The sequence below is a fragment of the Pseudomonas sp. 20P_3.2_Bac5 genome (assembly GCF_025466035.1).
Classification (GTDB): Bacteria; Pseudomonadota; Gammaproteobacteria; order Pseudomonadales; family Pseudomonadaceae; genus Aquipseudomonas.
The window spans coordinates 1-55,467 of record NZ_JANLOA010000091.1 but is presented as its reverse complement, the minus strand read 5'-3'; the positions used below and the strand labels follow the sequence as shown (position 1 = coordinate 55,467).

The 55,467-nt window shown below is 64.0% G+C and carries 51 protein-coding genes and 1 pseudogene; 25 read left to right on the top strand and 27 right to left on the bottom strand.

Annotated features, from left to right (window positions below; translation table 11 throughout):
• Window positions 1-185, top strand: a 185-nt coding sequence (locus NTD88_RS16030) for a hypothetical protein (RefSeq protein ID WP_262191740.1), incomplete at its 5' end; no start/stop codon positions are given.
• A gap of 5 nt (window positions 186-190) precedes the next feature.
• Entirely contained in the window at window positions 191-958 is a 768-nt protein-coding gene (locus tag NTD88_RS16025; protein ID WP_262154996.1) for a DUF6708 domain-containing protein, read from the top strand.
• A 48-nt stretch (window positions 959-1,006) separates the two neighbouring features.
• Here NTD88_RS16025 and NTD88_RS16020 read toward each other — a convergent pair whose 3' ends face one another.
• Together NTD88_RS16020 and NTD88_RS16015 are read right to left on the bottom strand one after the other, a co-directional pair.
• Entirely contained in the window at window positions 1,007-2,560 is a 1,554-nt protein-coding gene (locus tag NTD88_RS16020; protein ID WP_262154995.1) for a phospholipase D family protein, read from the bottom strand.
• A gap of 58 nt (window positions 2,561-2,618) precedes the next feature.
• Complete coding sequence (locus NTD88_RS16015) at window positions 2,619-4,049, bottom strand: PLP-dependent aminotransferase family protein (protein WP_262130650.1); 1,431 nt, start codon at window positions 4,047-4,049, stop codon at window positions 2,619-2,621.
• 178 nt (window positions 4,050-4,227) lie between these two features.
• Here NTD88_RS16015 and NTD88_RS16010 point away from each other — a divergent pair, with 178 nt between their 5' ends.
• Window positions 4,228-4,458 (top strand): DUF1127 domain-containing protein, encoded by a 231-nt coding sequence (locus NTD88_RS16010; protein ID WP_095158981.1) that lies wholly within the window; start codon window positions 4,228-4,230, stop codon window positions 4,456-4,458.
• Between the two features lie 6 nt (window positions 4,459-4,464).
• On the opposite strand, the gene NTD88_RS16005 is transcribed toward NTD88_RS16010, so the two are convergent.
• Both NTD88_RS16005 and NTD88_RS16000 read right to left on the bottom strand, forming a co-directional pair.
• Window positions 4,465-5,769 carry an NAD(P)/FAD-dependent oxidoreductase gene (locus tag NTD88_RS16005; RefSeq protein ID WP_262154994.1) on the bottom strand — a complete coding sequence of 435 codons (1,305 nt, stop codon included), beginning with the start codon at window positions 5,767-5,769 and terminating at the stop codon, window positions 4,465-4,467.
• A 156-nt stretch (window positions 5,770-5,925) separates the two neighbouring features.
• Entirely contained in the window at window positions 5,926-6,537 is a 612-nt protein-coding gene (locus NTD88_RS16000) for a hypothetical protein (RefSeq protein ID WP_262154993.1), read from the bottom strand.
• A 223-nt stretch (window positions 6,538-6,760) separates the two neighbouring features.
• Between NTD88_RS16000 and NTD88_RS15995 the strand changes: the two genes are divergently transcribed.
• The gene (locus NTD88_RS15995; protein ID WP_262154992.1) at window positions 6,761-7,114 is read left to right on the top strand and encodes a YkgJ family cysteine cluster protein; all 354 of its coding nucleotides are present in this window, start codon (window positions 6,761-6,763) and stop codon (window positions 7,112-7,114) included.
• Between the two features lie 3 nt (window positions 7,115-7,117).
• On the opposite strand, the gene dadR is transcribed toward NTD88_RS15995, so the two are convergent.
• Entirely contained in the window at window positions 7,118-7,606 is a 489-nt protein-coding gene (gene dadR / locus NTD88_RS15990) for a transcriptional regulator DadR (protein ID WP_042121505.1), read from the bottom strand.
• Window positions 7,607-7,761: 155 nt separating this feature from the next.
• Here dadR and dadA point away from each other — a divergent pair, with 155 nt between their 5' ends.
• The 10 genes and pseudogenes from dadA to NTD88_RS15940 all read left to right on the top strand — a co-directional run bounded on the left by dadA (window position 7,762) and on the right by NTD88_RS15940 (window position 17,755).
• Entirely contained in the window at window positions 7,762-9,063 is a 1,302-nt protein-coding gene (dadA, locus tag NTD88_RS15985) for a D-amino acid dehydrogenase (RefSeq protein WP_095158985.1), read from the top strand.
• Window positions 9,035-9,388, top strand: a complete 354-nt coding sequence (locus NTD88_RS15980; protein WP_095158986.1) for a RidA family protein — start codon at window positions 9,035-9,037, stop codon at window positions 9,386-9,388. Before dadA ends, NTD88_RS15980 begins: the two co-directional genes overlap by 29 nt.
• Window positions 9,389-9,465: 77 nt before the next feature.
• Window positions 9,466-10,539 (top strand): alanine racemase, encoded by a 1,074-nt coding sequence (gene alr, locus NTD88_RS15975; RefSeq protein WP_262154991.1) that lies wholly within the window; start codon window positions 9,466-9,468, stop codon window positions 10,537-10,539.
• A 106-nt stretch (window positions 10,540-10,645) separates the two neighbouring features.
• On the top strand, window positions 10,646-11,194 hold the full coding sequence (locus NTD88_RS15970; RefSeq protein WP_262130645.1) for a cupin domain-containing protein: 549 nt from the start codon (window positions 10,646-10,648) through the stop codon (window positions 11,192-11,194).
• Window positions 11,195-11,367: 173 nt separating this feature from the next.
• A complete protein-coding gene (locus tag NTD88_RS15965) occupies window positions 11,368-11,772 on the top strand; it encodes a c-type cytochrome (RefSeq protein ID WP_095159010.1) in 405 nt (134 codons plus the stop codon).
• A gap of 123 nt (window positions 11,773-11,895) precedes the next feature.
• Window positions 11,896-13,818 (top strand): acetyl-CoA hydrolase/transferase C-terminal domain-containing protein, encoded by a 1,923-nt coding sequence (locus NTD88_RS15960; RefSeq protein ID WP_262154990.1) that lies wholly within the window; start codon window positions 11,896-11,898, stop codon window positions 13,816-13,818.
• 233 nt (window positions 13,819-14,051) lie between these two features.
• Window positions 14,052-14,968: pseudogene (locus NTD88_RS15955) on the top strand (TauD/TfdA dioxygenase family protein).
• Between the two features lie 18 nt (window positions 14,969-14,986).
• Window positions 14,987-16,006, top strand: a complete 1,020-nt coding sequence (locus NTD88_RS15950) for an ABC transporter substrate-binding protein (RefSeq protein WP_262154989.1) — start codon at window positions 14,987-14,989, stop codon at window positions 16,004-16,006.
• Between the two features lie 4 nt (window positions 16,007-16,010).
• Complete coding sequence (locus NTD88_RS15945) at window positions 16,011-16,874, top strand: ABC transporter ATP-binding protein (RefSeq protein ID WP_262154988.1); 864 nt, start codon at window positions 16,011-16,013, stop codon at window positions 16,872-16,874.
• A gap of 14 nt (window positions 16,875-16,888) precedes the next feature.
• Window positions 16,889-17,755 carry an ABC transporter permease gene (locus NTD88_RS15940; RefSeq protein WP_095158993.1) on the top strand — a complete coding sequence of 289 codons (867 nt, stop codon included), beginning with the start codon at window positions 16,889-16,891 and terminating at the stop codon, window positions 17,753-17,755.
• A 1-nt stretch (window position 17,756) separates the two neighbouring features.
• Here the strand turns inward: NTD88_RS15940 and NTD88_RS15935 are convergent, their stop codons facing one another.
• Entirely contained in the window at window positions 17,757-18,767 is a 1,011-nt protein-coding gene (locus NTD88_RS15935; RefSeq protein ID WP_262154987.1) for a helix-turn-helix transcriptional regulator, read from the bottom strand.
• 205 nt (window positions 18,768-18,972) lie between these two features.
• Between NTD88_RS15935 and NTD88_RS15930 the strand changes: the two genes are divergently transcribed.
• The 6 genes from NTD88_RS15930 to NTD88_RS15905 all read left to right on the top strand — a co-directional run bounded on the left by NTD88_RS15930 (window position 18,973) and on the right by NTD88_RS15905 (window position 24,918).
• Window positions 18,973-19,788, top strand: coding sequence for a tetratricopeptide repeat protein (locus NTD88_RS15930; RefSeq protein ID WP_262154986.1), 816 nt, complete (start codon window positions 18,973-18,975; stop codon window positions 19,786-19,788).
• Between the two features lie 112 nt (window positions 19,789-19,900).
• Window positions 19,901-20,353 carry a MarR family winged helix-turn-helix transcriptional regulator gene (locus NTD88_RS15925; RefSeq protein WP_262154985.1) on the top strand — a complete coding sequence of 151 codons (453 nt, stop codon included), beginning with the start codon at window positions 19,901-19,903 and terminating at the stop codon, window positions 20,351-20,353.
• Entirely contained in the window at window positions 20,350-22,440 is a 2,091-nt protein-coding gene (locus tag NTD88_RS15920; protein ID WP_262154984.1) for an FUSC family protein, read from the top strand. The genes NTD88_RS15925 and NTD88_RS15920 overlap by 4 nt, the downstream gene beginning before the upstream one ends.
• Window positions 22,437-22,649: a DUF1656 domain-containing protein gene (locus NTD88_RS15915; RefSeq protein WP_095158997.1), complete on the top strand. Its 213-nt coding sequence runs from the start codon at window positions 22,437-22,439 to the stop codon at window positions 22,647-22,649. Before NTD88_RS15920 ends, NTD88_RS15915 begins: the two co-directional genes overlap by 4 nt.
• Window positions 22,646-23,521, top strand: a complete 876-nt coding sequence (locus NTD88_RS15910; RefSeq protein WP_262154983.1) for an HlyD family secretion protein — start codon at window positions 22,646-22,648, stop codon at window positions 23,519-23,521. Before NTD88_RS15915 ends, NTD88_RS15910 begins: the two co-directional genes overlap by 4 nt.
• A complete protein-coding gene (locus tag NTD88_RS15905) occupies window positions 23,518-24,918 on the top strand; it encodes an efflux transporter outer membrane subunit (RefSeq protein ID WP_262154982.1) in 1,401 nt (466 codons plus the stop codon). Before NTD88_RS15910 ends, NTD88_RS15905 begins: the two co-directional genes overlap by 4 nt.
• Window positions 24,919-25,307: 389 nt before the next feature.
• Here the strand turns inward: NTD88_RS15905 and NTD88_RS15895 are convergent, their stop codons facing one another.
• The 9 genes from NTD88_RS15895 to NTD88_RS15855 form a co-directional block, all read right to left on the bottom strand.
• Entirely contained in the window at window positions 25,308-25,952 is a 645-nt protein-coding gene (locus NTD88_RS15895) for a methionine ABC transporter permease (protein WP_095159000.1), read from the bottom strand.
• Entirely contained in the window at window positions 25,942-27,069 is a 1,128-nt protein-coding gene (locus NTD88_RS15890) for a methionine ABC transporter ATP-binding protein (protein ID WP_262154981.1), read from the bottom strand. Before NTD88_RS15890 ends, NTD88_RS15895 begins: the two co-directional genes overlap by 11 nt.
• 1 nt (window position 27,070) lies before the next feature.
• The gene (locus NTD88_RS15885; RefSeq protein ID WP_262130636.1) at window positions 27,071-27,877 is read right to left on the bottom strand and encodes a MetQ/NlpA family ABC transporter substrate-binding protein; all 807 of its coding nucleotides are present in this window, start codon (window positions 27,875-27,877) and stop codon (window positions 27,071-27,073) included.
• Window positions 27,870-29,276 (bottom strand): LLM class flavin-dependent oxidoreductase, encoded by a 1,407-nt coding sequence (locus NTD88_RS15880; protein WP_262154980.1) that lies wholly within the window; start codon window positions 29,274-29,276, stop codon window positions 27,870-27,872. The genes NTD88_RS15885 and NTD88_RS15880 overlap by 8 nt, the downstream gene beginning before the upstream one ends.
• Entirely contained in the window at window positions 29,276-30,481 is a 1,206-nt protein-coding gene (locus NTD88_RS15875; protein WP_262154979.1) for an SfnB family sulfur acquisition oxidoreductase, read from the bottom strand. The genes NTD88_RS15880 and NTD88_RS15875 overlap by 1 nt, the downstream gene beginning before the upstream one ends.
• 20 nt (window positions 30,482-30,501) lie before the next feature.
• Window positions 30,502-31,743, bottom strand: a complete 1,242-nt coding sequence (locus NTD88_RS15870; RefSeq protein ID WP_262154978.1) for an SfnB family sulfur acquisition oxidoreductase — start codon at window positions 31,741-31,743, stop codon at window positions 30,502-30,504.
• 626 nt (window positions 31,744-32,369) lie between these two features.
• Entirely contained in the window at window positions 32,370-35,417 is a 3,048-nt protein-coding gene (locus tag NTD88_RS15865) for an efflux RND transporter permease subunit (RefSeq protein WP_262130632.1), read from the bottom strand.
• Window positions 35,414-36,481 carry an efflux RND transporter periplasmic adaptor subunit gene (locus NTD88_RS15860; protein ID WP_262130630.1) on the bottom strand — a complete coding sequence of 356 codons (1,068 nt, stop codon included), beginning with the start codon at window positions 36,479-36,481 and terminating at the stop codon, window positions 35,414-35,416. The genes NTD88_RS15865 and NTD88_RS15860 overlap by 4 nt, the downstream gene beginning before the upstream one ends.
• Window positions 36,478-37,569 (bottom strand): efflux RND transporter periplasmic adaptor subunit, encoded by a 1,092-nt coding sequence (locus NTD88_RS15855; protein ID WP_095160052.1) that lies wholly within the window; start codon window positions 37,567-37,569, stop codon window positions 36,478-36,480. The genes NTD88_RS15860 and NTD88_RS15855 overlap by 4 nt, the downstream gene beginning before the upstream one ends.
• Window positions 37,570-37,740: 171 nt before the next feature.
• On the opposite strand from NTD88_RS15855, the gene NTD88_RS15850 reads away from it, so the two are divergent.
• A complete protein-coding gene (locus NTD88_RS15850) occupies window positions 37,741-38,904 on the top strand; it encodes an AAA family ATPase (protein ID WP_262154977.1) in 1,164 nt (387 codons plus the stop codon).
• Window positions 38,905-39,003: 99 nt separating this feature from the next.
• Here NTD88_RS15850 and NTD88_RS15845 read toward each other — a convergent pair whose 3' ends face one another.
• The 4 genes from NTD88_RS15845 to NTD88_RS15830 are packed head-to-tail and all read right to left on the bottom strand — an operon-like array spanning window position 39,004 to window position 41,957.
• Entirely contained in the window at window positions 39,004-39,885 is an 882-nt protein-coding gene (locus NTD88_RS15845) for a transporter substrate-binding domain-containing protein (protein ID WP_095160054.1), read from the bottom strand.
• Complete coding sequence (locus NTD88_RS15840; RefSeq protein ID WP_262154976.1) at window positions 39,882-40,655, bottom strand: amino acid ABC transporter ATP-binding protein; 774 nt, start codon at window positions 40,653-40,655, stop codon at window positions 39,882-39,884. The genes NTD88_RS15845 and NTD88_RS15840 overlap by 4 nt, the downstream gene beginning before the upstream one ends.
• Window positions 40,652-41,311, bottom strand: coding sequence for an amino acid ABC transporter permease (locus tag NTD88_RS15835; protein ID WP_262154975.1), 660 nt, complete (start codon window positions 41,309-41,311; stop codon window positions 40,652-40,654). The genes NTD88_RS15840 and NTD88_RS15835 overlap by 4 nt, the downstream gene beginning before the upstream one ends.
• Window positions 41,292-41,957, bottom strand: a complete 666-nt coding sequence (locus NTD88_RS15830; protein WP_262154974.1) for an amino acid ABC transporter permease — start codon at window positions 41,955-41,957, stop codon at window positions 41,292-41,294. Before NTD88_RS15830 ends, NTD88_RS15835 begins: the two co-directional genes overlap by 20 nt.
• Window positions 41,958-42,219: 262 nt before the next feature.
• On the opposite strand from NTD88_RS15830, the gene NTD88_RS15825 reads away from it, so the two are divergent.
• Window positions 42,220-42,984 carry an N-acetylmuramoyl-L-alanine amidase gene (locus NTD88_RS15825; RefSeq protein WP_262154973.1) on the top strand — a complete coding sequence of 255 codons (765 nt, stop codon included), beginning with the start codon at window positions 42,220-42,222 and terminating at the stop codon, window positions 42,982-42,984.
• A gap of 216 nt (window positions 42,985-43,200) precedes the next feature.
• Here the strand turns inward: NTD88_RS15825 and NTD88_RS15820 are convergent, their stop codons facing one another.
• From NTD88_RS15820 to NTD88_RS15805, 4 genes are all read right to left on the bottom strand, one after another.
• Window positions 43,201-43,986, bottom strand: a complete 786-nt coding sequence (locus NTD88_RS15820) for a MetQ/NlpA family ABC transporter substrate-binding protein (RefSeq protein WP_095159420.1) — start codon at window positions 43,984-43,986, stop codon at window positions 43,201-43,203.
• A gap of 175 nt (window positions 43,987-44,161) precedes the next feature.
• On the bottom strand, window positions 44,162-45,103 hold the full coding sequence (locus NTD88_RS15815; protein ID WP_262154972.1) for a sigma 54-interacting transcriptional regulator: 942 nt from the start codon (window positions 45,101-45,103) through the stop codon (window positions 44,162-44,164).
• 69 nt (window positions 45,104-45,172) lie between these two features.
• A complete protein-coding gene (locus NTD88_RS15810; protein WP_095159422.1) occupies window positions 45,173-45,754 on the bottom strand; it encodes an alpha/beta hydrolase in 582 nt (193 codons plus the stop codon).
• Between the two features lie 132 nt (window positions 45,755-45,886).
• The gene (locus tag NTD88_RS15805; RefSeq protein WP_095159423.1) at window positions 45,887-46,189 is read right to left on the bottom strand and encodes a DUF3077 domain-containing protein; all 303 of its coding nucleotides are present in this window, start codon (window positions 46,187-46,189) and stop codon (window positions 45,887-45,889) included.
• A 1,096-nt stretch (window positions 46,190-47,285) separates the two neighbouring features.
• Between NTD88_RS15805 and NTD88_RS15800 the strand changes: the two genes are divergently transcribed.
• Window positions 47,286-47,726 (top strand): hypothetical protein, encoded by a 441-nt coding sequence (locus NTD88_RS15800; protein WP_315974965.1) that lies wholly within the window; start codon window positions 47,286-47,288, stop codon window positions 47,724-47,726.
• A gap of 273 nt (window positions 47,727-47,999) precedes the next feature.
• Here NTD88_RS15800 and NTD88_RS15795 read toward each other — a convergent pair whose 3' ends face one another.
• The 4 genes from NTD88_RS15795 to NTD88_RS15780 form a co-directional block, all read right to left on the bottom strand.
• Window positions 48,000-48,401 carry an ExbD/TolR family protein gene (locus tag NTD88_RS15795; RefSeq protein WP_095159424.1) on the bottom strand — a complete coding sequence of 134 codons (402 nt, stop codon included), beginning with the start codon at window positions 48,399-48,401 and terminating at the stop codon, window positions 48,000-48,002.
• Between the two features lies 1 nt (window position 48,402).
• Window positions 48,403-49,125, bottom strand: a complete 723-nt coding sequence (locus tag NTD88_RS15790) for a MotA/TolQ/ExbB proton channel family protein (RefSeq protein ID WP_095159425.1) — start codon at window positions 49,123-49,125, stop codon at window positions 48,403-48,405.
• Between the two features lie 33 nt (window positions 49,126-49,158).
• Complete coding sequence (locus NTD88_RS15785; RefSeq protein WP_262154971.1) at window positions 49,159-49,965, bottom strand: energy transducer TonB; 807 nt, start codon at window positions 49,963-49,965, stop codon at window positions 49,159-49,161.
• 259 nt (window positions 49,966-50,224) lie between these two features.
• A complete protein-coding gene (locus NTD88_RS15780) occupies window positions 50,225-52,576 on the bottom strand; it encodes a TonB-dependent receptor (RefSeq protein WP_262154970.1) in 2,352 nt (783 codons plus the stop codon).
• Window positions 52,577-52,720: 144 nt separating this feature from the next.
• Between NTD88_RS15780 and NTD88_RS15775 the strand changes: the two genes are divergently transcribed.
• Window positions 52,721-53,671, top strand: a complete 951-nt coding sequence (locus NTD88_RS15775) for a LysR family transcriptional regulator (protein ID WP_095159428.1) — start codon at window positions 52,721-52,723, stop codon at window positions 53,669-53,671.
• 100 nt (window positions 53,672-53,771) lie between these two features.
• Entirely contained in the window at window positions 53,772-55,385 is a 1,614-nt protein-coding gene (locus NTD88_RS15770) for an alkaline phosphatase family protein (RefSeq protein WP_262154969.1), read from the top strand.
• The last annotated feature ends 82 nt before the right edge of the window (window positions 55,386-55,467 follow it).

Here is a 55,467-nt window from a genome sequence, read left to right as displayed (position 1 = left end):
TGGCCCGCCAAAATGGACCTGGAATCGAGAACAGCGCCATGATCGATAGGTCGATGGAACTCGAGGTTCTCGATACTCAAACTATCAAGCTCGAAGTGCCTTATTGGCTGGACAGACACGATGAGTCCGGCGTAGCCCGGCTAATCGTGAAGGAAGATGAGATTTCTGGGGGAGCGAAGAAGTGAGTCTTATGAACAGGCCGCAACTCGTTTCTCCCTGCTCCGGATGGCAAGAAGACCTGCCTCATCCTGATGATGTGCCGGTGGTAATGCCGGCTCTTGGATTCGATACACCCAATCATCAAGATGATGTCTTTCTGGAACTACCGCGCGCATCTGCGTTGATCAGAGGTTTGATGATCTGGTTCGCGCTGGCCATGAGCATCCTGATGGTTGTTCTGTCATGGCTCTTTTTTTCAATTGAGCAAAAACTTAGGTTTGAAATCTGGACGATATTCCTCTGCTGTTTATCCGTTGGAGTTTGGTCAGCCCCGATCTTCTGGAAGTTCGATGTATCGCCTCCCCGCGATATGCCCCTCCGCTTCAACCGCACCCGCCAACGCCTCTACGCCTACAACTTCAACTACCGCTGGTGGAACCCCTTCGAACGCTGGCGGGTCGAGCCGGTGGCGTACGACTGGTCACAGGTCCGGGCCGAACGCTGGCTGAAACGCGGTGCGACTTCGCACGGGGTCGTCATCAAGGGCGGCGTCGTGCTCTCCATCGTCAAGCCCGGTACCAATGAAGTCATCGACCGCTTCCCCCTGACTACCATGGGTGCCGACGAACACGCGTGGGCCTATATCTGCACCTACATGCAGCAAGGCCCCGACGCGCTACCGCCTCCCGACCCGCCGAAAGACCACAACGATGTGTCGTGGTGCAACATCGCCATGCTCCTGGCACCGAAGGTCAAATGGCCCGCCGATATGGACCTGGAATCAAGAACGGCACCATGACAACCGCAACTTCCTCCGGTCCTCACCAAGCCCGCGCCCAACCCCGCCTCACAGCATCTTCTCCAACCCGACAGCCTTGGTGATCCAGGCATTGAAACGCCGCCACAGGCCGCCGGGTTCGGTGGTCAGCACGCGCCGCTGGCCGTTGTCCTCGGTGACCCACACCAGCTTCCCGTCCTGCAATTCCACCTGATACGCCACCGCTGGCGCCGTGCCCTGGATCGCCAGGTCGCGGGTGTATTGCGCCAGCTCCGGGCTGTCCACCAGCACCCCGACTTCGGTGTTCCATAGCACCGAGCGCGGGTCGAAATTGAATGAGCCAATGAACGTCTTCTGGCGGTCGAAGACGATCGCTTTGCTGTGCAGGCTCGAATCCGAGCCGCCACTGACGCTGTAGCGCGGCTGCCCCGGGTCACCGGGCTGGCGCCGCAATTCGAAGAGTTTCACGCCGTGTTCCAGCAACGCCTTGCGATAAGGCGCGTAGCCACCGTGCACGGCCGGTACGTCGGTGGCTTCCAGGGAGTTGGTCAGCAGGCTCACCGAGACGCCGGCGTCGGCGCGTCCGGTCAGGTACAGCAGGCCCGGCTCGCGGGGGACGAAGTACGCCGAGATGAGGATCAGTTCATGGCGCACGTTGTTGAGGTCCGGCGCCAGTTGCTGGCTCATCAGCAAGTGCGGGTCCGGCTCGTCGTCGGCCAGCACTTTGCTCGGCGCATCCCACAGGGCCTGGCTATGAGCCCAGATCAGTTCGTTGCGCCAGATGTCGAGGCGCGGCTGGGTCTGGTAGGCCATCAGTCGGTCGTAGAGTTGTTTGTGCTGCAGCCGCGCCTCGGCCAGTGATTGTTCCAGGCGCTGGCGGCTGGCGCGCAGGTCGTCGGCGTCCGGCTGGCTGTAGAGGAAATCACCGATGGGCTGGCTCAGGGCGCTGTTCCAGTACTGGTCGAAGCTGTGCCCGAGTTGTTCGGCGACCGGGCCGACGCCCAGCAGGTCGATGTCGGTGAAGTTCAGGTTCGGCTCGGCGTCGAAATAGGCGTCGCCCAGGTTGCGCCCGCCAACGATGGCCATGCTGTTATCCACCAGCCAGAGCTTGTTGTGCATCCGCCGGTGTTGGCGCGAGAGGTTGAACAGCCGGCCCATGGCGCGGGTGACGCCGGTGCTGCGGCCCAGTTGCAGGGGGTTGAAGACGCGGATCTGAATGTTCGGATGGGCGGCCAGCACGCCCATCTCGGTGTCCTGGCCATCGCTGGTGGTGTCGTCGAGCAGGATGCGCACCCGCACGCCGCGGTCGGCGGCGGCCAGCAGCTCATGCACCAGCGCCCGGGTGCTGAGGCCGTCGTTGACGATGTAGTACTGCAGGTCGATGCTGCTTTGCGCGTTGCGGACCAGCTCGGCGCGGGCGCGGAAGGCTTCGTTGCTGTTGGGCAGCAGGCGAAAGCCGGAGCGCCCGTCATAGGCCGCGGCCTGACGTTGCACCGAGCGGCCGAACGCCGATTCGTTGGCCGGCAGCGCCTGGCTGACATCGCGCGGGGCGCTGACGCTGGCACAGCCACTCAGGGCCAGCAGCAGGGTGAGCAGGAAGGGCAGCAGCCGATAACTGGTCAAATGAGGATTCCGTGGTCGCGGGGCAGTTGAACTGTAGACCGCGCGAAGCGGCGCAACGTTACCCGGCGATTACCTCCTCGGCCAGTAGACGAATGGCGGTTTCGCCGACGGTGCGCACCGCGGCCTCGATCGCCGGGCTCGGCCGGGCGGCGTAGTTCATGCGCAGGCAATTGCGGTACTTGCCCGACGCGGAAAAGATGCTGCCCATGGCGATCTGTACGCCTTGGCCGAGCAGGGCGCGATTGAGGCGCAGGGTGTCGAAGTGTTCCGGCAATTCGACCCAGAGCAGGAAGCTGCCCTGTGGCCGGCTGACCCGGGTGCCTTGCGGGAAGTAGCGAGTGACCCAGTCGATCATCTGGTCGCGGCCGCGCTGGTATTGGCTGCGCATACGCCGCAGGTGGGGCTGATAGTGGCCGGCCTCGATGAAGTCGGCGATCGCCAATTGTGGCTGGGGTGCGGTGCTGCCGGTGCTGATGTATTTCATGTGCAGCACCCGTTCGAAGTAGCGCCCCGGCGCGACCCAGCCGATACGCAAACCGGGTGCGAGAGTTTTGGAGAAGGAACTGCACAGCAACACGCGTCCGTCATCGTCGAAGGACTTGATAGTCCGTGGTCGTGGGTAGGTGTAGGCCAGGTCGCCATACACATCGTCTTCGAGGATCGCCACGTCAAAGCGCTGGGCCAGGCTCAACAGCGCGCGTTTGCGGGCCTCGGGCATGATGTAGCCGAGCGGGTTGTTGCAGCTCGGCGTCACCTGAATCAGCTTGATCGGCCACTGTTCCAGCGCCAGTTCCAGGGCTTCGAGGCTGATGCCGGTGAGCGGGTCGGTGGGGATTTCCATGGCTTTCATGCCCAGGCCCTTGAGGGTCTGCATGGCGCCGTGGAAGCTCGGTGAATCCACCGCGACGATGTCCCCCGGTTCGCACACGGCGCGGATGCTCGCCGACAACGCTTCGTGGCAGCCGGTGGTGATCACCAGGTCGGCGGCGTTGACCGTGCAGCCGGAGTCGAGCATCAGCCGCGCCACTTGTTCGCGCAGGGCCAGGTTGCCGCTGATGGTGTCGTAGTAGAGGCCAGGCATGTCCTGGCGGCGGCTGAGCTGGGCCAGGCTGCGCAGCAGCGGTTTCAGGGTCGGGCTGTCGACATCCGGCATGCCGCGCCCCAGTTGCACCACATCCTTGCGCGGCACGCTGCGCACCAGCTCCACCACGTGCTCCCACTGCGAGATATCCACAGGCCGCTGTGCCGGCCGACCTATCGCCGGCAGTGCCGGGAGGTTGCGGTGTTGCGGCACGAAGTAGCCGGACTTGGGCCGCGGCGCCACCAGGCCGTTGTCTTCCAGCAGTCGATAGGCCTGCTGCACGGTGCTCAGGCTGACCCCGTGTTCAAGGCTCAGGGCGCGTATCGACGGCAGGCGGTCACCCGGACGGTACAGGCCCTGTTCGATGCGGGCGCCCAGCAGTTCGGCGAGGTTGAGGTAGAGGGTCATGAGCGTACTCCAGACAGGCTTGTAGGACGCAACCAGTACAGATGTCGGAAAAATACAGCATTCAGAGCGAATTTGGCGAAATCTGTATGGAAATAATAGTCGCCGGTTGGATCTGTAATGCTTTTTCCCTCTCGCGCATCATTTCTTCACGGTTTCCCACCCTGAAAGGAGTGACGCGATGAACGGCCTGAGTGATGTGCGATTGAAGTTGTATGGCTGCGAGCTGGAGCAAGGCCAGCGCAAATCACTGATCGACACGCCGACCGGCATGGGCCGCCTGGGCCTGATGCTGCATCGCTGGCGCACCCGCCGGGCGCTGCTCGAGCTGACGCCCGATCAGTTGAATGACATCGGTCTGAGCCGCGAGGCCGCCGAGGAAGAAGGGCTCAAGCCGTTCTGGCGCTCGTGATACGGGTCAGGTCAGTTCCTTGAGCCGATGCCAGAGCATGCCCAGCGCCAGCAATGGCGAGCGCAGGTGTTTGCCGCCGGGGAAGGTGATGTGCGGGACCCCGGCGAACAGGTCGAAACGCCCGCTCTGCTGGCCGCTGATGGCTTCGCCGAGCAGGCGGCCGGCCAGGTGCGTGGCATTCAGTCCATGCCCGGCATACGCCTGGGCGTAATACACGTTGGAATGGTCGCGTAGCCGACCGATCTGCGGCAGGCGGTTGGCGCCGATGCCGATCATGCCGCCCCACTGAAAATCGATGCGCACGTCCGCCAGGTGCGGGAACACCTTGAGCATCTTCGGCTGCATGTAGGCGCCGATGTCTTTTGGGTCACGGCCGGAATAATGGCAGGCCCCGCCGAACAGCAGCCGGTGGTCGGCGGACAGGCGGAAGTAATCCACGGTGACCCGCTGATCGCACACGGCCATGTTCTGCGGCAGCAGTTGCCGCGCGCGTTCCTCGCCCAGCGGCTCGGTGGCGATGATGTAGCTGCCAGCGGGAAGAACCTTGCCGCCCAGCTCGCGGTTGAGGTCGTTCAGGTAGGCGTTGCAGCACAGCACCAGGGTGCTGGCGCGGACGCTGCCTTGCTCAGTGTGCACCGTCACCTGCGGGCCGTAGTCGATGCGAGTGACGGCGGACTGTTCGAAAATCTGCACGCCCAGTTGCGTCGCCGCTGCCGCCTCGCCGAGGGCCAGGTTCAGCGGGTGCAGGTGGCCGGAACCCATGTCGATCAGGCCGCCGGCGTAGCGGTCGGAGCCGATCACGCTGTGCATCTGTTCGGGCTGGACCAGGCGCAGTTCGTGGCGATAACCAAGGTCGCGCAGGGCCTGGGCCTCTTCGGCGAAATCGTCGAATTCGCCCGGCTTGTTCGCCAGGTCGCAGTAGCCCCAGGTCAGATCGCAGGGGATGTCGTGGCGCTCGACCCGCTGGCGGACGATTTCCACGGCTTCCAGGCCCATCAGCTTCATCTGGCGCACGCCGTCTTCGCCGATCACCGGGCGGAATTGCTCGAGGCCGTGGCCGACGCCGCGGATCAGTTGCCCGCCATTGCGTCCGCTGGCGCCCCAGCCGACCTTGCGCGCTTCCAGCAGGATCACGTTGAAACCGCGGTCGGCCAGCTCGATGGCGGTGTTCAGCCCCGAGTAACCGCCGCCGACCACACAGACGTCACAGCGCAGTTCTCCGGTCAGGCGCGGGTAGTCCGGCTGCGGGACGCTGCTGGCGGCGTAATAGGAAGCGGTGTGCGAGGTTGACTGCTGAGCGCGAGGCGGCATCGGGTAGTGGTCCTGAGGCGGGCTATGCGGCGCAGGATATGTCTTGCATCAGGTCGGAACAATATCGGACTGAACGCGTCATGCGACTTAGGGCTCAGTCGTTGCCGGGATGATGCTCGGCGGCTCACCGGAGCCGCCGAGGCTAGCGGTGCGCAATCATTTGATTACTTTCATGGGCGACACATTGACGGCCGGCAGTCCGAGACTGGAAAGATCAATGACGCTGACATTTTCCGCGGGCTCTTCCGGATCGACCGCGGGATCGACCGCTTCAAACTTTATATCGGTTATCAATATATTGGCTTTGTCCGTATCTCCCAGGCCCCAGTTGACGATCGCAAGTTTCCCATGGGTAGTGGGGGGAAGGTGATTTATTGTGAAGCGGTGAGTATAAGTTTGTTCCTTGACGGAAACGCGTATAGACCCCGCTTGGTTCGGTGTGTCAGGGAGTAGAGGATATAAAAAAGGATAAGCGATCACTTCCCCGATCAGACGATTTGCATCGTTGTCGGACTGGGCGCCACTTTGCATTGTCCCCCCGGTGGGAACAGCTTTTGCCGTGATCGTTAGCCGAAAGTGAATGCCCGATAATTCATCGGAGTTAGGGATTATTTGTTGGAGGTTTCCATTGGATGGGCCGTCAAGTCCATTGGTAAGTAACCACTTTTTATTGTTCCATGAAATAATTTCAAACGTTAAAGGTTGTCCTGCCATCGTTGTCCATGGTTCAGTTCCTGATTCAAAATTTCCATTTTCAATAAGGTTCATGATCGCGCGTCCAAGTTGTTAAGTGCCGTTTTGGCACTTCAAACAATAGGCGCTTGCCGGGAGGGCGAAAACTGACATTTTTAACAGTAGTGAACCTGGATATTCGGTGCGAAGGTGGATGATTTACTCATCGGACCGTGGATTAATAATTTTGCGGTGGTTGGGCTTCATGTTTGACGAGCCCTTCGGCAAAATACCGAGCCGTCCCTGTCAGTGTCCTCTCATGTCCTGTAACAGCCATAAGATTCGCTTCCTGCGCGAACAGATTCCGTCGTTCGACTGCGTGCCCGGCTGCCACGACTGCTGCGGGCCGGTGACCACCTCCAGCGAGGAGATGGCACGCCTGCCGCGCAAGAGCGCCGAGGAGCAGGAGGCCGCGCTGGCCGAACTCAACTGCGTGCACCTCGGTCCCCAGGGCTGCACGGTGTACGAGGAACGGCCGCTGATCTGCCGGCTGTTCGGCACCACGCCGCGCTTGCCGTGCCCGCGTGGGCGCGGCCCGCAAGAGATGATCGATGCGGGGGCCGAGCAATTGGTTCATCAGTTCATCGCCAGCACCCGTCAGGTGCTGGTGTAGGAATCAGTCGGGAATCGGCAGGTTCAGGCTTTCCTTCACTTCTTCCATGACGATGTAGCTCTTCGATTCGCGCACGTGCGGCAGCTTCAGCAGGATGTCGCCGAGCAGCTTGCGGTACGAGGCCATTTCGGAAATCCGCGCTTTCACCAGGTAGTCGAAGTCACCCGAGACCAGATGGCATTCCAGCACGTGCGGCAGCTTGAGCACGGCGCGGCGGAATTCCTCGAAGGTGTCGCCGGACTTGTAGTCCAGGCTGATCTCCACGAACACCAGCAGGCTGCCTTTAAGGTGCTGCGGATTGAGGCGGGCGTTGTAGCCCATGATGATGCCTTCGCGCTCCAGGCGGCGGACCCGCTCGGTGCACGGTGTGGTCGAAAGCCCGACCTTTTCGCCCAGCTCGGTGAAGGAAATACGCCCGTCGGTCTGCAGGATGCGCAGGATATTCCGGTCGATCTTGTCCAGTTCACGCTTGCTTTGGTGCTGGGTTCTCATAGTGGATGCCCCTTTGTAAAAGCCAACTTTGCCGAGAATTCTCGCCAAATATAGGTTTTTATATAGTGAAATGCACTGCCTCGAGTTTTTTACACTGCGCGCATTCATGCCTTTCACAATAAATGTCTGCGGTGCGCCGCTTCGAGGGATACAACATGCGCGTTCTGGTACTTGGTAGCGGTGTGATCGGAACCGCCAGTGCCTACTATCTGGCCCGGCAAGGTTTCGAGGTCGTGGTGGTCGATCGCCAGCCGGCGGTGGCCATGGAAACCAGTTTCGCCAACGCCGGCCAGGTCTCGCCAGGTTATGCCTCGCCATGGGCCGCGCCGGGCGTTCCGCTGAAAGCCATCAAGTGGCTGCTGCAGCGCCACGCACCGCTGGCGATCAAGGCCACGGGCGACGTCGACCAGTACCTGTGGATGGCCCAGATGCTGCGCAACTGCACCGCGAACCGCTACGCGGTGAACAAGGAGCGCATGGTGCGGCTGTCCGAGTACAGCCGCGACTGCCTCGACGAACTGCGCGCTGAAACCGGCATCGCCTACGAAGGCCGCTCCCTCGGCACCACCCAACTGTTCCGCACCCAGGCGCAACTGGACAACGCCGCCAAGGACATCGCCGTCCTCGAACAGGCCGGCGTGCCTTACGAACTGCTGGACCGCGAAGGCATCGCCCGCGTCGAGCCGGCCCTGGCCAACGTTTCCGACATCCTCGCCGGTGCGCTGCGCCTGCCGAATGACCAGACCGGCGACTGCCAACTGTTCACCACCCGCCTGGCGGACATGGCGATCAAGCTGGGCGTCGAGTTCCGCTTCGGCCAGAACATCCAGCGCCTGGACTTCGCCGGCGACCGCATCAACGGCGTATGGATCGACGGCAAGCTGGAAACCGCCGACCGCTACGTGCTGGCGCTCGGCAGCTACTCGCCGCAACTGCTCAAGCCGCTGGGCATCAAGGCGCCGGTCTACCCGCTCAAGGGTTACTCGCTGACCGTGCCGATCACCAACCCGGACATGGCTCCGACTTCGACTATTCTCGACGAGACCTACAAGGTCGCCATCACCCGTTTCGACAACCGCATCCGCGTGGGCGGCATGGCTGAAATCGCTGGTTTTGACCTGTCGCTCAACCCGCGTCGGCGCGAAACGCTGGAGATGATCGTCAACGATCTCTATCCTCTGGGCGGCAACCTGAGCGAGGCCGAATTCTGGACCGGCCTGCGCCCGACCACCCCGGACGGTACGCCGATCGTGGGTGCCACACCGTTCCGCAACCTGTTCCTCAACACCGGTCACGGCACGCTCGGCTGGACCATGGCATGCGGCTCCGGCCGTCTGCTGGCTGACCTGATCGCCCGGAAAAAGCCGCAGATCAGTGCCGAAGGCCTCGATATTTCACGCTACGGACAACACCAGGAGACCGCCAAGCATGGCAATCCAGCGCCAGCTCACCAATGAGCGCATGAGTCAGATCGTCACCCACAACGGCACCCTGTATCTGGCGGGCCAGGTGGGCAACGACATGAACGCCGGGATCGAACAACAGACCCGTGAAACGCTGGGCAATATCGAACGCCTGCTGGACCTGGCAGGCACCGACAAGAACCGCCTGCTTTCGGTGACCATTTACCTGAAAGACATCGATGCCGATTTCCAGGGCATGAACGCAGTGTGGGACAAGTGGCTGCCCAAAGGCGTCGCACCGGCCCGCGCCACGGTCGAAGCCAAGCTCTGCGAACCGGAAATCCTGGTTGAAATGTCGGTGGTTGCCGCGCTTCCGTAACGCTCTCTCGTCTTCACCCGGTGCCGTTCAGGCGCCGGGTCTTTTTTCCTCAAACAGACTGCCAGAAGGCTGCCGTCATGCGTCCCGCCCGTGCCCTGATCGACCTGCAAGCACTCCGCCACAACTTCCAGATTGCCCGTCAACTCTCCGGGGCCCGCGCCCTGGCGGTGATCAAGGCCGATGCCTACGGGCATGGCGCGGTGCGCTGCGCCCAGGCGCTGGAAGCCGAGGCCGATGGTTTTGCCGTGGCCTGCATCGAAGAGGCGCTGGCGCTGCGCGAGGCGGGGATCAAGGCACCGGTGCTGTTGTTGGAAGGCTTCTTCGAGGCCGACGAACTGCCGCTGATCGTCCAGCACGACTTCTGGTGCGTGGTCCATTCGCTGTGGCAACTGGAGGCGATCGAGAAGGCCGCGCTGGCCAAGCCGATCCAGGTCTGGCTCAAGCTCGACTCAGGCATGCACCGGGTGGGCCTGCATCCGAAGGACTATCAACCCGCGTACCAGCGCCTGCAGGCCAGCGGCAAAGTGTCGAAGATCGTGCTGATGAGCCACTTCGCCCGCGCCGACGAACTGGACAGCCAGGCCAGCAACGACCAGGTGGCGGTGTTCCAGGCCGCGCGCCAGGGCCTCGACGCCGAAGTCAGCCTGCGCAACTCGCCGGCCGTGCTTGGCTGGCCACAGATTCCGAGTGATTGGGTGCGTCCGGGCATCATGCTCTACGGCGCCACCCCGTTCGAAACCTCGCACGCCGAAGCGGACCGTTTGCAGCCGGTGATGACCCTCAAGTCCCGCGTCATCAGCGTGCGTGAATTGCCCGCCGGTGAGCCGGTGGGCTACGGCGCGCGCTTTGTCAGCCCGCGTCCGACCCGGGTCGGCGTGGTCGCCATGGGGTATGCCGATGGCTATCCGCGTCACGCGCCAACCGGCACGCCGGTGGTGGTCGCCGGCCAGCGCAGTCAACTGATTGGGCGGGTTTCCATGGACATGCTGTGCATCGACCTTACCGACGTGCCACAAGCCGGTCTCGGCAGTCCGGTGGAGTTGTGGGGCAAGCGGGTACTGGCCAGCGAGGTGGCGGCGAAGGCCGATACCATCCCGTATCAAATCTTTTGCAACCTGCGCCGGGTGCCGCTGATCTATACCGGAGAGTGACGCGCCATCACTGACGAGCTGCGGGTCGAAGTGTTGTAAATACTGAACGCTGTTGCGATGATGGCGCACATTTCGACCCCATACGTTCGTCAGGAGGGCTCCAGCATTGGACGTCGGTGAACGACTACAAGCCATTCGCAAGCTCAAGGGCCTGTCTCAGCGGGAACTCGCCAAGCGCGCGGGCGTGACCAACAGCACCATCTCGATGATCGAGAAAAACAGCGTGAGCCCGTCCATCAGCTCGCTGCGCAAGGTGCTCGGCGGGATTCCGATGTCGATGATGGAGTTTTTTGCCGAAGACCTGCTGCCGGAAAATCCGAAGCAGATCGTCTACAAGGCCCACGAACTGATCGACATTTCGGACGGCGCCGTGACCATGAAGCTGGTCGGCAACGGGCATCCGAGCCGCGCCATCGCCTTTCTCAACGAGATCTACCCGCCAGGCGCCGACACCGGCGAAGAAATGCTCACCCATGACGGCGAAGAGACCGGCATTCTGCTCGAAGGTCGGCTGGAACTGGTGGTGGGCATGGAAACCTTCATCCTCGAGGCGGGCGACAGCTACTATTTCGAAAGCACCAAGCCGCACCGCTTCCGCAATCCCTACGATGAGCCGGCACGGTTGATCAGCGCAGCCACCCCGGCGAACTTCTGAACAGAGGCTTGCGAACAGAGCGTGGCGCGGCTGATTGTCGCGGCTAAACCCCTTTAGTCTGTAGGGCTGTTTCGGTGCGGCGGGGTTCCCGCTATACTTGCGCCGCCTGCGAATCCGTGGCCGCGGGCGTGACTAGCCACCATGAGGGTGTACGTGTGAACCTAATCAAGAAAATGCTGGCCGTACCAGCTACCGTAGTGGCCCTTTGGGCAGTCAGTGCTCAGGCTACGACCAACGACGAGATCGCCAAGCGACTGGAACCCGTCGGCCAGGTCTGCGTCCAGGGTCAGGAATGCAAGGGAATGGAAGTGGCTGCCTCCGCAGGCGGCGGCGGTGCCAAGACCCCGGATGAAATCATCGCCAAGCACTGCAATGCCTGCCATGGCACCGGTCTGCTGGGCGCGCCGAAAGTCGGCGATACCGCGGCCTGGAAAGAGCGCGCCGACCACCAGGGTGGCCTCGATGGCATCCTCGCCAAGGCGATCACCGGCATCAACGCCATGCCGCCGAAAGGCACCTGCGCCGACTGCTCGGATGACGACCTGAAAGGCGCCATCAAGAAGATGTCCGGCCTGTAAGCCTCGCGAACCTCGCAACGAAGCCCGCCTTGTGCGGGCTTCGTCGTTTCTGGCTACCGTGGAGTAATTCGGACACCCGCCCGGTCCAAGCTGTACTCACGGGCGCCACGGGGAGAGGGCACAGTGCACAGGTATTCGATCGAGGACGCGGTGGAGCAGGTGCTGGCGCAATTGCCGGCGCATATTCACATGGGGCTGCCGTTGGGGCTGGGCAAGCCCAACCGCTTCGTCAACGCGCTGTATGCGCGGGTGCGGACGCTGCCGGAGCGGCGCTTGACGATCTACACCGCGTTGACCCTCGGCCGCCCCGACCTCGGCGATGGCCTGCAGCGGCGCTTTCTCGAACCCTTCGTCGAGCGGGTGTTCGCCGATTACCAGGAGCTGGATTACCTCGCCGACCTGCGGGCCAGCCGGTTGCCGGCGAACATCCGCGTCGAGCAGTTCTTCCTCCAGCCCGGCAGCCTGCTGCACAGCCCGCAGGCGCAGCAGGACTACGTCAGCAGCAACTACAGCCATGCCGCCCGTGACATCAATGCCAAGGGCCTGAACCTCATCGCGCAACTGGTGGCCGAGGACGACACCCGCCCCGATCACCTGAGCCTGAGCTGCAACCCCGACATCACCCTCGACCTGCTGCCGATGATCGCCCGCCGCCGCGCCGCTGGCGAAACCATCCTGCTGCTGGGGCAGGTGCACGCCGAGCTGCCGTACATGCCTGGCACGGCGGAGCTGGCGCGCAATGACTTCGACCTGTTGATCGACACCCCGGAACGCTGCCGGCTGTTTTCCACACCGAACATGCCGGTCAGCACCCAGGACCATCTGATCGGCGTGCACGCCAGCACCCTGGTGCGCGACGGCGGCACGCTGCAGATTGGCATCGGCGCCATGGGCGATGCGCTGACCGCCGCACTGCTGGCGCGGCAGGCGGATACGCCGGGGTATCAGGCGCTGCTGGGCGAGTTGGACCTGTCGCCGTGGCAAGGGCTGATCGAGCGGGAAGGCGGCGTCATGCCATTCGTCCACGGGCTCTACGGTTGCAGCGAAATGTTCGTCAACGGCCTGCTGGCGTTGCTCGAAGCGGGCATCGTCCGGCGCCCGGTGTATGCCGACGAAGCACGCCAGCAGGCGGCCAACGCCGGCGCGCCACCCGGCGCCGAGGGCGTGCTGGTGCACGGCGGCTTTTTCCTCGGGCCGCGGGCGTTTTATCAGCGTTTGCGCGAGTTGCCGATGGAGAGCCGCGCGCGGATCGCCATGGGCGCCATCAGCTTCATCAACGAGTTGTACGGCCAGGAAGCGCTCAAGCGTTTGCAACGCCGCGATGCCCGCTTTATCAACACGGTGTTCACCATGACCCTGATGGGCGCCGGGGTGGCCGACCAACTGGAAGACGGCCGCGTGCTCAGCGGCGTGGGCGGGCAATACAACTTCGTGGTCCAGGGCCATGCGCTGGAAGGCGCACGCTCGATCCTGCTGTTGCGCTCCTGGCGCGAGGCGGGCGGCGAGGTGAGTTCGAATATCGTCTGGGAGTACGGGCACTGCACCATTCCCCGGCACCTGCGGGACATTGTGATTACCGAATACGGCATCGCCGACTTGCGCGGGCAGACCGACGCCGAAGTCATCGCCCGCCTGCTGGCGATCAGCGACTCGCGCTTCCAGCCACAGTTGCAGGCCCAGGCGCAGAAGGCCGGCAAGCTGGCGGAAGACTTCGTCCTTGATGCGCGCTTTACCGACAACACGCCGCAACGTCTGGAGGGGCTGCGTGCGCGGCATGGGCGGCTGTTTCCGGAGTATCCGCTGGGTTGTGATTTCACTGCCGAGGAGCGGGATCTGTTGCGGGCGCTGAACTGGCTGAAGAGCAAGTTCAAGCTGAGCGAGGCATTGGAGTTGGGCAAGGCGGCGCTGGATGCTCCGGCGCCGGAGGCGTATCCGGCACAGTTGGCGCGGATGGGGCTGGAGAAGCCGGATGGGTTGAAGGAGGAGGTGTATCAGCGGTTGCTGTTGGCGGGGTTGCAGGCGACGGCCGGGAGTTTTTCCGGGTGAGAGCGGGCCCGTTTGGGGTTCATCGCGAGCAAGCTCGCTCCTACAGGGCCCGTAGGTGAGGGCCCCAAAACCCGAATATTCTTATTTCCTAAAGGTATTTAAATAATTTTTCTTATGCCTTTATAGTCATTCCCCTGCGTACCCGCCGACCAATCGGCGCGCCGCACGAACACGAACCAACACGGCAAACCCCGTGAGTTTCTTGATCGATGCGCGCACCTGTTGGGCGCGCTCTGGGTGGGAGTGAATCATGTCAGCGGTCTCTAACGTCTTGTCGTCCATCGACGGCGCGCAGCAACAAACCTTTGAAATACGGCCTTTCAACGGCGCAGTCGGCGCCGAGATCATCGGCCTGGATTTGTCCCTTGCGGTCAATGGCGAAGACTTCGCTCGCATCCACCGGGCACACCTCGACCATCATGTCCTGGTCTTTCGCGACCAGCGCATAACCCCCGAACAACAGATCGCCTTCAGCCGCCGTTTCGGCGTGCTGCAGATCCATGTGCTGAAGCAGTTCCTGCTGGCCAATCACCCGGAAATCCTCATCGTCTCCAACATCGTCGAGAACGGCCAGAACGTCGGCCTGGGCGATGCCGGCAAGTTCTGGCACTCGGACCTGTCGTACAAGGAGCTGCCGAGCCTGGGTTCGATGCTGCATGCCCAGGAACTGCCCAGCGAAGGCGGCGACACCCTGTTCGCCGACATGCACAAAGCCTGGGAAAGCCTGCCGGAACACCTGCGCAAGGCGGTCGAAGGGCGCAGCGCGGCGCACTCCTACACCGCGCGCTACAGCGAAACCAAATTCGAAGGCAACTGGCGTCCGACCCTGACCGCCGAGCAACTGGCGCAGGTTCAGGAAGTCATTCACCCGGTGGTCCGCACCCACCCGGAAAACGGTCGCAAGGCGCTGTTCGTCAGCGAAGGCTTCACCACCCGCATCGTCGGCCTGCCCGAAGACGAAAGCCGGCAGATCCTCGCCGAGCTGTACGCCCACAGCGTGCTGGAGCAGAACATCTACCGCCATCAATGGCGCCCCCATGACTTGGTGTTCTGGGACAACCGCTCGTTGATCCATCTGGCCGCCGGCTGCCCGGCGCACCTGCGCCGCAAGCTGTACCGCACCACCATCCAGGGCGACGCCCCGTTCTGATCTGTCGAGGAATTCACCATGCGTAACTCATTCAGCCGCCTCGCGGCCAGTATCGGCCTGGGCGCCAGCCTGATCGCCGGCAGCCTTGTCGCCCCGAGCGTGGCCCAGGCCGAAGGCGAAATCCGCATCGCCGAACAGTTCGGCATCGTCTACCTGCTGCTAAACGTCGTCCGCGACCAGGGCCTTATCGAGAAGCACGGCAAGGCGCAGGGCCTCGACATCAAGGTCGACTGGACCCAACTGTCCGGCGGCGCCGCGACCAACGACGCGCTGTTGTCCGGTTCGGTGGATATCGTCGGCGCCGGCGTCGGTCCGCTGCTGACCATCTGGGACCGCACCTACGGCCGGCAGAACGTCAAGGCCGTGGCGTCGCTCGGCAACTTCCCGTACTACCTGCTGAGCAGCAACCCGAACGTGAAGACCATCGCCGACTTCACCGAAAAAGACCGCATCGCCCTGCCGGCGGTGGGTGTCTCGGTGCAGTCGCGCTTCCTGCAATACGCCGCTGCCAAGCAGTGGGGCGACAAGGAATACAACCGTCTCGACAAGTACAGCCTGGCCGTCCCGCACCCGGACGCCACCGCGGCGCTGCTGGCCGGCGGCACCGAGCTGAACGCGCACTTTTCCAACCCGCCGTTCCAGGACCAGGCGCTGGCGAACAAGGACGTTCACGTCGTGCTCGACACCTATGAGCTGCTCGGACCCAACTCGCCAACAGTGCTATTCACCACCGAGAAATTCCGCAAGGACAACCCGAAAACCTACCGGGCCTTCGTCGATGCCCTCGCCGAAGCGGCGGACTTCGCTCAGCACGACAAGGCCGCGGCGGCGGACACCTACATCCGCGTGACCAAGGCCAAGATCAGCCGCGACGAGCTGCTGAAGATCATCGACAACCCGAAGTACGAATTCAGCATCACGCCGAAGAACACCTATCCGCTGGCCGAGTTCCTGTACCGGGTCGGCGCCATCAAGCACAAGCCGGAATCGTGGAAGGACTACTTCTTCCAGGACGACAAGCCGTTGCAGGGGAGCTGAGTTCATGACCGCCCCATTGCAAGGCCACACGGTCAGCAAGCTCAGCCCCATAGACACCCCACCGTTGTTGCAGGTGGATTCTCTCAGCCTGGAATACCGCACCGCGCAGCGCGTGGTGCGGGCCACCCACCAGGTCAGTTTCGAAGTGGACAAGGGCGACCGCTTCGTCCTGCTCGGGCCGTCCGGCTGCGGCAAGTCGACCTTGCTCAAGGCCGTCGCCGGCTTCATCGCCCCGAGCGAAGGCAGCATCCGCCTGCAGGGCCAGGCGGTGCATGGCCCCGGCCCTGATCGCATCGTGGTGTTCCAGGAGTTCGACCAGTTGCCGCCCTGGAAAACCGTGAAGCAGAACGTCATGTTCCCGCTGCTGGTGTCCGGCACCCTCAAGCGCGCCGAGGCCGAGCAGCGGGCGCTGCACTACCTGGAGAAAGTCGGCCTGGCGGCGTTCGCCGACGCCTATCCGCACACCTTGTCCGGCGGCATGAAAGCGCGGGTTTCGATCGCCCGGGCACTGGCCATGCAGCCGAAGATCCTGCTCATGGACGAACCCTTCGCCGCCCTCGACGCCCTGACCCGGCGCAAGATGCAGGAAGAGCTGCTGGCGTTGTGGGAGGAGGTGCGTTTCACCCTGCTGTTCGTCACCCACTCGATTGAGGAAGCGTTGGTGGTGGGCAACCGCATTCTGCTGTTGTCGCCGCATCCGGGGCGGGTCCGCGCCGAGATCCACAGCCATCAATACGACCTGCACAGCCTCGGCGGCAGCGACTTCCAGGCCAGCGCCCGGCGTATCCACAACCTGTTGTTCGAAGACGGCCAGGCGCCGGCCGATGAGGCTGACCTGGGCTTCAACGACATTCGCATCGCCTACTGACCGGGAGCTTTCTCATGACCACTTCATCTTCCCCGCGTCAGGAATACGAAATCGCCCTGCAACCCTGGGACGGCATCGCCCTGGAGCGCGAACTGCCGCTGGCCCAGCGCCTGTGGCAGCAACGTTGGCTGCGCAAGAGCGTGATCCTGATCGTGCTGGCGATCCTCTGGGAGGCTGCGGCCCGCTATCAGGGCAACGACCTGCTGCTGCCGACCTTCCTGCAAACCGCCCAGGCGCTGTACGACGGCCTGATCAGCGGAGAGCTGCTGGAGAAAGTCGGCGTGTCGCTGGTGGTGCTGCTCAAGGGCTACGTGCTGGGCATCGTCCTGGCGTTCGGCCTGACCAGCCTGGCGGTATCCACGCAGATCGGCCGCGACTTGCTCGACACTCTGACCTCGATGTTCAACCCGCTGCCGGCCATCGCCTTGTTGCCGTTGGCGCTGCTGTGGTTCGGCCTGGGCGAGAACAGCCTGATTTTCGTGCTGGTGCACTCGGTGCTCTGGGCTCTGGCGCTGAACACCTACGCCGGTTTTCTCGGCGTCAACGAAACCCTGCGCATGGCCGGGCGCAACTACGGCCTGCGCGGACTGCGGCTGGTGGTGCACATTCTGGTGCCGGCGGCGCTGCCGTCGATCCTTTCGGGCCTGAAGATTGGCTGGGCCTTCGCCTGGCGCACGCTGATCGCCGCCGAACTGGTGTTCGGCGCCACCAGCGGCAAAGGCGGGCTGGGCTGGTACATCTTCCAGAACCGCAACGAGCTGTACACCGACAAGGTGTTCGCTGGCCTTGCGGTGGTGATCCTGATCGGTCTGCTGGTGGAGAGTCTGGTGTTCAACGTGCTGGAGCGGGTGACGGTGCGGCGCTGGGGGATGCAGCGCTGAATTACTCGTCCTGATACTGCGCTGCGGCGCTGGTCAGGGTCTTGGCGATCAACTGGCGCAGCGCCGTTGGCTGTTCGACGATCAGTTCATCGCCCTGGCTGAGCAGCCACCAGCGCAGGCTCCAACTGTTGCTGACCGTGGCCTGGAGCCTGTGGCCGTGTTCCAGGTCGGTCAGGGTCATGTCCGCTGACAGCGGCGTCTCGCGCACCAGCCGTGCGAGGTTGCTGCTGACCCAGGCGTGCAATTCGATTTTCTCGGCGCTGCCGAATTGCAGGGCGTCACTGCGCAGGTAGCTTTGCAGGTCGAAGGCGTCCAGGCCCTGGGCCGGGCTGGCCAGCACGCTCACCTGGCGGAAGCGGTGCACCGCGAACTGGCGGGTGTCGGTGAACGGTTGGGCGGTGGCGATCAGGTAGGCGACCTGGCCGCGCTGGATCAGCGCCAGCGGGTTGAGGGTCAGTTCCACGGTTCGGTCGGTGTGCGCCGAGTAGTACTGGCACTGCAACTGGTATTCCTCAAGCAGGGCCTTTTGCACCGTTTCCAGTATGGCGTCGGAGACTTCCGGGGCCTGCATGTTCATGTCCGGACGCACGCTGGCGACCTTGTCGAGCCAGCGCGCCGCCTTGTTCTCCGACGAAAGGTGTTCGAGCTTTTGCCGGGCATGGCTGAAGCGCGCATCCAGCCCTTTGAGCATGCTGCCGGGGAGCAGGGGCCGCACCGCGTCTTCCACCAGCGCCAGGCTCAGCGCCTCGCCCACGCTGAGGCCGCGCAAGTCCACGTAGGCGTTCGCCGCCCAGTACCAACCGTAGGGAATACTGCGGTCGTTGCGCTCCAGCGGGAAGATCAGCGACAGCTCGTTGAGGTCGCGTTCGATGCTGCGCTTGCTGATGCTGAAGCCGGCGTCCTTGAGGCGCAGGACCAGCTCCGCGCTGGTGATGCCGGGGGAGCGGCTGGGGAGCTGGCGCAGCAATTCCCATTGACGGCTGAGGGTGGCGCGGGTGGTGGCGGAGGGCAAAACGGTCAGTCCTTGTCTAGGCTTGCGGCGAAAGCATGATGTCCAGCAGAAGGCATGGCAGTTTGCCATTAATTTACCCATTCAGGGATGAACCGTTGAATTGCCCCGACCAACGTGTCCGCGACAGGTTTTGTCGTGACGCCCAGCAGAATCACGCCTCAACGCCCGCGCAGAAACCAGGGAGGGCGGTTCAGTGAGGATGAACATGTCTGCTGCCAGCAATATCTACTCTCTGCTCGGGCGCCTCTTGCCCGAGCGTGTCGTGCCCGCGCCTGGCCGTCTGCGCGTGCGGCGGCTGTACACCGGCGTCGGCCTGCCGGCGCAGCGAGCGGCGCTTGGGGAGCGCTTCAGCCTGGTCAGCCTGCTGGATGAGGCTCCGGACTTGCTGGCGGTCTATGGCGATCTACGCCGGCAGGCGCTGGAAGGCAGTGTCACGGCGCTCAACGACCTGGGCTGGATCTGGCTCAACGGCCGCTACTGGCGCGCCGATCCGACGCTCGCCGGACACCTGCTGCGCATGGCGGCGTTGCAGGGCAGTGCGGTGGCCTGGTTCAACCTCGGTCAGCAGCATTACTTCGGCAAGGGCGTGGAAATTTCCTATCTCAACGCCGCCGAGTATTACCGGCACGCCTTCGAGGCCGGGCTGGCCGAGGCGGCAGCGGCGCTGGGCGATCTGTTTGAAGAAGAGGTCTGCGACGGCGGCGGCAATCTCTGGTCGGTGGACCTGCAAAAAGCCTACGAATGGTTTTTCCGTGGCGCCCAGCGTGGCGATGCGCGCTGCCGTTTCGAGGTGGGCTATCGTTTGCTGCATGGTCAGCAGGTCGCCGCCGACAGCCGTGCCGGGGTGTATTGGCTGGAGCTGGCGGCGGTGGCGGGGGTTGCGCAGGCGGCGGAAGAGCTGGCGCTGCACTTCAATACCAGCGGCAACGATCTGCGTTATCTGTTCTGGCGCGATCAGGCCATCAGCCTCGGCAGCCCGCTGGCGCTGGCGATGAAACTGGAAGCCCAGTTGCGTATCTGATGTGAGTCCGTGGCCCTTGATCCGGGCCACGCCGAAAGGCTATTGACGCTCGGGGGCGTGATCGAAGAACATTGATAGTTAGCAAACTATGAATATGGTCACTACCGTTCCCATGAAACTCGACGCACTGCAAATGAACACCAGCAGCGGCATGGTCGCGGCCAGCCGCAACTGGCGGCGCATCTGCCAGACCACGCTGGCGCGCTTCGGCATTTCCGAAGCCTGTGCGGTGCCGCTGCTGATGATCCTGCGCCTGGGCGACGGGGTGCATCAGGTCGCGGTGGCCCAGGCGGTAGGGGTAGAAAGCCCGTCGCTGGTGCGCCTGCTGGACCAGTTGTGCGGCGCCGGCTACGTCTGCCGCAGCGAAGACCCGGGCGACCGCCGGGCCAAGGCCCTGAGCCTGACCGACAAGGGCCGGGAACTGGCCGAAGCCATCGAGGGCGAACTGGTGCGCCTGCGCCGCGATGTGCTCAAGGACATTCCCGCCGCCGACCTGGAAGCCGCGTTGCGCGTGATCAAGGCCTTCGAAGAGGCGGCCCAGCGCTCGCCGGGCCTGCCCCTGTGAAAGATTTCTTCAGCTCCATGCCACCGGCGCGGGACTGGTTCTACGGCGTGCGCACCTTCGCCGCGTCGATGATCGCGCTGTACATCGCCCTGCTGTTGCAACTGCCGCGGCCTTACTGGGCGATGGCCACGGTGTACATCGTCTCCAGCCCGTTCGTCGGGCCCACCAGTTCCAAGGCGTTGTACCGCGCGGTCGGCACGCTGATCGGTGCTGCCGGCGCGGTGTTTCTGGTGCCGATGCTGGTGCAGGCGCCGGTGCTGCTGACCATCGCCGTCGCGCTGTGGACGGCCACGCTGCTGTTCCTCTCGCTGCACTTGCGCACCGCCAACAGCTACACCCTGATGCTGGCCGGCTACACCTTGCCGATGATCGCCTTGCCCGTGGTGGATAACCCGCTGGCGGTGTTCGACATCGCCTCGTCGCGGGCCCAGGAAATCTGCCTCGGCATCGTCTGCGCGGCGGTGGTCGGTGCGATGTTCTGGCCACGCCGGCTGACCCCGGTGTTCGTCGGCGCCACCGGCAACTGGTTCGCCGAGGCGATCCGCTACAGCGACACCTTCCTCGCCCGCGACACCGCCGCCGACACCGTCGGCAGCCTGCGCGCCTCGATGGTCACCACCTTCAACTCGCTGGAAATGATGATCGGCCAGCTCTCTCACGAAGGCGCCCGCCCGCAGACGGTGAAGAACGCCCGCGAGCTGCGCGGGCGGATGATTCACCTGCTGCCGGTGATCGATGCGCTGGACGACGCCTTGCTCGCCGTCGAAGCCCGCGCGCCGCAGCAGGCGCAAACCCTGCAGCCGCTGCTGGCGAGCACCCGCGAATGGCTGCGCGCCAGCGCTGATGACGCCTCGGTGGCGCGCTGGTCGGCGCTGCGCGAACAGCTCGAACGCCTGCAACCCAGCGTCGCCGAGCTGGATGAACGCCCCGGCCTGCTGCTGTCCAACGCGCTCTATCGGCTCGGCGAGTGGATCGACCTGTGGCAGGACTGCTGCAGCCTGAAACACGCCATCGCCCGCGAAGACCTCTCGCCCTGGCGCGCCGTGTACCGGCACTGGCGACTGGGCCGGCTGACACCTTTTCTCGACCGCGGCCTGATGCTCTATTCGGTGTTCTCCACCTTCACCGCGATCCTCGCCGCCACCGCCCTGTGGGTCCTGACGGGCTGGGCCGATGGCGCCAGCGCGGTGATCCTCGCGGCGGTGGCGTGCAGCTTCTTCGCGGCAATGGACGACCCGGCGCCGCAGATCTACCGGTTCTTCTTCTGGACCACGCTGTCGGTGGTGTTCGCCAGCCTCTACCTGTTCCTGGTGCTGCCGAACCTGCATGACTTCCCGATGTTGGTGCTGGCCTTCGCCATCCCGTTCATCTGCGTCGGCACCCTGACCGTGCAGCCGCGTTTCTACCTCGGCACGTTGCTGACCATCGTCAACACTGCGTCGTTCATCAGCATCCAGGGTGCCTACGACGCCGACTTCCTGGCCTTCGTCAACGCCAACATCGCCGGGCCCGTGGGGCTGCTGTTCGCCTTCCTCTGGACGTTGGTGATGCGCCCGTTCGGCGTCGAGCTGGCGGCCAAGCGCCTGACCCGTTTCAGTTGGCGCGACATCGTCGGCATGACCCGGCCGGCGACGCTTGCCGAGCATCGGCGCCTCGGCGTGCAGATGCTCGACCGCCTGATGCAGCACCTGCCGCGCCTGAGCCAGACCGGCCAGGACAGCGGCAGCGCCCTGCGTGACCTGCGCGTCGGCTTGAACCTGCTCGACCTGCTGGCGTACCTGCCGCGGGCGTCGGCGCAGCCTCGGGCGGCGCTGGAAAAAGTCATCGCGGAAGTTGGCGCGCACTTCCAGGCCTGCCTCGATGCCCGCGAGCGCCTGCACGCGCCGCCCGCGCTGCTGGGCAGCATGGAACTGGCGCGCCGCGCCCTGAATATCGACGCCATGGACGGCCATGGCGATGCCCGCCTGCACCTGCTGCACGCACTCAGTGGCCTGCGCCTGGCGCTGCTGCCGGGTGTGGAAGTGGTGCTGGAGCCCGCCGACCGTCAACCGCAACTGCCTTATGGCATCGATGGAGCGCCCCTGTGATCGGTGAACTGGATATCAGCGGGGTATTCCTGCCCACGCTGCTGGTGATGATGCTGCTGACCTATGTGCTGTTCCTCGCACTGCATGCCGTGCTCAACCGCGTGCATTTCTATCGCCTGGTCTGGCACCGGGCACTCTTCAACGTTGCGCTCTACGCCGTGCTGCTCGGTACGGTGGACCACTTTTGCCGAAGCCTGATGCTGCCATGAAAAAACCTTTGTTGACCTTGGGCCGTGTTGTCCTGACGCTGCTGGTAGTGACCCTGGCGACCGTGCTGGTCTGGCAGATGGTCCTGTATTACATGTTCGCCCCCTGGACCCGCGACGGGCATATCCGCGCCGACGTGATCCAGATCGCCCCGGACGTCTCCGGCCTGATCCAGCAGGTCGAGGTCCGCGACAACCAACTGATCAAGCGCGGCGACGTGTTGTTCACCATCGACCAGGACCGTTTCCACCTGGCCTTGCGCCAGGCCCAGGCGACCCTCGCCGAGCGCAAGGAAACCCTGGCCCAGGCGCAGCGCGAGACCAAACGCAACAAGGGTCTCGGCAACCTGGTGGCGGCCGAGCAACTGGAAGAGAGCCAGTCGCGTCAGGCCCGTGCCCAGTCCGCGCTGGATGAAGCCCAGGTGGCGGTGGACGCGGCGCAGCTCAACCTCGACCGTTCGGTGGTGCGCAGCCCGGTCAACGGCTACCTCAACGACCGCGCGCCGCGCGCCCACGAGTTCGTCAGCGTCGGCCGTCCGGTGCTGTCGGTGGTGGACAGCGAGTCGTACCACGTCGATGGCTACTTCGAGGAAACCAAGCTGTCCGGCATCCACATCGGCCAGTCCGTGGACATCCGCGTGATGGGCGACAGCACCCGCCTGCGCGGCCATGTGCAGAGCATCGCCGCCGGCATCGAAGACCGCGACCGCAGCAGCGGCGCCAACCTGCTGCCCAACGTCAACCCGGCGTTCAGCTGGGTGCGCCTGGCGCAGCGGATTCCGGTGCGGATCGCCTTCGATGACGTGCCCGCGGATTTCCGCCTGATCGCCGGGCGGACCGCCACGGTGTCGATCATCGAGGACGCGCGGCAATGAACAAGCTGTCGCTGCTGGGCGTCAGCCTGATGCTCTCGGCCTGCCAGATGGTCGGGCCGGATTACCACTTGCCGGAGAAGGCGGCGCTCAACCGTGGCGACCTGCAAGGTGCGTTGCGCGCCGATGCCGACAGCGTGGTGTCGGCGCCGGTGCCGAATGACTGGTGGCGGCTGTACCGTGACGGGCGGCTGGATACCCTGGTCAATCAGGCGCTGGCGGCCAACAGCGAGCTGCGCGTGGCGGCGGCCAACATCGCCCGCGCGCGGGCCCAAGTCGAGGAAGCCGAGGCCCAGGGTGGTTTCAGCGGCGGCGTGAAGCTGGGGGCGCAGCGCTTGCAGGAGTCGGGCGAGGCGTTCCTGCAGCCTGACAAAGTGCCGGTGGCGAACATCGGCGAGGCGATCCTCAGCGCGTCCTATCAGTTCGACCTCTGGGGCACCCTCAAGCGTGGCGTCGAGGCGGCCCAGGCCAATGCCGACGCGGCCCAGGCCGCGGCGGACACGGCGCGGATCACCGTGGTCGCCGACGTGGTTCGCGCCTACACCCAGGTGTGCGCGGCCAACGAAGAATTGCACATCGCCCGCGAGTCGCTGGGCCTGCAAGAGCAGGGCGTCAGCCTGACCCAGCGCCTGCGCGATGCCGGCCGTGGTGACGAAACCCAGGTGACCCGCTCGGAAACGCGCTTCAAATCCCTGCGCGCCGAACTGCCGCGTTACCAGGCGGCCCGCGAGGCCGGCCTGTTCACCTTGTCGATGCTGCTGGCCAAGCCGGTGGACCAGTTGCCCGCCGGCACCGCCGACTGCGCTGAACTGCCGCATATCGCCCAACTGATTCCGGTGGGCGACGGTGCCGCGCTGCTTAAGCGGCGCCCTGATGTGCGGCGGGCCGAGCGCCAGTTGGCGGCGGCGACCGCGACCATCGGCGTGGCCACCGGTCAGTTGTACCCGGACATCAGCATCGGCGCCCAAGTGGGCACCATCGGCATTCTGGAAAACCTCGGCAAGCCGGCGACCAACCGTTGGGGCTTCGGCCCGTTGCTGACCTGGACCGTGCCGACCAACGGCTCGCGCGCGCGGATTCGCGAAGCCGAGGCCAGCACCCAGGCCGCGCTGGCCAACTTTGACGGCGTGGTGCTCAACGCCATCCGCGAAACCCAGACCAGCCTGGCCCAGTACAGCGCCTTGCTCGACCGTCGCGACGCGTTGCAAGACGCCGAGCGCTCGGCGCGGCTGGCGGCGGATCAGACCCACCGTTTCTACCAGGCTGGCCGGGCGTCGTTCCTCGCCGACCTGGAAGCGACCCGCACCTACACCGACATGCGCGCGCAACTGGCGACGGCCAATACCCAGGTGGCGATGGGGCAGATCGGGTTGTTCCTGGCACTCGGCGGGGGCTGGTAGTCCGCAATCGCTAGCAGGCTCACTGCAGGTGTAGGAGCGGATTCATCCGCGATCGGCGGCGCAGCGCCTGACTACCTTGAACGCTCATCTTTTCAAGGACTGCCTCATGCCCTACCCAGCCTCCGAGCTTTTACGTATTGGCCGTTTTTCCGAACGCGGGCGGCTGTATTTACTGACCTGCGTAGCGGGGGGGCGCAAAGCCGTGTTTCAGGACTTGAGGCCGGCCCGTCTAGTGGTTGAGCAATTCCGTCTGGCACAAACGGAGGGTGCAGCCAACTCGCTGGCTTGGATAGTAATGCCTGACATATGCGGGCCGGGTTGGTCAGAAGGGTAAGAGATTACTCTCACTGGGATGCAGTCTGGCTTTAAGCCGGGATCCCGGCGCTACCTCACCGCTTGTTCAACCGCTGCGCCAATCGGTCCCCGCTTACCTGAATCAACGCCACCAGCACCACCAGCATGACGATTACGGTCAGCATGATCTGGGTGTCGAAGCGCTGGTAGCCGTACCGGTAGGCGATGTCGCCCAGCCCGCCCGCGCCGATGGCGCCGGCCATGGCCGAGGAGTTGATCATGGTCACCAGGGTGATGGTGAAGCCGCCCACTATTCCCGGCAGCGCCTCGGGCAACAGCACATGCCAGACGATATGCCAGCGCCGGCAGCCCATGGCCTGCGCCGCTTCGATCAGGCCGTGGTCGACTTCGCGCAGGCTGACTTCGGCAATCCGCGCGAAGAACGGGGTCGCGGCGATGGTCAGCGGGACGACCGCCGCCCAGACGCCGTAGGTGGTGCCGACGATCAGCCGGGTGAAGGGGATCAGCGCGACCATCAGGATCAGGAACGGGATCGAGCGGAACAGGTTGACGAACACGCCGAGCACGCGGTTCACGTTGGGCGCTTCGAAGATCCCGCCTTTGCCGCTGGTGACCAGGATCACCGCCAGCGGAATCCCCGCCAGCAGTGCGATCAGCGAGGACACGCCGACCATCAGCAGGGTGTCGACGACGCCCTGCAACAAGCGATCAAACCACATAGCCAAGTACCTCCACCTGCGCGGCCCATTCCCGGGCCCGTTCGATGATGCTGTCGTGGGTGTGCGGCGACTGCGCGACCGAGATCACCAGTTGGCCAAGGGCACGGTCCTGGATCGGTTCGATGCCGCCCTGCAACAGGCTGACTTTGCCGCCCAGCGCCGTGAACAGCGCCGACAGGTCCGGCGCTTCGCGGTCCTGGCAGCTGACCCGCAAACGCAAAACCAACGTCGCTCGCGCCTCCGGCGCGGTGGGCAGCAGGCGTTCCAGCAGCGAGGGCGGCAAGGCCGGTTGCAACGGTGCCAGCAGGGTTTTGCTGACGTCGTGCTGTGGGTCGCCGAACACTTGCCAGACCTCGCCCTGTTCGACCACGCGCCCGCGTTCCAGCACCACCACGCGGTGGCAGATATCGCGGATCACCGCCATTTCATGGGTGATGAGGACGATGGTCAGGCCGAGGCGCTGGTTGATGTCGCGCAGCAGGCCGAGGATCGATTCGGTGGTTTCCGGGTCGAGCGCCGAGGTGGCTTCGTCGCAGAGCAGGATGGCCGGGTCATGCACCAGCGCGCGGGCGATGCCGACGCGCTGTTTCTGTCCGCCGGAAAGCTGCGCCGGATAGACGTGATGCTTCTCCTGCAACCCCACCAGTTCCAGCAGTTCGGTGACCTTGCGCTGGCGCTCGGCCTTGGGCACGCCGGCCACTTTCAGCGGCAGCTCGACGTTCTGCCACACGGTCTTGGCCGACATCAGGTTGAAGTGCTGGAAGATCATGCCGATGCGCCTGCGCAGGGTGACCAGTTTGTCTTCGTCGTATTCGGCGATGTCCACCTGGTCGATCAGCACGCGGCCGCTGCTGGGTTGTTCCAGGCGGTTGATGGTGCGGATCAGCGACGACTTGCCGGCGCCGCTGCGGCCGATGATGCCGAAGATTTCGCCGTGCTGGATGTTCAGGTCGATGTCGGCCAGGGCCGGTGCGTCCTGCCCCGGGTAGGTCTTGTTCAGGCTGACGAAGCGCACGTGGGCGCTGTTCACTTCAGGATGCAGCGCCCGCTGCCGGGTCTGCCGGGGTTCCGGCAGGCTCGGCGAGTCCAGCGCCACGCGGGCGTTGGCGGTGCTCATCTCAGCTCTCCCAGCCCGGCTGGTACAGCTTGCCGTGGGCCTTGTCGAGGGCGGCGCGAACCACCGGCGAGTGTTGGTAGATGTCGATGAATTTGGCCAGGCGCGGGTCGTCCTTGTTCTGCGGCTTGATGACGAACTGGATCACGTATTCCTTGTGGTCGATGCCGTCGAACAGCAGCGCGGAACCGGCATCGAAGGTGTTGGCCAGGCGGATGTAATGCGGGTAGCCCTGGACCAGGTCGGCGTCTTCATAGGCGCGGACCAGTTGCACCGCCTCGACCTGAAGGATCTTGATCTTCTTCGGGTTGCCGACGATGTCGTCCTCGGTGGCCTTGTAGCCGACACCCGGCTTGAGGGTGATCAGGCCGGCCTTGGCCAGCAGTTGCAGGCCGCGACCGCCGTTGATCGGGTCGTTGGCGATGGCCACGGTGGCGCCTTCCGGCAGTTCCGCGAAGCTCTTGTGCTTCTTCGAGTAGAGGCCGACGTTGTTGATGATGCCGGGTGCGTAGGGCACCAGGTCGAAGCCGGCGGCGGACTTGGCGTTTTCCAGGAACGGGATGTGCTGGAAGTAGTTCACGTCGATGTCGCCGGCGGCGAGGCTGACGTTGGGCGCGATCCAGTCGCTGAACTCGATCAGCTCGACGTTCAGCCCCTGTTTCTTCGCTTCACCGACCGCCGCTTCCAGCGGGATGGCGAAGGCGGCGGTGGTGCCGACTTTCAGTGGCGCATCGGCGGCGTGGCCGGTGCCGATCAGGCCGAGGGTGAGGGCGAGTGCCGCGACGGGGCGGCCGAAAAGGGTCTTAAGCATGCTGTAGCGCTCCGGTCGGTTGGGCGGTCGTGGTCGGTTGGGCGTTGTGGCGATAGCCGGCGCCGGGGTGGTCGGCGGGCAGGTGGGCAGTGCCCTGCGGAAACAGCTTCTGTCGCAGGGGGCCGTTGTCGTAGGCGGTCTTGTACGAGCCGCGGCGTTGCAGCTCGGGGATCACCAGGTCGATGAAGTCTTCGTAGCTTTCCGGGGTGACGGTGCGGGCCAGGTTGAAGCCGTCCAGGCCGGTTTCGGCGATCCAGCTTTCCAGCTCGTCGGCGACCTGCTCGGGCGAGCCGATCAGGGTGATGTAGCGCCCGCCGAGGGCGTGCTGGTCGAGCAGGCGGCGGCGGGTCCAGTCGTTGTTTTGCAGGTGCTTGGTCGCGGACTGGATGGCGTTGCTCTTCACGTACTGGATCGGTTCGTCCAGTTCGTAGGCCGAGAAGTCGATGCCGGTGGAGCTGGAGAAATGCGCGACGCCGGCTTCGGCGCTGGCATGGCGCAGGTAGTCGGCGTGCTTGGCGCGGGCCTGTTCCTCGGTCGCGGCGACGATCACGGTGATGCCCATGAACACCTTGATTGCGTGCGGATCACGCCCGGCGGCGACGGCGGCGGCGCGCACTTTGTCGACCTGGGCGCGGGTCGCGGCCTTGGTCTGGCCGCTGATGAACACGCATTCGGCGTGGTTGCCGGCGAAGGTTAGGCCACGCTCCGAGGCCCCGGCCTGGAACAGCACCGGCGTGCGTTGCGGCGATGGCTCGCTGAGGTGATAGCCCTCGACCTTGTAGAACTCGCCGTGGTGGCGAACCTTGTGCACTTTGTCCGGCTGGGCGTAGATGCGCCGTTCGCGGTCGTTGAGCACCGCGTCGTTTTCCCAACTGCCTTCGAGCAGTTTGTAGAGCACTTCCAGGTACTCGTCGGCCTGGTCGTAGCGGCGGTCGTGTTCGGGCTGTGCGTCCAGGCCCATGGCCTTGGCTGCGCTGTCCAGGTAGCCGGTGACGATGTTCCAGCCGACCCGGCCCCGGCTCAGGTGGTCGAGGGTGGAAAGGCGCCGGGCGAACAGGTACGGCGGCTCATAGGTGAGGTTGGCGGTCAGGCCGAAACCGAGGTTGCGGGTGACCGCGGCCATGGCCGAGACCAGCAGCAACGGGTCGTTGACCGGCAACTGGATCGACTCTTTCAGCGGCACGTCCACCGACTGCTGGTAGACGTCGTAGACGCCGACGATATCGGCGAGGAACAGGCCGTCGAACAGCCCGCGTTCCAGCAGCTTTGCCAGTTCGGTCCAGTATTCGAGGGTCTTGTACTCGCTGGAGGTGTCCCGCGGGTGGGTCCACAGGCCGTGGTTGATGTGCCCGACGCAGTTCATGTTGAAGGCGTTGAGCAGGATCTTTTTCTTGGCCATCAGATGGTCCCCCGCAACGGTGGGTTCTGATCGTTGAGGTAGTAGTTGCCGATGGCGTGGTATTTCCAGCGCACCGGGTCGTGCAGGGTGTGGGTGCGGGCGTTGCGCCAGTGGCGGTCCAGGCCGTGTTCGGCGAGGGTCGCCTGGCTGCCGGCCAGCTCGAACAGGGTGCTGCCGGCGGCGAGGGAAATCTCAGTGCTGAGGGCGCGGGCTTCGGCGACGGCGATGGAGGCGGCGGCCACGGTATCGGCGTTTGTGTCGGCCTGGGCGCGGTCGAGGAATTCGCCGGCGCGCTCCAGCAGGGCTTCGGTGGCGTGCAGACGGATCGCCAGGTGGCCGAAGGTCTTCAGGCTCAGCGGGTCTTCGGTGGCTTTGTCGCTGCTGGCGTCGATCCACGGCCGGGTGCGGGTGCGCACGAAGTGCAGGGCGTCTTCGTAGGCGGCGCGGGCGATGCCGGTGTCGATGGCGGCGTGGAGGATTTGCGCCAGCGGGCCGACCGGCGTCGGCCGCTCGAACGCGCTCTGGAACGGCACCACATCCGCAGCCTCGACCCGGACGTTATCGAACACCACCGAACCGCTGCCGGTGGTGCGCTGGCCGAAGCCGCTCCAATCATCGATGACTTTCAGCCCGGCGCTGTCGGCGGGGACGAAGGCCAGTTGCTGCACACCGTTTTCATCGACCACCGAGGTGGGGATGCGCTGAGCGTAGATCGCGCCCGTGGCGTAGAACTTGCGGCCGTTGATGCGGTAGCCGTCACCGTCGCGGGTCAGCGCGGTGGTGCGGTCGCTGGCGGTCTTGGTGCCCAGCTCGGCCAGGGCGTTGCCGAAGCGTCTGCCGGCCAGCACTTCGCCGTACAGGCGCTGTTGCTGTTCCGGGGTGCCGTTCACGCGCAGCACTTCGAGGGCGTAGAAATGGTTCTGCGGAATCTGTCCCAGCGACGAGTCGGCCTGGGCGATGCGGGCGACGACCTTGGCCAGGGTGACGTTGGACACGCCAGCGCCGCCGAAGGCTTTCGGCACGCTGATGCCCCACAGGCCGGAGCGGGTGAACAGCTCCAGTTCCGGGTGCGGCAGGCGCCGTTCACGGTCGCGCAGGGCGCTGTCGTGTTGCAGTTGGCCGGCGATCTGTTCGGCGATGGCCAGCGCTTCGGCGTCAGTGCTGATGACTGCCACGGCGTCGTGCGGTTGCGAATGAAGGCTCATAAGGGGCTCCAGTGGTCTGGTCAAATCCAGGAGTGCCGGGCGGGCAGGGTTCCGTTGAGGTGGTAGGCGCCGACGGCGTGGTATTTCCAGCGCACCGGGTCGTGCAGGGTGTGCACCCGCGCATTGCGCCAGTGCCGGTCCAGGTTGAACTCGGCGAGGGTCGCGCGGCTGCCGGACAGTTCCAGGAGCTTCTCGCTGGCCAGCAGGGAGATTTCGGTGGTCAGCACCTTGGCCTCGGCCACGGCGATGGACGCGCGGGCGGCGGAGGCGGCGTCGACCGGCGCGGCGTTGACCTCGTCCAGCACCCGCGCGGCTTTCGCCAGCAGGGCCTGGGCGGCATGCAGTTCGAGTTTCAGGCGGCCGATATCGGCGATCACGTAGGGGTCGTCGCTGGCGCGTTCGACGCCGGCATCGACCCAGGGGCGGGCCTTTTCGCGGACGAAAGCGATGGCGTCGTCCACGGCGGCTTCGGCAATGCCGGCGTCGATGGCGGCCTGGATCAGTTGCGAGACCGAGCCCTGGATATTCGGGGTGTCAGCGAGGCGCCAGCTCTCGACGACCAGTTCGGCGTCCACCGGCACTTCGTTGAGCAGCACGGTGCCGCTGGCGGTGGTGCGCTGGCCGAAGCCGGACCAGTCGTCGACGATGCGCAGGCCCGGGGTGCCACGGCGAACGAACGCCAGCACCGTGCGGCCTTCGTCGTTCAGCGCCTTGACCGCCACCCAGTGGGCGAACAGCGCGCCGGTGGAATAGAACTTCTGGCCGCTGATGACATAGCCATCGCCCTGACGGGTGATCCGGGCCTTGAGTTCGAGGGTGTTCTTGGTGCCGCGTTCGGGGCCGGCATTGCCGATCCGCCAGCCGTCGACTACCGAGCCGAACAGCACTTCTTTCTGCCGGTCGTTGGCGGCGCCGCGCAGCAGTTGCAGCAGGCCGAACTGGTTCTGCGGGATTTGCCCCAGCGCCGGGTCGGCCGCACTGATGATGCGGAACACCTCGGCGAGGGTGACGAAGGAAAGCTGTGGACCGCCGTATTCACGCGGGATGCTGATACTGCCCAGGCCGCTGCGGGTGAACTGCTCGACTTCGGCCCAGGGCAGCTTGCGCTGCTGGTCGCGTTTGCCGGCTTGTGGGCGGGCGACGGCGGCCAGTTCGTGGGCGGCCTGCAGGGCCTCGGCATCGTTGCGCAGAACCTTGGCGGGGAGCAGCAACGGCGCGTGATCCAGATCGCTGTGAACGGCGTTATTGGCAAGATTGGACATGACCTGACCTCATCTATGGAAAACGTCGCGTGCGCACAGCGACTGAAGATACGTGGGGTCCGGTGGTCCGGTGCATATACCGTAATCGTTTATAAAAATTTACTGAACTAACGATTGGGAATATGGATAGACAGAGGGGTGTTGCTGTTGCAACAGGGGATCAACAGTTTGTTGGTGGGGGATTTAGGGCCTCATCGCTGCAGGCTATTTACACATCTTTCGGTCATGTGGTGGCTGGAGGGCGTTTGTCCAGAGAACGAGTAATGGCCACCAGGCGCATGCCGGAAGTTTTCTAGCGCTCTCAAGATCGAGCGCCGCGCGGGCGGCGCATCGCGACGGTTTGGCGCCCCGACAAGCTCGCTCCTACAGTAGGTTGCAACGTGCCTATAACTGTCAGGCCATGGTTGGCCGCCTTGTTTGTACGACGCGGTATCGAGTCGACGTCAACAGCCGCCCCGCGTTTCCTCGCCAAACGCCAAGGGCGGGCAACACCTTTCCATCAGGCCATGGCACGTTGCAACTGATGTAGGAGCGAGCTCGCTCGCGATGCGCCGCGCGGGCGGCGCTCGATCTCAAGGGCACTGAAGACATGTCGGCTGACACATGGCAGCCACTGCATTCCCGGATCAAGCCTTCTCCGGCTCCCGAATCTTGTACCAGGCCACATACAACGCCGGCAGGAACAGCAGCGTCAGCAAGGTCGCGACAATGATCCCGCCAATCATCGCGTAGGCCATCGGCCCCCAGAACACTTCCCGCGCAATCGGGATCATGCCCAGGCTCGCCGCCGCGGCGGTGAGCAGGATCGGCCGGCGGCGATGGTTGGTGGCTTCCAGCACGGCATCCCACGGCGTGTAGCCCTGGGCCTCGTACTCGTGGATCTGGGTCACGAGGATCACCGAGTTGCGGATGATGATGCCGATCAGCGCGAGGATCCCGAGAATCGCCACGAAGCCCATCGGCGTGCCCGTCGGCACCAGCGCCAGCACCACGCCGATCAACCCCAGCGGCGCCACGCTCGCCACCAGGAAGAGCTTCTGCACGCTGTGCAACTGGATCATCAGGAAGGTCGCCATGAGGAACAGCATCAGCGGGATCACTTTGGCGATCGGGCCCTGGGCCTTGCCGCTCTCTTCCACCGTGCCGCCGGTCGCCACTTCGTAACCCACCGGCAGCTTGCTGGCGAATTCGTCGATCTTCGGCTTGAGCTGGGCCACCAGGTCGGTCGGCTGGATCTCGTCGCGCACCGAGGCCTTGATGGTGATGGTCGGCTTGCGGTCACGCCGCCACACCAGCGGCTGCTCCAGTTCGTAGCGCACGGTGGCGAACGCCAGTAGCGGAATCGAGGTGCCGTTGGGGGTGACGATCTGCAGGTTCTGCAAGGTCTGCGGCGAACCGCGTTCGCTGTCTTCGGCGCGGGCCACCACGTCGATCAGGTAGATGTTGTCGTGCACCTCGGTCACCGGCGCGCCGCTGACGATGCTGTTCATCACGTTGGCTACGTCTTCCGACGACAAGCCGAGCTGCCGCGCCTTGTCCTGGGCGATGTCGATCCGCAGCACTTTGCCCGGCTCGTTCCAGTCGTAAATCATGTCGCCGATGTGCGGGTTGCTGTCGAGCAGGGTCGCCAGCTCGATGGCGTGCTTGCGCACCAGATCGATGTCCTTGCCGCTGACCCGGTACTGGATCGGCCGGCCCACCGGCGGGCCCATTTCCAGCGACTGGACGTTGCTGCCGATGCCGACGAAGTCGTCACGCAGGCGCTTCTGCAAGCGCGCCTTGAGCACCTCGCGGGACTCCAGGCCTTTGCTCACCACCACCAGTTGCGCGTAGTAGGGGTTTTGCAGTTGCTGGTCCAGCGGCAGGTAGAAACGCACCGCGCCCTGGCCGATGTAAGTGCTCCAGTGGACGATGTCCGGGTCGTCCTTGAAGGTGGATTCGAGGCGATCGACCACCTTGCGGGTTTCCTCGATCGAGGCGTTCTGCGGCAGGTTGATGTCCACCAGCAGTTCCGGGCGGTCCGAAGACGGGAAGAACTGGTTCTGCACGAAGCGCATGCAAAAGATCGCCAGGGCGAACAGCACGATGGTGCCGACGATGGTCAGCCAGCGGTTGCGCATGCACCACAGCAGGCCGCCGGCGAATGCCCGGCCGACCCGGCCCGGCTCTTCTTCGTGGACCTTGGGTTTGATGTTGAGCAGGTGCACGCCCAGCACCGGGGCAAACAGCACCGCGACGATCCACGACACCAGCAGCGCCACGGCGATCACCGCGAACAGGGTGAAGGTGTACTCCCCCGCCGAACTGGCATTGAGGCCGATGGGCACGAAACCGGCGACGGTCACCAGCGTGCCGGTGAGCATCGGGAAGGCGGTCGAGGTGTAGGCGAACGTCGCCGCCTGCTCCTTGCTCTCGCCCATTTCCAGGCGCGTGACCATCACTTCGACGGTGATCATCGCGTCGTCCACCAGCAGGCCCAGGGCGATAATCAGCGCGCCGAGGGAAATCCGCTGCATGGTGATGCCGCTGTACTCCATGAACACGAAGACCATCGCCAGCACCAGCGGGATCGAGCAGGCCACCACCAGCCCGGCGCGCAAACCGAGGCTGACGAAGCTCACCAACAGCACGATCACCACCGCCTCGAACAGCGCGCTGGTGAAGCCGCCGACCGCCTCCTTCACCACCACCGCCTGGTCGGACACGGTGAACACCCCGACCCCCACCGGCAGCTCGGTAATGACGCTGTCCATCTTCTTGTGCAGGTCCTGGCCGAACACCTGCATGTTGCCGCCGGACTTCATGCCGATGGCGAGCCCGATCGCATCATGGCCGTTGTAGCGGAACTGCACCGTCGGCGGATCGGCGTAACCACGGCGTATCTCGGCAATATCGGCCAGCCGGTAGAAGCGATCGTCGAGGCGCAGGTTGACCTCGGCGAGGTCTTTTTCCGAGGCGAACTGGCCGCTGGTACGCACCGAAATCCGCTCCGGCCCGGCCTCGATCACCCCCGCTGGCGTCACCGCGTTCTGCGCCTGCAGGGCCTGCACCACCTGGCGCTGATCGATGCCGAGCGCCGCCAGCTTGCGGGTGGAGAAGTTCAGGTAAATCACCTCGTCCTGGGTGCCGATCATCTCCACCTTGCCCAGGTTCGGCACCTCGCGGATCTCCGCGCGCACCCGTTCCACGTAGTCGCGCAGCTCGCGCATGCTCAGGCCGTCGGCGGTAAAGGCGTAGATCGAACCGAACACATCGCCGAATTCGTCGTTGAAACCGGGGCCCTGGATGCCTTGGGGAAACTCGCCGCGGATGTCCTGGATCTTCTTGCGCACCTGATACCAGATCTGCGGGATATCGCTGGCCTTGGTGGTGTCGCGCAAGTTGACGTAAACCGTCGATTCGCCGGGCCGGGTGTAGCTTTTCACGTAGTCGAGGGAGTCCAGTTCCTCGAGCTTTTTCTCGATGCGGTCGGTGACCTGCAACAGGGTTTCGTCCTGCGTCGCGCCCGGCCAGCGGGTCTGGATCACCATGGTCTTGATGGTGAACGACGGGTCTTCCTCACGGCCCAGATTGAGGTAGGAAAACACCCCCATGAGCAAGGCGACGAACATCAGGTACCAGACGAAGGATTGGTGACGGATTGCCCATTCGGACAGATTGAAGCTTCCTTTCATCGGGACTCGTCCTCATCGACCATGACCTTCTGCCCCGGCTTGAGGCTGTTGACGCCGGCGGTGACCACCCGCTCGCCGGGCTGCACCCCCGAGGCGAGCAGCACTGCATCCGGCCCTCGTTCGAGCACTTTCACGTCTCGCGGATTGACCACTTTCTGCTGGGTATCGACGATCCACACGCGGGTTTGCCCGTCCACCTCCTGGATGGCGCTGGCCGGCACTTCGCTGCGCGGCTTCACCGCCGAACTGAGGGTGACGCTGATGGAGGTGCCGAGGCGGAAACCGTCCGGCGTGTCTTTCAGGGTCAGCCGGGCGCGCCGGGTGCGGGTGCTGGCGTCGGCCTGCGGCTCGATTTCGCGCAACGTGGCGGTGGTGTTCAAGCTGTTGTCCAGTTGTGCGGCGACGCGGAATTCCACCCCTTCGGAGAGTTCTTCGGCGAGGCGGGTCGGCAGGTCGATCACCGCTTCTTTCACGTCCGGCCGCGCCAGGGTCACCACCGCCTGGCCGGCGCTGACGGTTTGCCCGGCCTCGGCCTTCCATTCGGTGACCACCGCACCGTGATCGGTGCGCAGCTCGCTGTAGCCGAGTTGATCGCGGGCCTGCTGCAAGGAGGCCTTGGCCTGTTCAAGGGTGGCGCCGGTGGTTTTCAGGTCGGTCTGGGCAATGTCCAATTGCGCCTGGGCGCCGACGCCGCGGTCATACAACTGCTGCTGGCGGCGTGCATTGGCCTGGGCATTGATCCACTGCGCCTGGACCCGCGCCAGCTCGCCTTCGGCGGCACGCACCTGATTGCGCTGATCGGTGGGATCGAGGCTGGCGAGCACATCGCCCGGCTTGACCGTGCTGCCCACGTCCACCGCGCGGCGAGCGATGCGGCCGCCGACCCGAAAACCGAGGGTACTTTCATAGCGGGCCTGGATGGTCCCGGCGAAACGCCCGAGGTTGAGCTGGTCCTGGGTCTGCACCCGCATCGACAGCACCGGGCGGATCGGCTCCGGGGTTTCTTTCTTATCACTACAGGCCACCAGTGACAGGCAGCCCAACAGCAGGATCGCGGGCTTCATGGCAGCTCCCCGGCTTTGCCGTTATCGGCGATTTCCACCAGCATGCCCGGGTGCAGCAACTGCCCGCCGAGCACCACCACCGACTCGCCACTTTCCAGCCCGTCGCTGACCACCACCTTGCCGGTGAGGTAGCGGCCGACGGTGACCTTTTGCAGGCGCACCTTGTTGTCCTGGTCCACCAGCCACACGGCCGGCTCATTCAGGTCCTTGGTCAGCGCCGACCACGGCAGCTCCACACCCGGCCGGCCCTGCGGATTGCCGGTGGCGCTGACCGCCGAGCCCAGTTCCATCCCGGCTGGCACCTCGTCCAGGGCGATCTTTACCTGCACCGTGCCGCTCTGCGCCGACACCGTTGGCGTGACCTCGCGAACATGCCCCTTGGCCTGGATTTTCGGGTTATCGAGCAGGCTGACCGTGATCGACTCGGCGCTGGCCGGCGCCAGCAGCAGCGACTCGTAGACGTTGAACACCGCATCGCGGCCGCCATCGCGGGCCAGGCTGAAAATCGGCACCGTCGCCTGCACCACCTGGCCGACCTCGGCCTGGCGCTCGGTAATCACCCCGGCCGCGTCGGCCACCAGCGCGGTGTAGCTGAGTTGTTCCTTGGCATTGGCCAATTGCGCCTCGGCGGCCTTCAGCGCGCTCTGGCTGCTGCGCAGCGCCGCTTCGGCGGAATCGTATTCGCTCTGGCTGGTGTAGCCCTTGGGCAGCAGCTTCTGCTGGCGCACGAAGGCGGCGGAACTCTGCGTCACCCGCGCCCGCGCCGCGAGGACTTCGGCGTTGGCCGAGTCGACGTTGGTCTGCAGGTCTTTCGGATCGAGCCGCGCCAGCACCTGATTGGCCGTGACGTGGTCGCCGACATCGACGCTGCGGGAAATGATCTTGCCGCCAACGCGGAACGACAGGTCACTGTGTACCCGCGCCTGAACGTCGCCGGTCAGCGTCACCGAGGCGGCGAAATCGCCGGGCTCGACCTTCTGCACCCCGACCCGCGGGCGTTGCGGCTCCTCGGCGGGCTTCTCGCCACAGCCCGCCAACACGAGCATCAGGCCCATGCAAACGAGCGAATAAGAACACGACCCCTTCATGCTGGCTCCTTGCAAGCGCCGGTTCGACATGGTGAATGCGACTGTTAGCGTAGATCAGGGGTTCCATAGCTGCTCACACAACAATCGGAACTGGCCTACATAATTCGTAGGCAACGTCCACAAGCCGTGGAATAGACAATACTTCCCGCCTTCTCCCACGGAACCTCTGTGATGCTGACCACCCTCGCCGTCGCCAACTACCGCTCGATCAACCGGCTGGTGCTGCCCCTCGGCCGCCTGAACCTGATCACCGGGCCCAACGGCAGCGGCAAGTCCAACCTGTACAAGGCGCTGCGCCTGCTGGCGGAAACCGCTCGCGGCGGCGTGGTCAATGCGCTGGCGGCGGAAGGCGGGCTGGAGTCGACGTTCTGGGCCGGGCCCGAGCAGATCAGCCGGCGCATGAGCCGTGGCGAAGTGGCAATCGAAGGTGGGCCGCGCAAGGGGGTGAAACGGCTGCGCCTGGGCTTTGCCAGCGAGGACTTCGGTTATGCCATTGGCCTCGGCCTGCCGGAGCCGGACAGCCGCACGCAGTTCTTCCTCGACCCGCAAATCAAGCGCGAAAGCCTCTGGGCCGGCGAAAGCTACCGGCCCGCCAGCCTGCTGGTGGATCGCCAGGGCCCGATGATCAAAGCCCGCGAGGGGCGCCAGTGGGATGTGCTGGCGCAGCATGTGTCCAGCGCCGACAGCCTGTTCGACCAGGTCGGCAACCTGCGTTCCTCGCCCGAAGTGCTGCACCTGCGCGAACAGATCCGGGGCTGGCGCTTTTACGATCACCTGCGCACCGACGCCGGCGCCCCGGCCCGGCGCCCGCAACTGGGCACGCGCACACCGGTGCTGCATCACGACGGCCGTGACCTCGCGGCCGCGTTGCAGACCATCCTCGAAGTGGGTGACCCGCAAGCGCTACAGGACACCATCGCCGACGCCTTCCCCGGCGCACGGCTGAAGATCGACGCGGTGCCGGGTGGCTTGTTCGCGGTGCAGTTTTATCAGGAGGGATTGTTGCGGCCGCTGTCGGCGGCGGAACTGTCGGACGGCACCTTGCGTTACCTGCTGCTGGTCGCGGCGCTACTGACGCCACGGCCGCCGACCATGATGGTCCTCAACGAGCCGGAAACCAGCCTGCACCCGGACCTGATTCCCGCGCTCGCGCGCTTGATCATCCGCGCGTCGCAGCATTGTCAGGTGTGGGTGGTGTCGCACTCGCGGGGGTTGATGGAAGCGCTGGAAGGCGATGCGACCTGCAATTCCATCGTGCTGGAAAAAGAACTGGGTCAGACCCGGGTGGTGGGGCAGGGGATGCTGGATGAGCCGGTGTGGCATTGGCCGGATTAGAGAGTGAACTCGGGGGCAATCACCGGACATCAGGTCACCGTCAACCTGTGGGAGCGGATGAATCCGCTCCCACAGGGCCCCTGAGCCCACTGAATCAAATCAACCCTGCCACTTGCCCCCTTCCACAATCACGCTTTCCGGTTTGGTGTCATCGCTCAGCTCTTTGCGCACGTATTGGTCATACAGTTTGAGCAGGAATTTCTCTTCGCCCAGGCGCGCCAGCTCGGCGTTGACCCAGTCGCGCAGTTCGATATTGCCCTTCTTCACCGCCGGTGCGATCGGCGCTTCTTCGCCGAGTTTTTCCGGCAGTACGCGGTAGCCCGGGTTCTGCTTGGACCAGCTGAACAGAATCAGGTTGTCTTGCGCATAAGCATCACCACGACCATTGGCCAAGGCCTGCAGCGACTCGCTGTTTTTCTCGAACTTGAGCAGTTTCCAGTCCGGGTGGTTCTTGGTCAGCCAGATGTCGGCGGTGGTGCCGGTGGTGACGATGGTGGTCTTGTCGGCCAGGTCATCGAGCTTCTGCACCGAGCTGCCATCCGCGACCAGCGCCTGCACGGCAACACGCAGGTTGGGGTTGGTGAATTCCACCGCTTCCTTGCGCTCCGGGGTCACGGTCATGTTGGCCAGGATCAGGTCGACCTTGTCGCTCTGCAGGAACGGAATGCGGCTGGCCGGCTCGACGGCGACGAACTCGACCTTGTTCTCATCACCCAGCAACGACTTGGCAAACGCACGGCCGATATCAGTATCGAAGCCGACATAGCGCCCGCTTTCATCGACGAAGCCGAACGGCGGCTTATCGGTGAAGACGCCGACGATCAGCTTGTCGCGGGCCTTGATGGTTTCCAGGTAGCTGGTGGTGGCCGGCGCCGGCGTGGCGGCGGCGGGTTTCGGCGGCTCTTCGGCCTTGTTGCAGCCGGCCAGCAGCGCCAGGCCGAGCAGTGACAGCAGCAGTTTCGAAGTTTTGGCAGTTTTCATGACAGTTCCTTTTGAGGTGTCTCTGGCAGGCGTTCTACGAAGGAAAATTTCTCCAGGAACTGCTGCGCGCGTGCGGTCCGCGGGTTCGTAAAGAAGCTCTCGGGTGGGCTCTGTTCAAGGATCCTGCCGGCCTCCATGAACACGATTCGGTCGGCCACCGCGCGGGCGAAGGCCATTTCGTGGGTAACGATAAGCAGGGTCATGCCGTCGCGGGCCAGGCCCTGGATCACTTGCAGCACTTCCTTGACCATTTCCGGGTCGAGGGCGGCGGTGACTTCGTCGAACAGCATCACCCGCGGGTTCATGCACAGCGAACGGACGATGGCGATGCGTTGCTGCTGACCACCGGAAAGCTGGCGCGGATAGGCATCGCGCTTGTCCAGCAGGCCGACCCGCGCCAGCAGCGCCTCGGCCTGGGCCAGGGCTTCGTTGCGCTCGCGTTTCTGCACCTTGAGCGGGCCGAGCAGCAGGTTGTCGATCACGCTCATGTGGCCAAACAGGTGATAGCTCTGGAACACCATGCCGACCTGCTGGCGGATTTCGCGCCAGTCGGTTTTCGGGCTCAGCAGCTCGCGGCCTTCAAGCCGCAAGCTGCCGCTGTGGGCGCTTTCCAGGCCGTTGAGGCAGCGCAGCAAGGTGCTCTTGCCGCAGCCGCTCGGGCCAAGAATCACCACCACTTCGCCCGTCTCCACCGACAGGTCGACGTCCTTGAGCACCTGCTGTTCGCCGAAAAATTTGTTGAAACCCTGAAACTCGATCAATGCGCTCATGCGTGTGTCCAGCGTCGCTCCAGGGCCCGGGAGGCCGCCGAAAGCGGATAGCAGATGAAGAAGAAAAACAGGAACAGCGCGCCGTAGATCAGAACCGATTCATAGGTGCGCTCGATGATCTGCTGGCCGACCTTGATTACGTCCACCACGCCGATCAGCACCGCCAGCGAGCTGGTCTTGATGATCCGCGTGTAGATGTTGATGGTCGGCGGGGTCATGCGCTTCAGCGCCTGGGGCAGCAGCACGTAGCCGTACAACTGCCAGCCGGACAGGCCGATCGACAGCCCCGCCTCGCGCTGACCGCGAGGCAGCGATTGCAGCGCGCCGCGCACCACTTCGCCGACCTCGCTGGCGCCCCACAGCGCCAGCACCAGCACCGCGCACCAGAAACTCGGCAGGCTGATGCCGAGGAAAATCGGCAGACCGAAGAACAACAGGTACAACCAGACCAGCACCGGAATGGCGCGGAACAGCTCCAGGTAGATGCGCAGCAGCACGTTCACGCTGCGGTTGCCGAGGGTCGCCAGCACGCCGTAAAGCACGCCGCCCAAGGTCGCGAAAACAATCCCCAATGCCGAGATCGACAGGGTTTGCGCGGCGCCCTTGCCCAGTTGCGGCAAGGACACCAGCAACAGCTCAAGACCCGAACTGGCCATGTTGCAACCTCCGTTCCAGGCGGCTGAGCAGCAGCGACAGTGGCAGGAACAAGAGGACGCAAATCAGCGTCATCACCGCGAGCATTTCGTAGGTCTTGTAGTACAGGGCGATGTAGCTCTTGGTGGTGTAGAGAATCTCCGGCACCGCCACCGCCGAGACCACGGTGGTTTCCTTGAGCAGGAAAATGAAATTGGCGAACAGCGACGGCAGGCTGAGGATGCCGGCCTGCGGCAGGATCACATGGCGCAGCAACTGGCCTTCGGACAGGCCGATGGAGCGCCCCGATTCCAGTTGCGCCACCGGCACCGCCTCGACGCCAGCGCGCAGCACCTCGGTGAGGTAGGCGCCGCCGAGGAAGGTCATGGTGATGATCGCCGCGGCGAAGCCGGAGACTTTCACACCGAGCGCCGGCAGGGCGAAGTAGACGAAGAACAACTGGATCAGCAGCGGCGTGTTGCGGGCCAGCTCGACGTAGAGCGACACCAGGCGGTGCAGCACCGGCGTGCGGAACAGCAGGATCGCCGCGTTGACCACCGCGACCACCAGCGAGGTGGCGATAGCGATCAGGCCGACCTGCAGGGTCACGCCGACGGCTTTGAGAAACGCCGGCAAGGTGCTGAGGATGAACGGGATATCGAAGGTCATGAACGCGGGGTCTTTTCCGAACCGGCCCGAGGGTAGACGGGCGGATGCTGACGAGAAGTGCGAGACGGGTAAGCCTCATTCGGAAAAGACTCTAAAGGTATAAAAATAATTATTTAAATACTTTTATCGAATATTAATATCACTGAAATCGCTGACGCTCCTGGGGCGAGTTTTCAGTTACATGTCACCTACATAGGTATGGATAGCCGGGACACTCGGACGGATATTTTTTACAGCCCTCCGTTCTGAACAGGCTGTCCCCATGTATGAAATCGACTGTGGTACCTACCGCTCGACAGCCTTCAACCGGCGCGTGCGTTTTCTGGTGATTCACTACACCGCTCTTGATTTCCAGGCATCGGTCACCGCGCTTACGGGCCCCGTAAGCGCCCACTATCTCGTTCCCGATCCATCGGACCAGAGCTATCAGCAGGCGGGTTTCACCGGGATGCGTGTGTTCAATCTGGTCGATGAGTGTGACCGCGCCTGGCATGCCGGGCTCAGCCAATGGGCGGGTCGTACCAACCTCAACGACACCTCGATCGGCATCGAACTCGTCAACCAGGCCACCGACCATGAGGGAACTCTGACCTTTGTGCCGTATTACCCGCAGCAGATCGAAGTGCTCAAGGAACTGGTCACGGATATTCTTCGGTGCTACCCGGACATCACGCCGACGCAGGTCGTCGGGCACAGCGATATTGCCCCCGGCCGAAAGAATGATCCGGGGGCGATGTTCCCTTGGCAGGCGCTTTACAAAGCCGGTATCGGGGCCTGGTATGACATCGCGACCCTACAGCGGTATTTCGAGCAATTCCTCAATGCACTGCCAACCCCAGAGGATGTCATCGCCAAGCTGGGCCAATACGGCTACGACACCGGTCAGGCCAGCACGGAGAGCGAATACCGCGCCTTGATCCGCGCCTTCCAATTGCATTTTCGCCAGCGCAATTACGATGGTCTGCTGGATGCTGAAACGGCGGCCATCCTGTACGCGCTGGTCGAGAAGTATTTTCCTTCCGAATGAGCATTATCGCCGGCAATGAAAAAACCGCCGTTGGGGTAATGCCTGTCAGTTGAACCGATTGGGGCCCTTCGCGAGCAAGCTCGCTCCTACAGGTTCAGTGTCGATTCTGTAGGAGCGAGCTTGCTAGCGAAGGGCCCCAACTGGCCTGACTGACTGGCATTACGCCGCAACGACGGTTTTTACGATTCAGCTTCGGTTTCCTGGCGCCTCAGTCCATCAGAACGCCGGCAGTACCGCGCCGCTGTACTTCTTCTCGATAAAGGTCTTCACCTCAGGCGAGGTCAGGGCCTTGGCCAGTTTCTGGACGGCATCGCTGTCCTTGTTGTCCGGACGTGCCACCAGGAAGTTCACGTAAGGCGAGTCGCTGCCTTCGATCACCAGCGCGTCTTTCGCCGGGTTCAGACCAGCTTCCAGCGCGTAGTTGGTGTTGATCAGGTCCAGGTCGACCTGGTCCAGCACACGCGGCAGCATGGCCGATTCCAGTTCGCGGAATTTCAGTTTTTTCGGGTTCTCGGCGATGTCTTTCGGGGTCGCCAGGGCGTTTTTCGGATCCTTCAGGGTAATCAGGCCAGCCTTCTGCAACAGCAGCAGGGCACGACCACTGTTGCTGCCCTCGTTCGGGATAGCCACGGTAGCGCCTTCCTTCAGCTCGCTCAGGCTCTTGACCTTCTTCGAGTAACCACCGAACGGTTCGACGTGAACGCCGATCACGGTCACCAGGTTGGTGCCTTTGCCTTCGTTGAAGTTCTTCAGGTACGGCAGGGTCTGGAAGTAGTTGGCGTCCAGACGCTTCTGGTCAACCTGCACGTTCGGCTGCACGTAGTCGGTGAAGACTTTGATTTCCAGGTCCACGCCTTCTTTGGCCAGGGTCGGCTTGATCAGCTCGAGGATTTCAGCGTGGGGAACCGGAGTCGCGGCAACCACCAGTTTTTCACCGGCGTGGGCAAAACCGGCAACCGACAGCGCGGCGGCCAGGGCAGTCATCAACAACGTCTTTTTCATGTGCAGTCCTTATTGGTATCCGCGCCTTATGGGCCTCGGTAAGTGTTGGTTGGCCGGGCCCGTATTGCCCGGCGTGAGGCGGACAATACCGAGATTTTTTATTCCTTAAAAATATCTTTTGCTTAGCTGGTTATGCCTTTTTGTTCGCACCCTGCCATGCAGGGTGCGCAACGCTCTAGCTCGCGGCTTGCGTGAGGCGCAACAGGGTTTTCTCCAGCAAACGCTGCAACGCACCACGCTCCGCGGCGTCGCCTTGCTTGCTGATGTGCTCCAGCCGTTCGGCCAGCGCCGAAAGTGGCGTCGGCAGATTCAGGTGTTCCGGCAGGATCTCGTCACCGCTGCCCAGCAACAGGGCGAAGTGAATGACGTTCTCCAGCTCGCGGGTATTGCCCGGCCAGTCGTGCAACTCCAGCACCCGCTGCGCCGCCTCGCTCAGCAGCGGAACCGGCAGGTTCAGCCGTGGGCTGTAGATCCCGATGAAGTACTCGGCCAGGGGCAAAATGTCGCCAACCCGCTCGCGCAGCGCCGGCAGTTCCAGCCGGCCTTCGTGGAGGTAGTCGTACAAGCGCTGGTGGAAGCGCCCCGCCGCCACGGCCTGGGCCAGGTCGATGCTGGTGGCCGCGACAAGGCGCACGTCCACCGAATGCGCCTGCTGCGCGCCGACGCGAGTGACCTCGCGGTTCTCCAGCGCCGCCAGCAACTTGACCTGAATCGCCAACGGCAGGTCGGCGATTTCGTCGAGGTAAAGGGTTCCGCCGTTGGCCGAGCCGAACCAGCCGGCACGGCTGCTGGCCGTGCCGCTGTGGGCGCCGGCGGCGTAGCCGAACAGCTCGGCATCGGCGTAAGTCGGGCTGATCGCCCCGCAGTTGACCGAGACGAACAACCCGCCGCGATCACTGGCGCGGTGGATCTGCCGGGCCAGCAATTCCTTGCCGGTGCCGGATTCGCCGCGGATCAGCACCGGCAGCGCCAGCGGCGCGAGAATCTCCAGTTCCTCGCGCAACTGGCGCGAACGCGGATCGACAAACACCAGCGCCTTGGCGCGGATGCTCAGCGGGCTCTTGTCGAGTTCGGGGAAGGTCAGCAGCGGCTGGCCGAAAGTGTCTTGTGCAGTCATGGCAAAACTCCCGCCCGGGCACTCCTGGCCCGGGCGTTAAGCGGTAAAAAGAAAAAGAGTGCGGTGGAATCAGGCGCGGCGAAGGGCGCCTTGTTCCAGACGGCTTTGCAGGCGGTACAGGTAGGCGAAACCCTGCTCCCAGCGGCGATGCCCGGATTTGACGTTGATGTGTCCGGCGCCGCCGAGCACGCCGGCTTCGGCGCCCCAGGCGCGGGCCAGTTGCATCGCCCGTGGGGCGCTGACGGCCGGGTCGTTGTCCGACGTGACCACCTGGCTCGGGAACGGCAGTTGTTGCATGGGAATCGGTGCGAAGTTACGCAGGGCCGGCGCGCAGGCTGGGCGTTCGACATCTGCCGGCGCCACCAGCAGCGCCCCGCGTACTCGCCGCAGCAGCGCCGGGCTGGCCTGGGCCGCCCAGTGGGAAACGGTGATGCAACCGAGGCTGTGAGCGATCAGGATCACCGGCGCGTCGTCGGCGGCAATCGCCTGCTCCAGCGCGGCGACCCAGTCCTCGCGCTTCGGCGTCAGCCAGTCGGCCTGCTCGACACGGGCGCTATTGGGCAGCGTGCTGTGCCAATGGCTTTGCCAGTGCTCGTCTGGCGAACCTTGCCAGCCGGGGACAATCAGGTAACGGATCGACTCGTTGCGCATGGGGAATTGCCTCCTGCTGCGGTTGCGTGCATGCCGGCAAGTATTAGCGCTGGGGTTATATCCGTAAAGGAATAAGAAGCTATTTATTAATAACCAAAACAAGAGAAGGACCGCAGGGCGGTCCCGTTGTGGTTACTCGGTGGCTTGCTGCCATTCGGCCTTTTCCATGCCGTCGATCAGGGCATCGATCAGCGCCTTGGCGGCTTCCACGCCGTGCATCGCCAGCCAGACGAAGTTCGCTCTGCCGGCGTCTTGGCCGGTCGCTTCCTGGGCGGAGTAGTAAGCGCAGCGGAGGAACATCGAGGCATGAACCAGGGTGCTGTGGGGGTCGATACCGGCGTTGACGGAAAACAGAGGAGGGTGGTCGGCGGGGCATTCGCCGAAGTGGCGGGTGCAGGTGGGGGATAGGGGTGGGTCGGGGACTATTTTTTTCACAGACATCTTCCTTACCTAATGAGGCCGACATCCTTTTGTTTCCACACAAATGGGTGGCGGCTGTACGCGGGGTGGAAAACCGAGCGGTAAGGATAACCCGGCAGGCCCGAAAGCCTCCCGCGCACAGCTGCCATGAAAGCAACTCCATACCCAAAACACTCAGGTTTCCACACCCGATCACTGAACATTCAGCGACCGGGGAAGCCTAGAAGGTGTGGGGTTCCCGGGCAAGGAGGCTAGGACCGACAGACCGCGTAGGGTACGTCCTAGGAGTTTTTGGTTCCACAAACTTTGTGTTTGCAGGTGTCTGGAATGGGCCTGTCTGGAGGTCGCATCAGGGCCACCAGGCGCATGCCGATAGATATTTTTCGCTCTCAAGATCGAGCGCCGCCCGCGCGGCGCATCGCGAGCAAGCTCGCTCCTACATTGGTTGCAACGTGCCTATGTCTGTCAGGCCATGGTTGGCAGCCTTGTTTGTACGACGCGGTATCGAGTCGACCTCAACAGCCTCCCCGCGATTCATCGCCAAGCGCCAAGAGCGGGCAACATCTCTCTGTCAGGCCATGGCACGTTGCAACCGATGTAGGAGCGAGCTTGCTCGCGATGCGCCGCGCGGGCGGCGCTCGATCTTGAGAACCCTGAAAACCCCTCGGCTAGCGCCTGGTCGCCATTACCCGATCTACTGACGAGCACCTCATGGCCTACATACAGCCACAAGACATGTAAATACCGACGCAAAAAGGGGGCGGCGGCTGCATGCGCGGTGGAAAACCGAGTGAATGGCGAAACCCGGCAGGCCATTACGCCTCACGCACACAGCCGCCATAAAGGGCGGGCCTGAAGAACGCGAACCCTAACCCTCAACTCCAGATCCCGGCCAGCAAGTTTGTGTTTGGAAATCTGTGACAGCCATCGAATACGGCGCGGGATGTGAGGGCCTGCACGATTCCATTCGTACGGGTACCACCTCGCTGTAGCGTTTGAACAAACTTGCGTTGTTGTCGCGTCATTCCACCGCCCGTACGCTGCCTCGCTTTCCAGACGAGGGCACGTCATGAAGTGGAAGGATCTGATCATCGGCGGCAAGACATTATCGATGGCGCACTTACAGCCATTCGATTTGATGTTTGATGTGGCGGACGAGCAGGTCACGGTCAAATTCGAATTTGGCTTTCACTGCTTCACTGATGAAAAAGGCAAGGGAGAGTCGTTGTGCTTCAGGCATGAACGCCGTTATTTCTGTGAGGACCGGTATCACTGCAGCACCCAACTGCGCGACTACATGGAGCGACGCTTCTACAACGGTCTGGCGGTTCCGTATTTTGTTGAAAACAACCAACGGTACTACTGCCTGGACCTGCACGATTACGCAATTTTCTTCTCGATCAGCAAGCCCGCGAACACCACCAACCTACTCAAGCTGCGAGTCATCTCAGCCTATGAAGTCGCGACGTGGGGGCGGCATTCACTTCCTCGTGGAAAACCACACAATGTGCGTTACATCCTGGAAGTGCGTAATGCCGGAAAATCCATCTGAAAGCAAAAAGCCCCGAGGCTTTCGCACTCGGGGCTTTTGCTGAATCTGTATATCGGCCTGTTCTTTCGCTTTCGCTTATCCCGCTCACTGGCTAGGAGAGGCTTTCGCCTCCGAAATCGATACCCCCTTTCGGGTTCCGGTCCGTATCGATGGGGGCAAATCTACCGCTGCCTGACCTCTTCGTCAACCTGGGGTCCCCGTTACACCTGTCACAAAAAAAGGCCAGCCCCTGCCACAGGACCGGCCTTCAAGTTTGCCTGAGTTGCGTGTTGCTCAGCGGGCGGTGATCACCGACAACTTGGTAATCCCCGCACGTTCGATGGAAGCCATGGCGCGGGCCACTTCTCCGTAATTCACACCGTCATCAGCCTGCAGTTGCACCCGCACATCGGGGTCTTTGGCCTTGGCCGTCTGCAAGTTGATCTCCAGCAGATCCGGCTGGATTTCGTCCTTGTTGATAAACACCTTCCCTGCGCCGTCGATGCTCACCACCAACGGGTCTTTCTGTTCCACCGGGGCCACGGCCTCGGTCTTGGGCAGGTTGATCGGGATCGCATTGGTCAGCAGCGGCGCGGTCACGATGAACACCACCAGCAGCACCAGCATCACGTCCACCAACGGGGTGACGTTGATCTCGCTCAGTACTTCATCACTGTCCTGGGTCGAAAAAGCCATGTCACACCGCCTCTTTCACGGGCTGGCCGGCCTGGGTGTTGGCCTTGTGCAGCGTTGGGTGGGCGATGACGCGGAAGGCACTCTTCTGCGCGAGGCTGTAGAAGTCATGGGCGAAGTCGTCGAGGTCGGCGGCGGTCAGTTTCAGGCGACGCAGGAAGTAGTTGTAAACCAGCACCGCCGGGACGGCGACGGCGATACCCACGCCGGTGGCGACCAGTGCCGCACCAATCGGGCCGGCCACGGTTTCGAGGCTCGCCGAGCCCGCAGCGCTGATGCCTTTCAGGGCTTCCATGATGCCCCAGACAGTACCGAACAGACCGATGAACGGCGAGGTGCTACCGATACTGGCGACCACGGCCAGGCCGGTTTCCAGCGAGCGGCGTTCACGCACGATCTGTTGGCGCAGGGCACGTTCCAGGCGGTCCTGGTGGTTGATCGACTGGCTCAGGTCAGCGGCATGGCCAGGCTCGCCAACGGCGATGGCGGCATAACCGGCCTGGGCGACGCGGGCAGCGGAACCCGGTTGGGTCTGCGCCAGGTCGGCGGCCGAGTCGAGACTGGACGCGGCCCAGAATTGTTTGTGGAAGCGTTTGTCCTGGTTCTTCAGGCGGACAAACTGCACGGTCTTGACCAGGGCCAGGCCCCAGGTGACGACGGAGAAGCCGACCAGCAGCCAGATCACCGCGCTTTCGATGGATTCAAGTGGGGAGGCCAATACGCTCATGATGTGTTCTCTCTCGGGTTACGCGAATTTGGGTTAGCGAATCTTGAAATCGATGGGCACGCTCACCCAGCCTTCCTGGGCGACATCGCCCTGCTTGGCCGGGACGAAGCTCCAACGCTTTACCGCTGCCAGCGCGGCGTCATCGAGTTGGTCACGTCCGCTGCTTTTCTGGATCTGGATCTCGCCCGGCTTGCCGTTGGCGAGCACCTTGACCCGCAACAGCACCGTGCCTTCCCAGCCGCGACGCTGGGCCAGCGACGGGTATTCCGGCGCCGGGTTCTTCAGGTACGCCGCGTTGGCCGAAGCCGGGGTCACCGGGGCGGGCGCGGGCGGTGCCGGCGGTTGTGGCGCGGCGACCGGTGGAGCCGGGGTCGGCGGTGGTGTCTGCACCGGCGGCTGCGGTACCGGCTTTGGCACGGGCTTGGGCACAGGTTTTGGCTTGGGCACAGGCTTGGGCGGCGGCGGCTTCACGGCCAGTTCATCTTCCACCGGTGGTGGCGGCTCGATCGGCGGCGGTGGCTGGACCACGGGCGGCGGCGGCTCTACCACCGGCGGCGCCGGCTGGGAGAATTCGATGGTCATCGGTGGAATTTCTGGCGGTACGACCGGCAGAACCGGGGTCGGCGCCTGGCTGATCCAGTACGCGGCCGCGCCATGCAACACCAGGGCAAACACCCCAAGCAGGACTTTCTCACGACGGTTCAGGGCGCTGCGCGGCGTGCGCTGCAAGCGCTGCTGCGCCAGCGGAACACGGTGCGGACGGCCGAGATCGACCAGTTCGCCCGGCGCCGGGCGCCACAGCACATCGAGGGCGCTGGCGGCGGTCTGGACATTACCCATTGATAGACTCCTGGGGGTTCAATGCATTTCCTTCGAAGGCGGTCGGTCAGGGATGAAAAGCGCCTTCGCTTGCGGTGGATGATCGGGGCGAGACGCTTATCTCTGAAAGTAATCTTTAAAGTTATGGATAGAACTTGTTCGAATATGAAGTTTTGCCGAATCGCTACAGCCCGCGTATTTCAAGGGCTGTAGCGATGCGGGCATTTCGCCATGCTTTTGCGGCATGAAAAATATTCCTCAAAGGCATGGGGAAATCGCCTCAGAAGTCGTAGCGACCGGTCACGCCCAGGGTTCGCGGCGTGCCGAGCAGGCCTTCGTAGCCGCCGTTGGCCGCGCTCCACAGCGTGGTGTAGTAGGTCTTGTCGAAGGCGTTTTTCAGCCACAGCGAGACATCCCACTGGCCTTGGCCGAGGTCGCCGCGCAGGCCGGTGGAGAGGTTGACCACGGCGTAGCTGGGGATGCGCGCGTAGTCCGAGTCCTCGACCACGCCCACCGCTTTTGAGCGGAACGCATAGCTGGCGGTGACGTAGGGTTGCAGGCCGTTGGCGAGGTCCCACTGGTACTGGCCGTTGGCGTTGGCGATCCATTTCGAGGCGCCGACCACCGGGTGCCCGGTGAGGTCGCAGGACGCCGGCGCGCCCGGTTGCAGCGACACTTCCGGCGGGCACGGGGCATCTTTGTAGGAGAGGTAGCGGACGTCGTTGTAGGAGCCGTTGACGTTCAGCGTCAGCCCGCGCACCGGCACCAGGGTGCTTTCGAATTCCACCCCGCGTGAGCGCACCGAGCCGGCGTTGGTCAGATACTGCACGCGGTTGGCTTCGTCGTAGGCGTTGGTCTGGTAGCCGTTGACCTGGGTCCAGAACAGGTTGGCGTTGAGTTGCAGGCGCTTGTCCCACAGCGTGCTCTTGAAGCCCAGCTCGGCGTTGTTGGCGCGCTCGGTGCCGACCAGCAATGAGTCGGCGCCGGCGACGGGCGCGGTGGCCACCGTCAGGTTGACCCCGCCGGACTTCTCGCCGTGGGACAGGGTGGCGTAGCCGAGCAGGTCATCGGTGAAGCGATAACTGAGGTTGAGCAACCCCGACGGGCTGGCGCTGTACTGGTTGAGGTCGCCCGACTCGTAGGCGCCGACCCGGCCCTGCCGCGCGGTGGCCGCCGCCCCGGCGACCGCCGCGCCGCCCTGCGGAGCGTTGCGGTTGACCCAGGCGCTTTTCTCTTCATAGGTGCCCCGCACGCCGGCGGTGAAATCGAGGCGGTCGCTGAGGTGCCAGGTGCCTTGGGCGAACAGCGCGAAGCTGTCGGTCTCGATATGGCCCTTGCCGATAGTGGTGACGTTGGCCAGGGCGCCGGTCGGCGTGCCGTTCCAGATGTCGGCCTGCGGGCCGTAGTAGTTGAAGGAGCGGTTATCCAGGTCGGAGCCGAAGTAGTAGGCGCCGAGCACGTAGTCGAAGAAGCCGCCCGTGGGCGAGGCCAGGCGAAATTCCTGCGACCACTGTTTATCGCGCACCGAGACCCCGGCGTTGTACGCCGCCGGCACGTTGAGGCCGTCGTCGTTGCGCGGGGTGAAATCCCACCAGCGGTAGCTGCTGACCGAGGTCAGGGTGAAGTCGTTGTCGAGGGTCCAGTTGGCCTCCAGCGAGGTGCCGCCCTGGAACACGGTGACGTGCTGGTCGTTGTCGAGATTGACCTTGCGCTTGCTGCCGTCGACCAGCGTCGCCCCCGCCGCCGCCGCGCGGCTTTCGTAGCGGTTGACGCCGTTGATGGTCGGCCCGGTGCTGAACAGCACGCGGGTGCCGGCGCTGGAATCTTCCTCGTTGTAGTCGCCGATCCAGCGCAGATTGAAGCGCTCGTTGGGCTTGTACAGCAGTTGCCCGCGAAAGCCCTGGCGCGAGCCGCCGTTGAGGGTGTGGCCGTCGTATTCGTTTTTGATGTCGCCGTCGTTGCGGGTGCGGTAGGCCGAGAAGCGGCCGGCGAGGGTGTCGCTGAGCGGGCCGGAGATCGTGCCCTTGGTCTGGAAATAGCCGTCCTCGCCCACCGAGGTTTCGATGCTGCGTTCCGGGGTGAAGCTCGGCGCGCGGGTGCTGATATTGATGACCCCGGCGGTGGTGTTCTTGCCGAACAGGGTGCCTTGCGGACCGCGCAGGACTTCAAGCTGCTCGATGTCCATCAGGTCGAAAACGGCCATGCCCGGGCGCCCGAGGTAGACGTTGTCGAGGTACAGCCCGACGCTGCCTTCCAGGCCATCGCTGGCCGGGTTGTTGCCCAGGCCGCGGATCGACACGCTGGACTGGCGCGCATGCATATAGGCGACGTTGACGCTGGGCACCAGTTGCTGGAGGTCCTGGATGCGGTAGATGCGCTGGCTTTCCAGGGCCTGGCCGTCGAGCACGCTCATGGGGGTCGGCACGTCCTGGGCGCTTTCTTCGCGGCGGCGGGCGGTGACGGTGACCGTCTTCAACTGGCTGTCGGCCTTGGCGGCGGGGGCTGGCTCGGCGCGGCCCGCATCGGCGGCCTGCGCGGGCAGCCAGTGCGCGCTGCCCGCCAGCAGCAAGGCCAGGGGCAGGCGCTTGAGCCGCCGTGAAGACAAGGGTGCAGCGGAAGACGAAAGGCTCATGAGCGGCTCCTGTTCAGGAAATTCTTATTCCCTGAAGTTATTTATTTATGTTTTTACATATGTTTACCGAATAAGAGATTGCCTTTATAAGGAGTGCAACCGAGGCAGAGCAAATGCATTTGCCCGATACTTTTTATGTGAAAAATGCATATCGATCTTCGCCAACTCCGCCATCTGATCGCCCTTGCCGAGCACCGCAGCTTCGTCGCCGCGGCGAGCGCGGTGAACCTCTCGCAATCGGCGTTCAGCCGCAGCATCCAGGCGCTGGAGCACAGCGCCGGGTGTCAGTTGGTGGATCGCTCGAACAAGGAATTGCCGCCGACCAAACAAGGGCTGGTGGTGCTGGAACATGCGCGCCGGCTGGTCAGTGGCGCGTGCCAGTTGAGCAACGAGATCCGCCAGTTCAACGGCCTGGAAGCCGGCGAACTGCGCTTCGGCTGCGGCCCGGCGCCCGCGGCGGGCCTGGTGCCGCGGGCCATCGCCGGCTTCATCGAGCGCTACCCGAAGGCGCGGGTGCAGTTTCAAGTTGATGACTGGCAGAGCCTGAACCGCCGCCTGCTGGCCGAAGACTTCGAGTTCTTCGTCGCCGACACCCGCAGCTTCGAGGCTGACCCCACTTACCAAACCCTGCGCCTGAAACCGCGCCGCTGGTATTTCTGCTGTCGCGCCGGGCATCCGCTGGCCGCGCGCGCCAGCGTCAGCGCCGAGGAATTGCTGCAATACCCGCTGGCCGTGACGCTGCGCCCGCCAAACCTGCGCAAGGTCATCGCCGACCTCAGCGGCCACCCTGACGTGGAGGCCAATGTCGAATGCGAAAACAGCCACAGCCTGCTCACCGTGGTCCTGCATTCCAACGCCATCGGCATCTGCGGCGCCTACAGCGACAGCCTGCGCAGCACGCGGGGCGAGCTGGTGCGGCTGAAGATCGACGGGCTGAACGACGACTGTGAGGAGCTTTACACCCGCTACGGTATCGTCAGCCGCGCGCGCCAACGCCTGGCGCCGCTGGCCGAGGCGATGATCGAGCAGATCGTGCGCACCGACCAGAACGAGGAAGACCTCGACGCCGCCGCCCTGGAACGCCTGGCCGTGTGAGGCGTTGCGCCGGACGCATCGCCGGTATTCGGCAAATGCGCTTGTCGCCGGGCGCCGTGGCGGCGAAAACAGTCGCCTGCCCTTTCACCCGGTGACCGTCATGCCCCAGCCATCCCCCGTGCGCAACGTGCTGTACATCATGTGCGACCAACTGCGTCGCGATTACCTGTCTTGCTACGGCCATCCGCACCTGCACACGCCGAACATCGACCGCCTCGCGGCGGCCGGCGTGCGCTTCAGCCGCGCCTACACCCAAGGCACGATTTGCGGGCCGTCGCGGATGTCGGCCTACACCGGTCGTTACGTCAGCAGCCATCAGGTCGCGTGGAACGCCGTGCCATTGCCGCTGGAGGAACTGACCCTCGGCGACTACCTGCGCCCGGCCGGCATCCGCACCGCGCTGGTGGGCAAGACCCACGCCACGCCCAACCTCGACGCCCAGCAACACCTGCGCCTCGACCCGGCCAGCGCCGCCGTCGAGCAGCTCAACGAGGTGGGTTTCGAGCCCTATGTGCGCCATGACGGCATCTTCCCCGACGACCCGCTGTTCAGCGACAAACGCGAGACCGCGCCCTACACCCGTTACCTGCGCGAGCACGGTTTCGACGGCGACAACCCTTGGCACACCTGGGCCAACGCCGCCGAGGGCGAGCACGGCGACGTGCTCAGCGGCTGGCACATGCGCAACGCCCATTTGCCGACCCGGCTGCCGGAGCAGTACTCCGAAACCGTCTACACCACCGACCGCGCCATCGACTTCATCCGCGAACAGGGCGAGCAGCCGTGGTGCCTGCACCTGTCGTACATCAAGCCGCACTGGCCCTATATCGCCCCGGCGCCGTACCACGCGTTGTATGGCGCCGCGCAGGTGCAGCCGGCGGTGCGCGCGGAGGGCGCGCAGCTCAGTGACCACCCGGTGTACGCCGCGTTTCGCCAGCATCAGGAAAGCGTGAATTTCTCCCGCGACGACGTGCGATTGAAGGTGATCCCGACGTACATGGGCTTGATCAAGCAGATCGACGACCAGCTCGGCCGGCTGTTCGATGAGCTGCAGAGCAGCGGGCGCTGGGACGACACGCTGATTGTGTTCACCAGCGACCACGGGGATTTCCTGGGTGACCACTGGCTGGGGGAAAAGGAGTTTTTACTGGAGCCGGCGGTGGGTGTGCCGTTGATCGTGCGCGATCCGCGTGCGCAGGCGGATATCACCCGGGGCACGGTGGATGAGCGGCTGGTGGAAACCATCGATGCCGTGCCGACCTTTCTCGACGCCCTCGGCTTGCCGCCGGCCGATCACCGGCTGGAGGGCCGTTCGCTGGTGCCGCTGCTGCATGGGAGCGCACAAAGCTGGCGGCGCTACGCGATTGCCGAGTACGACTACGCCTTCCAGTCACCGGCGCGGGAGCGGCTGGGCCAGCCCATCGATCGTTGCCGCATGACCATGGTGCGCAGCGAGCGCTGGAAGTACCTGGCGTATGACGGCTTCAGAGCGCAGTTATTCGACCTGGAGAATGACCCGGGAGAATTGAACGACCTTGGCGCTGATCCGGCGTATGCGGCGGTGCGCGAGGAGCATCAGGGGTATTTGTGGGAATGGCTGCGCGGCTTGAAGCGCCGCACCACCATCAGCCATGCCGAAATCGAACGGCGAGGGCAGTGGTTCAGGTATGGCGAACCGCGGGAGGACAGTGTGGTGAAGATTGGGGTTTGGTGATTGGCGGGGCTGGCCTGTCTTCAGGGTCCTTGAGATCGAGCGCCGCCGGCGCATCGCGAGCAAGCTCGCTCCTACAGAGGTT

Excerpts from the sequence above, each read along its gene's own strand:
- NTD88_RS15870 (WP_262154978.1), bottom strand. The coding sequence starts at position 31,743 with ATGTCCAATCTTGCCAATAACGCCGTTCACAGCGATCTGGATCACGCG.
- NTD88_RS15945 (WP_262154988.1), top strand. The coding sequence starts at position 16,011 with ATGACCGCCCCATTGCAAGGCCACACGGTCAGCAAGCTCAGCCCCATA.
- NTD88_RS15845 (WP_095160054.1), bottom strand. The coding sequence starts at position 39,885 with ATGAAAACTGCCAAAACTTCGAAACTGCTGCTGTCACTGCTCGGCCTG.
- NTD88_RS15795 (WP_095159424.1), bottom strand. The coding sequence starts at position 48,401 with ATGGCTTTTTCGACCCAGGACAGTGATGAAGTACTGAGCGAGATCAAC.
- NTD88_RS15850 (WP_262154977.1), top strand. The coding sequence starts at position 37,741 with ATGCTGACCACCCTCGCCGTCGCCAACTACCGCTCGATCAACCGGCTG.
- NTD88_RS15875 (WP_262154979.1), bottom strand. The coding sequence starts at position 30,481 with ATGAGCCTTCATTCGCAACCGCACGACGCCGTGGCAGTCATCAGCACT.
- NTD88_RS15810 (WP_095159422.1), bottom strand. The coding sequence starts at position 45,754 with ATGCGCAACGAGTCGATCCGTTACCTGATTGTCCCCGGCTGGCAAGGT.
- NTD88_RS16015 (WP_262130650.1), bottom strand. The coding sequence starts at position 4,049 with ATGACCCTCTACCTCAACCTCGCCGAACTGCTGGGCGCCCGCATCGAA.
- NTD88_RS15855 (WP_095160052.1), bottom strand. The coding sequence starts at position 37,569 with ATGAAGGGGTCGTGTTCTTATTCGCTCGTTTGCATGGGCCTGATGCTC.
- NTD88_RS15815 (WP_262154972.1), bottom strand. The coding sequence starts at position 45,103 with ATGACTGCACAAGACACTTTCGGCCAGCCGCTGCTGACCTTCCCCGAA.
- NTD88_RS15890 (WP_262154981.1), bottom strand. The coding sequence starts at position 27,069 with ATGAGCACCGCCAACGCCCGCGTGGCGCTGGACTCGCCGAGCCTGCCG.
- NTD88_RS15885 (WP_262130636.1), bottom strand. The coding sequence starts at position 27,877 with ATGCTTAAGACCCTTTTCGGCCGCCCCGTCGCGGCACTCGCCCTCACC.
- NTD88_RS15865 (WP_262130632.1), bottom strand. The coding sequence starts at position 35,417 with ATGAAAGGAAGCTTCAATCTGTCCGAATGGGCAATCCGTCACCAATCC.
- NTD88_RS15860 (WP_262130630.1), bottom strand. The coding sequence starts at position 36,481 with ATGAAGCCCGCGATCCTGCTGTTGGGCTGCCTGTCACTGGTGGCCTGT.
- NTD88_RS15775 (WP_095159428.1), top strand. The coding sequence starts at position 52,721 with ATGCATATCGATCTTCGCCAACTCCGCCATCTGATCGCCCTTGCCGAG.
- NTD88_RS15770 (WP_262154969.1), top strand. The coding sequence starts at position 53,772 with ATGCCCCAGCCATCCCCCGTGCGCAACGTGCTGTACATCATGTGCGAC.
- NTD88_RS15930 (WP_262154986.1), top strand. The coding sequence starts at position 18,973 with ATGTCTGCTGCCAGCAATATCTACTCTCTGCTCGGGCGCCTCTTGCCC.
- NTD88_RS15950 (WP_262154989.1), top strand. The coding sequence starts at position 14,987 with ATGCGTAACTCATTCAGCCGCCTCGCGGCCAGTATCGGCCTGGGCGCC.
- dadA (WP_095158985.1), top strand. The coding sequence starts at position 7,762 with ATGCGCGTTCTGGTACTTGGTAGCGGTGTGATCGGAACCGCCAGTGCC.
- alr (WP_262154991.1), top strand. The coding sequence starts at position 9,466 with ATGCGTCCCGCCCGTGCCCTGATCGACCTGCAAGCACTCCGCCACAAC.
- NTD88_RS15925 (WP_262154985.1), top strand. The coding sequence starts at position 19,901 with ATGAAACTCGACGCACTGCAAATGAACACCAGCAGCGGCATGGTCGCG.
- NTD88_RS15820 (WP_095159420.1), bottom strand. The coding sequence starts at position 43,986 with ATGAAAAAGACGTTGTTGATGACTGCCCTGGCCGCCGCGCTGTCGGTT.
- NTD88_RS15910 (WP_262154983.1), top strand. The coding sequence starts at position 22,646 with ATGAAAAAACCTTTGTTGACCTTGGGCCGTGTTGTCCTGACGCTGCTG.
- NTD88_RS15895 (WP_095159000.1), bottom strand. The coding sequence starts at position 25,952 with ATGTGGTTTGATCGCTTGTTGCAGGGCGTCGTCGACACCCTGCTGATG.
- NTD88_RS15835 (WP_262154975.1), bottom strand. The coding sequence starts at position 41,311 with ATGGCCAGTTCGGGTCTTGAGCTGTTGCTGGTGTCCTTGCCGCAACTG.
- NTD88_RS15825 (WP_262154973.1), top strand. The coding sequence starts at position 42,220 with ATGTATGAAATCGACTGTGGTACCTACCGCTCGACAGCCTTCAACCGG.
- NTD88_RS16000 (WP_262154993.1), bottom strand. The coding sequence starts at position 6,537 with ATGAACCTTATTGAAAATGGAAATTTTGAATCAGGAACTGAACCATGG.
- NTD88_RS15880 (WP_262154980.1), bottom strand. The coding sequence starts at position 29,276 with ATGGCCAAGAAAAAGATCCTGCTCAACGCCTTCAACATGAACTGCGTC.
- NTD88_RS15800 (WP_315974965.1), top strand. The coding sequence starts at position 47,286 with ATGGCGCACTTACAGCCATTCGATTTGATGTTTGATGTGGCGGACGAG.
- NTD88_RS15780 (WP_262154970.1), bottom strand. The coding sequence starts at position 52,576 with ATGAGCCTTTCGTCTTCCGCTGCACCCTTGTCTTCACGGCGGCTCAAG.
- NTD88_RS16005 (WP_262154994.1), bottom strand. The coding sequence starts at position 5,769 with ATGCCGCCTCGCGCTCAGCAGTCAACCTCGCACACCGCTTCCTATTAC.
- NTD88_RS15905 (WP_262154982.1), top strand. The coding sequence starts at position 23,518 with ATGAACAAGCTGTCGCTGCTGGGCGTCAGCCTGATGCTCTCGGCCTGC.
- NTD88_RS15790 (WP_095159425.1), bottom strand. The coding sequence starts at position 49,125 with ATGAGCGTATTGGCCTCCCCACTTGAATCCATCGAAAGCGCGGTGATC.
- NTD88_RS15840 (WP_262154976.1), bottom strand. The coding sequence starts at position 40,655 with ATGAGCGCATTGATCGAGTTTCAGGGTTTCAACAAATTTTTCGGCGAA.
- NTD88_RS15980 (WP_095158986.1), top strand. The coding sequence starts at position 9,035 with ATGGCAATCCAGCGCCAGCTCACCAATGAGCGCATGAGTCAGATCGTC.
- NTD88_RS15785 (WP_262154971.1), bottom strand. The coding sequence starts at position 49,965 with ATGGGTAATGTCCAGACCGCCGCCAGCGCCCTCGATGTGCTGTGGCGC.
- NTD88_RS15830 (WP_262154974.1), bottom strand. The coding sequence starts at position 41,957 with ATGACCTTCGATATCCCGTTCATCCTCAGCACCTTGCCGGCGTTTCTC.
- NTD88_RS15995 (WP_262154992.1), top strand. The coding sequence starts at position 6,761 with ATGTCCTGTAACAGCCATAAGATTCGCTTCCTGCGCGAACAGATTCCG.
- NTD88_RS16025 (WP_262154996.1), top strand. The coding sequence starts at position 191 with ATGAACAGGCCGCAACTCGTTTCTCCCTGCTCCGGATGGCAAGAAGAC.
- NTD88_RS15965 (WP_095159010.1), top strand. The coding sequence starts at position 11,368 with ATGCTGGCCGTACCAGCTACCGTAGTGGCCCTTTGGGCAGTCAGTGCT.
- dadR (WP_042121505.1), bottom strand. The coding sequence starts at position 7,606 with ATGAGAACCCAGCACCAAAGCAAGCGTGAACTGGACAAGATCGACCGG.
- NTD88_RS15940 (WP_095158993.1), top strand. The coding sequence starts at position 16,889 with ATGACCACTTCATCTTCCCCGCGTCAGGAATACGAAATCGCCCTGCAA.
- NTD88_RS16010 (WP_095158981.1), top strand. The coding sequence starts at position 4,228 with ATGAACGGCCTGAGTGATGTGCGATTGAAGTTGTATGGCTGCGAGCTG.